We start from the raw sequence: 57,671 nt of genomic DNA on the forward strand, positions 1-57,671 counted from the left end.
CAGGTAGACTTATTCAAAGCGAAATTTATGATCGAATAAGCTGGGGAAAAGCTAATCAACTCAGGCCTTACATTCCCCAACTTGAAGATTTCGCTAACAAAACAGGATTTAAAGAATTTTATAGAACGCACAAGAGTTTTTACGAAAATCAAATTCAAACTTACCGTGACTCAATCGACGTTTCTCAAATGCTGCAGTGGCTGTCCAAAAATTTCCCAACAACTCGTTATGATTCTTTCAAAATTATCTTTTCACCTCTAGTGGGATACAGCCAATCGGTAAACTGGTTCGAGGACAACGGCTTCAAAGAGGTACAGGCGCATGTAAATTTTCCATATCGAAGTGAAGACGACGCAGCAATGTTTTCGAAAAAAGCCTTAAACGTAAAAGACGGAACAATTGTTTTTACAGAAATCAATCATAGCTTCATAAATCCAGAATCGGAGAAGTCGGAATATCAAAAAAATATTTTTTCCGCGTTTGCCAATCTCGATAGCTGGAATGAAAAAGGCAAGCCCGCCTCAAACTATAACGATCCAATCTCCGCGTTTAATGAATATATGAATTGGGGTCTCGTGAGCCTTCGATATATTGATTTCGCACCCTCAGAAGATCAGAAAGAATTAATTCGATTAACTGAGAAGCGACTAGTCGAATTGAGGGGCTTTAAAAAATTTGCGGAATTTAACCAGTTTCTCATAAAACTATATAATGAGAAAGGCAAGCAACAAACGATTGCAGCTCTCTACCCCGAAATTATTAGGTGGTGTGAGGATAATAAGTAATTTGTTATAACTATTCTCTCTTTTTAAGCTAAAAAGCAAGGTGGCATAGATTTGTTATTCATTGACTACATTTTTTAACAGTCTGATGAAAACAAGCTTTTGGCAACTTTCAATACTATGTTTCGCTTGTCTGGCCTCCTGCAAGCCGGTGCCGGTATCCCATTGGTTTCCGGTGACGCCGCTTGAACATTATGAAAAAGAGCTTTACAAGGATAAACTTGAAAAGACCGCTGCCGGACAAACCTGGTTCAGAGTGGGTGAAGCGGTTTTGAAAGATTCCGTTTTCGCAATCCCTCCGTATCAGGAACGGTTTTATCTGGGAGATTCGATTCCGGCACAGGCAGTCCGCCTTCGGGTTCCCGAAGGACGCAGACTGGTTATCAACCCGGTGCGCACTGAGCAGGATACCACTTCCAGGCTATTCCTCGAACTCTATAAGGTCAAATCCAATGGAAAAACGCAGCGACTGGATTATCTTAGCGATGCCAGACAAACCCTGGTTTATGATAGTCACGAACCGGATACCTTATTGCTGCGGATACAAACGGGCCTGAACGAGAGGCTTGTCGTAACACTGGCATTAACGACTCTGCCCTCGCTGGCGTTTCCAGTTGCAGCGCATAGCACGTCCGATGTGATCAGTTACTGGGGCGCAGACCGGGATGGTGGCATACGCCCGCATGAAGGGATCGACATCCGGGCCAGACGCGGCACGCCGGCTGTTGCATCACAAAACGGTTTCGTAACACAAACAGGCACTAACAATCTGGGCGGCAAAGTGGTATTTGTTTCTGCTGCCGGCAGCCCTTATTCGCTCTACTATGCTCACCTGGACAGCCAGCTTGTCAATGTCGGACAGCACGTTACGCAAGGGGACACGCTAGGATTGGTGGGAAATACCGGGAACGCGATCACTACTTCCCCGCACCTTCATTTTGGAATTTACAACAGAGGGAATGGCGCTGTGAACCCGCTGCCATTTATCAACGACCGAAAGGAAAAATTGCCGGACCTACCCGAAAAATCCCGCTGGCTGGGGGACACCGTTATCATGAAAAGAAAAGGTAATTTGTTTACATCAGCGCAGTTGGAGGCATCGGGGTGGATTGCCTCGTTACCTTCCAGTACAATGGTCAGGATCCTGGGCGAAACGGCCAAAGGCTTCCGCGTTCAGCTCGAAGATGGTACCAAAGGATATATTCCGACAGTACCCGTTCAGAAATACCGGAAACAGGTTTCGGGCATTACAAAAATAGGTACAGATTAATACCCAGCCAAAATCAGGGATTGAATTTAGGTTCAAAACCTTTGCCCTTGTTAATCTTGGCCCAATCCTCCACGCCCACACTCTTTGCCCATTCTTCATACAATCCGATCAGATCCTTCGCCACCTGGGGATTTTGAGCGATTATATTGTTGGTCTCTCCCCGATCCGTCTGGATATCGTATAGTTCCCATTGGCTGCTTCTGACAGACACCAATTTCCATTTGCCTTGCCGGACGGCTTTGTTACCAGCCCTTTCCCAAAATATAGGTTTGGCCCTTTTCCAGTCCTGACCGGATAATGCGGGTAGCAGACTTTCGCCAGCAAGTGGCAAAATGGCATTCTGGCTGAACTGAGAGGGATATTTCGCCCCGGCAACTTCATAAAGAGTAGGCGCGATGTCGATCAGATGTGCATTTCCGTCGATCAGGCTTCCCGCCTTTATTCTTCCCGGAAGTCTTGCAATGAACGGACTGCTTATCCCGCCCTCGTACTGAAAACCTTTGAATGATCTCAAAGGAGTATTGGAAGCATAAGCCCAGTTTCTGCGGTAAGAATCATAGGACCCCGAAGTTCCCAGCGGACCCCAGTTTCGGGTGGGCTGGTTGATCAAACCACTGGTAACATCTTCACCGGCAGCCCCGTTATCTGAAATAAAAATAATCAGCGTATGATCCAGCTTTCCCGATCCTTTCAACTGCTCAATAACCCTTCCAATGTTCTGATCAAGGTTATCAACCTGCGCTGCATAAACTTCCATGCGTTTTGCCCATAACTTCTGCTCTTCGTAAGTGAGGCTGTTCCAGGAAGGTATGTCATCATTTTTAATGCTGATCTTCTGGTTTTTGTCGATTATAGCGAGTTCCTGCTGACGTTTGAATCTCAACGTTCTTAAAGAGTCCCAACCTATATCGTATTTGCCTTCGTACTTTTTGATATCCTGTGGCAGGGCTTGCAGCGGCCAGTGCGGAGATGTATAAGCCAGGTAAAGAAAAAATGGGTTGGGAGAACTGCCCTGTTCTTTTAAAAATCCGACTGCATTCTTGGTGATTTCATCGGTATAATAGAAATCTTCATCGTCAGCCGGACGGAATTTGGTATCATCTTTGACAAAAAAGGCGCGTTTGCCTTTGGGCTGCTGCTTCACGACATAGTAATCGCTGGCACCTCCTATATTTCCATAAAAACGATCGAATCCACGCTGCCTGGGCCACCTGGTACTATCATCCCCGACATGCCATTTCCCGGACATCATCGTGCTGTAACCAGCCCCCTTCAATACTTCTGCTAATGAAACCGTTTGCTTGCTCAGGTATCCCTGGTAAGCAGGTATGCCAAAATCGATATTGAAATAGCCCATCCCGGCAGCATGCTGGTATTGTCCGCTCAGCAAACTCGCACGTGTCGGCGCACAGATCGCATTGTTGTAAAATTGCCGGAACCGGATTCCTTCCCTTGCCAGTTGATCGAGGTTCGGTGTCGAAATTTCGGACCCGTAGCACCCGATATCGGAAAAACCCAGGTCATCGGCCATGATCAGGACAATGTTGGGCCTTGGCAATGGCTTGGATTGGGAGGATTTCTTATTTTGTGCTACTAGTACCTGCGCTGTAAATAGAACCAGGAACAGTATCCGGCAGAGATATCTGATATGCATTGTGGTGGTTGTCTGTCATTGAAATAGGTTTATCAACAGCATAAGATACTGTTGATAAACCTACTATTTATGCTACCGCAGCGGCCGAGGCTTCGGCGGAATTATTAGTTATAAGCGGAATGGTTTCGGTTTCAGGTACAATGTCACCAACCATAGGCCCATTATGCGCCAATTCGCTGCCTGTCTTTTTGGATTTAAAAATCGGCCACATAAACTGCGCATACCATTCTTCTTCCTGATAATGCTTGATGCCATAAGAACTTGGGTACTTCCGGGTAATGATACCTGTCCCGAAAATGATATCCCATAGAAAGAACATATTCCCAAAATTACCTTTGTAATGCCCGATACCGTCATCGTTGGTATCAGCATGGTGTGCATGGTGTGTTGCAGGAGTCGAAATAAGTCTTTCCAGGACCCAACCTATCGGATTCAGCCATTTGATCTCGTACAACGGTTTGTCCCAGGGAATGCTAGAATGAGCGCCTGTTGTAATCAGCGATTTGATCACCTTAACAAACAAGGCCGCATAACCCAAGCCCAGGTAAGTCAAAGCAACGGTCAGATACGTTTGGGAAAAGAAAATCGTGTAAATGATATTCTGACGTCCGGCCATGGCCATTCCCATATAAGGAGCGGAATGGTGCGTACGGTGAAAACGCCATAACCAGGGTAATTGGTGATGCAGACGATGGTACCAATATTGCGTCAGGTCATCTGCAACGGCAATAATCAGAAATGCCCACCAGAATGGTACCCAGCTGAATATATCTTTGGAGGCCGGGAGTAAAACGGGTAAAAGCTTAAGACCGAAGTAAGCTACAAATGGCTTCACAACAATTTTCGGCACAACGAAGCAGACAATGTCCAATATACGTTCATTCTTGGTCCACTTGTTTTCGTAAAGCCCCACTGCAAATTCGATCACACCAATTCCCAATACGATGGCAGGCAATCCCCAGCTGCTCAGGTTTTCGAAAACCGCTTCCAGGAAGCCCGGAACCTTGAATGGCAACTGGTTACTCCCTTCCCATGGCCGGTGGCCGGTGATGGAAAAGGTGGCGAACATCAGTACAACCGGCGTAAGGTAAAGTAAAACGCTGATCAGGCCGTCGCGCGTTATTTTTTTGGTCAGGGCACTTTCCACTTTCATACAGCAGGGGAATTTTTAGGTGAAAAAGAGATAGAGATTAATTGAATAGCTGCCAGGCAAGCCAGATTCCTCCCGCGATCAGCACCAGAGGGGCGGCTGTGAGGAAAATTCCGACAGCAATTTTTTTTACCAGCAGCACTACATCTGATAGATTCATGATTGCATTGGTTAATGATGTATAGAACGGTACCCTATAAACGGGCACTGGTATATGAGATCGGAAATATCCCAGGACAGAATGGCCGCAACTGAAATTGCCAACCACCGAAAATTCCAGATGACCAGCCATGACTGTCGGATGGGATATTTCCGAATAAATGCTTGAAAGATGATCGAAAGCCGTGTCAACAACTTGCTTCCTGTGTGGTTTGGGCTGAACAAAGCATTGGAGAGATCACCACCTGTTTCTGCACACCAAAAGGATTGGCAAAAAGTACATGCATCGCTTTCATATTAATATCAACTTGATTAATACGCAGCTCAGGGTGGTTCAGAAGCTTTGTTTTATTAGTATACTTATTTGATAGACAAAGTAAGTTTAAGGAAATTTAAAAAGCAACAAATTTTATTTTTTTGTTTTTCAGTGAAAAATCCGGGAGCGATAAGCAAGCCTATCACTCCCGGATTAAGCACTACCCGTGAGATAACTATTGTTTTTCAGCGACCATTTCGTAGTCCTGGCCGTCGTACACGACGAAAATGCTGAGCTTGTTAGACTTATCCACATTACCGACTTTCTCGGTCCCTTCATAAATGTCGATCCCGGTACTCCCCGCATTCTTGAGGTTGAGTGTTCCCAGGTCTTCATCGGGCTCAGCGGCCCCGTCAATTTTCACCTTCATTTTTCCGGTGATTACCTCTGCTGAGAACTTCTCGAGCTGGATTGTAACATTGGCGCTGGTCAGCGGAATATTCTGACCGTCTACCTCAAGCTTGGTCACTTTGTAATTTCCTGCAACTTGTGCAGCTAATTCAGGAGCAGGATCCTTGTCTTTATCTTTTTCACAAGCAAAAAACAAAGTGGCGCTAAACAGGAGAAGAAAAATATTTTTCATGGCTATTTTTTTAATTGTAATGGATTGGTATTAGTACTGTTTTTGCCTTTCGACGCAACAAAGGTAGTTTCGTCGGCCAGCCCCGATCAATCCTGTGAAAGTATGATTTTTGAAAAATCGTACTTTTACAGGATATTATTAAAAGGTTTTATTCAGGAGTTTTGCAACCGTAATTTTCCGGAAAATACTCCTCTGTTACCTCATGAAGTTGTTATTCAAAGTAGCCTTTTGTGTCCTTGTTGCCTTCTGTGCTTCTGCGCAAACCAGCGATCCGAAAGCCATTTTGAAAAAGCTGCAAACCAGCAAGCAGGATACCAACAGGGTACTCGCCTACATTGAATACGGGAATTATCTAGAGAACCACAATCTGGACAGTGCGGCCACTTACTATCTGAAAGCGGAAACATTAAGTGAAAAGCTGGATTATCCGGACGGGAGATTTAAATTCAGGAGCAACTACACCTACATTCTTAACCTCCAGGGAAAATACGAACAGGCACTCAGGCTGAACAGAGAAAGCCTGGTGATTGCGCGGGAAATGAGGCATCCTATGAATGTTGCAAAAAGCCTGAACAACATTGCCGCCAGCTATACTTACATGGGCAACTTCACCGAGGCCATCAAATACTATCAGCAATGCGCCGACCAGTTCGACAAACTGGGCATGAAACAGTACTTACCCAGGTTGTATGTCAACATCGGAAGTGCTTTTGAACACGCCAACCTGTTTAGCAAGTCATTGGTTTACAAACAGAAGGCATTGCAACTGGCCCGACCGATGAAGGACAGCCTGCAGCTGGCCGACATCCTGACTACACTCGGTACCTGCTATTTTAACCTGAAAAGATATATTGAAAGCAAAGCCCATTTCACCGAGGGAATGCGCATAGCCGAGAAAATAGGCTCAGACATTTTCGTGATACAAGCTTATGCAGGATTGTGCCGTACCAACCGAGTTTTGAAAAACCTGGCACTAGCCAGAGATTATGGTGAAAGGGGTCTGGCACTTGCAAGAAAAACAAGTAACCTATTTCTCGAAATGGAATGCCTGAAAGCGCTGATGTACGTGGCCGAGGACAGCAAACAGCTCGGGCTGTCGGCCAAATACACTGAAGAAGCGCTTAAAATCGCAGAGGCCAATGACATGACAGACCACTTAATTGAGTTATATGAAGATTATGCCACCGATCTGGAACGCCAGCACAAGCACAAAGCGGCATACGACTATCTCATGAAATACGTGATCCTGAATGATTCCATACAGGGCGCAGAAGTTCAGAAACAATTGCAGGAACTGGATACCAAATACCACACTGCACAGAAGGAAAAGCAAATCTTGACGCTGGAAAAAGAAAAACAGGCACGTAATACCCTTATATATGGACTGATTGCCGGCTTTGCCGTGCTCGCATTGATAGGCATACTGATATACCGTAACATTATGATCCGCAAGCGCATTGCGGAAAAAGAAGTATTGCAACTTCAGCAGGAAAAACAGCTTGTGGCTACGAATTCTATTTTGAAAGGCCAGGAAGAAGAACGCACCCGGGTAGCCCGTGACCTGCACGATGGCTTGGGCGGGATGTTATCAGGAATCAAATTAACCCTAAATTCCGTGAAAGGAAATGTAATCATGCCCGAGGAAAGTGCTATAACCTTTACGAGGGCGATCACTCAACTCGATAGCGCGATCGGCGAAATGCGTCGGGTCGCACATAGTATGATGCCCGAAACCCTCGTGCGTTTCGGCTTGATCGACGCACTACGTGATTTTTGTGACGGTATCAGTTCCTCGGGCTACCTGGTCGTCAATATGCAGGATTTTGGTTTCAACAAACGCCTCGATCCTTCGGTGGAAATCGTCCTTTACAGGATCGTGCAGGAATTGCTGAATAATGTGCTTAAATATGCAGAAGCAACTGAGGCCCATGTGCAATTGACCTGGATCGGTGACCAGGTCAGTTTAACAGTTGAAGACAATGGCAAAGGTTTTGACCTTACCAGTCTCAAACAGAATAAAGGGGCCGGCCTCCGTAACGTCCAGGCACGCGTAGACTATTTGAATGGCAAACTGGATATCCAGTCCAGACCTGATGAGGGCACGTCTGTTCTGATAGAAATTACGGTCTGATATTTTTGCAATTTCACAGCCCGATAGCCCGAGTTTACAAAATACGATATGAGTGTCAAAATCCTGATTGTTGATGACCACCCGATGGTACTGGAAGGACTGAAATCGCTTCTTGCTGACAGCGACGGAATAACGGTTGTGGGTACAGCCTCCAATGCCATTGATGCAATCGCATTCCTGAAAAGCAACAAAGTGGATCTCGCCTTTCTCGACATCAATTTACCGGATATCAGCGGGATCGATCTTTGCAAAAAGATAAAAGAGCAATTTCCCGATGTAAAAACGCTCGCGCTGAGCACATTCAGCGAACGCGCCTATGTATCCCGGATGATCCAGAACGGCGCCTCGGGTTACCTCATTAAAAGTTCGGGCAAGGAAGAAATCCTGGAGGCCATACGGCAAGTGCTGGCCGGCGGCTATTTCATGAATGTCCATTTCGACCAGAACACGGCTATGCCGCCAAAGACGGTCCCATTTCTGACACGAAGAGAAAAGGAAGTACTTGCGTTGATCGCAGAGGGAATGACCAACCCGCAAATTGCAGAGCAGCTATTCATCAGCGTCACAACCGTAAACAGTCACCGCCAAAACCTGCTCATGAAATTCGAAGTATCCAATACCGCTTCGCTGATCAAACTGGCCGCCGGGTTGGGGTTGATTTGAATGATTTGTAATCATGAAACCTGCACTGGATGATCACTATTTTATCATTTTTTGCTTGATAAACAAGTCTGTGCTCGTCAGTGATTCTCCTTGACCAGTATTCCCACGATTTTAAGAAAGGCTTTTAAAGTTGCGATCTGCTCCCTGTCTCCTTCAATCATCAGCGTCCCATCATCTTCACAAATTACGAAATAAATATCCCTAGTTTGTCGCCAGGCTCCCAAACGGAAAAATCGCTGATGATACGTGGGCTTTATTCATGATCTGGCCCAGTTCTTTGGCTTTCTCCTGAAACTTCGGCGTCAGATTTGTCGTTTCGGCAGGATCTTTCGCCAGGTCGTATAACTCCACCAAGCCATCCGGATTGCCTGCGGCTTTCTGGCGAACAGCCTTCCAATTGCCCTGGCGTACCGCCTGTCTCCCACCCTGCTCATGAAATTCCCAATACAGATAATCGTGCTTCTTTTGTGTAGGTCTCCCTTTTAAAGCATCGGTAAAAGAAATCCCATCGATATGGAGTGGCAGCGGAGCACTAGCCAGCTCAGCAAACGTGGGAAGTATATCCCAGAACGCACCGATATAGTCACTTCGGGACCCGGGTTTGATCACACCCGGCCATCTCGCCGCGAAAGGCTCACGCATTCCTCCCTCATATAAGTCCCGCTTCACGCCCCTTAACCCTCCGCTGCTGTTAAAAAATTTCGGGTCCGCGCCTCCCTCGATGTGGGGCCCATTGTCGCTCGTAAAAATCACCAGTGTATTTTTATCAAGGCCCTTTTCCTTCAATTTATCCAAAACCTGGCCTACATACATATCCAGACGTGAAACCATTGCCGCAAAAGTCGCATGTGGAAATTCTTGGGAAGTATAGCCGCCGGAAGTCGCTCTTGCGCCGTAATCTGCGCCTTTGTAGGGTTTTTCCTCAAATTTGCCCTTGTAATATTGAAAAATGCTGTCGTCCGGGACGATCAGCTCGGCATGTGGCAGGATATAAGGTAAAAACAAGAAAAACGGTTGTTTCCCATTTCTTCCGTCCATAAAGGCCAATGCCTGCTTTTGGATCAGATCGGGTGCGTACTCTTTGTTATACAGCAGGTTTTTGTTTGCTTCCAACACGATTTTCTTTTCATTGTCCCAAAGGTGGTCGGGATAGTAACGGTGCGCCAGACTTTGACAATTGTATCCATAAAAACGGTCAAAGCCTTGCTTATTGGGATCGCCCTCGGATCCTACCGGCCCTAAACCCCATTTACCAAACGCACCTGTAACGTAGCCAGCCCTTTTCAGGACTTCGGCAACCGTCAGGACAGTGTCGGCAATGGGTTGCTGCCCTTCCGGCTCAACGCCTTTATTTCCCCTTATGTAAGTGTGTCCGGTATGCTGTCCGGTTAAAAGCGAAGACCGAGAAGGGGCGCAAACTGAGGTGCCCGCGTAAAACTGGCTAAAAATCATCCCCTCTTTGGCCAGCCGGTCTATGTTCGGCGTTCTTACGAGTTGCTGTCCATTGAAGCCCACGTCGCCATATCCCAAATCATCTGCAAGAATAAAAACAATATTGGGCCTGGTAGTTTTGGCTGGCTGCCCGCAAAGCCGGGACGTAGAAAGGCCTGCAAGAAGGATCAAATACAGAAAAATATATTTCTTCATCATCAAAAGGTCAGGATATCATTAAAAAGGTTTTGCAACCGCAAGATTACTTGAATTTAATAAAATTCAAGGCAGAAAAATCAAGAAAAAGAGGGAATGATCTGGAAGCAAATTCTGCGGAATGAGCGAAGAGAAAGCCATTTTGAATCTTATCTTTGCACCTGATACCCTTTTGACAGCCGGGACGACAAGCATGAATTGACAACCACCGAAAATTCCGGCAAATCGACCCCGGGCTGTCTCTCAGGGTATCAGGTGTGATAAATTTTGATCAAAGCTGTAAATTCTCAGAAGTTTAATCTACTTAATTGGTAGACAAAGTACAGAAATGACAAACAAATAAGCAACAGGTAGAAAAATTTCTCTCAAAATTTCTTGTTTTAGGACGTCCAGGGATTTTGGTTACCCGAAAGCTCAGCAGAACATCCCTCATCTGACAAAAAATCCAGCATAAAATGACTCCGACATACCTCCATCGTATACCTTGCTGCGTTCAATAGGATGGCGTCAGCATCTGAGTATGGTCACCGAATTATACTTCCTTCCATTGCTATTTTGAAAAACGCTCTTTACTTTCAGCATTCCAGCCCTTTCCCTGAACTTCACAGAATGACAAAAGAGACTACTTTTTATGGCGTAAAAGAGATTGCCCGGCGAGCGAATGTCTCCATCGCAACCGTGGACCGCGTACTTCATAATCGGGCCGGTGTTTCGGAGAAAACGAAAAACAAGATCAATGAAATCATAAAAGAGCTTGATTACCAGCCAAATATTCTTGCAAGCAGGCTTGCGTCTAAGAAAATCATCTCGTTGGCTGTCCTGCTGCCCAAAGTTTCAGAAGAAACAGATTTTTGGGAAGCCCCCCTTAAAGGCATCGCCCGCGCAGAGGCTGAGATCAAAAAATACGGCGTTCAGGTTGCCTGGTTCTTTTTTGACCTCAACGACCGTAATTCTTTTAATGAGCAGGCAGGCCGGATTCTGGAAGGACACTTCCAGGGGGTATTATTATCGCCGTCGTTTATAGACGAGGCCCGCCAGTTCGCGGAAGCATGCTATCAGCAGAAAGTACCTTTCACCTTTTTTGACTCCGATGTTCCTGACCAGCATAACCTTTGCTACATCGGACCTCATTTGTTTCAAAGCGGGTACGTGAGTGCCAAACTGCTCACCTATCGCTTAAAAGCAAACCACAAGGTACTGGTGGTCAACATTTCAAAGGAAACTGACAACTACAATTACCTCCAGATTGAGGAAGGCTTCCGCTCCTATTTTAAGGATCACAACATTCCGGGTGAGATTATCCGGGTTAATATCAAGGACACGGACAGCCTATCGGTAACCCGGGACCTGACGAAGGTTTTGAACCAGCATGAAGACATTGAAGCCATTTTCGTGACTAATTCAAGGGTCTTTGCCGTCGCGGCTTTCCTTGAAAAAACAAAACGAAACGACATCTCGCTCATTGGCTACGACTTTCTGAAGGAAAATATCGGCTTCCTTGAGAAAGGGTTGATCGACTTCCTGATCTGCCATAAACCCGAAGAGCAAGGTTACCGCGGCATGATGTCGCTTTATGAAACCCTTGTTTTGGGTTCAAAAATGGAGAAGGTCTATTTCATGCCGATTGATATCATTACGAAGGAGAACCAGGCTTTTTACAAAAACTGACGTCGGCTCTTCCGATCGGAGAACCGCGCTGTTACCCAAAGTGCAACTTCTATTGTGATTGAGCGATTTAGCCATAGGAATGTTCGGGTTCAGTTTTGATTCAAAAATTTTTGTAAACAATTATCATTATAATTTGTAAATAAAAATATGTTAGTATATTTACGGGTACGTACCCGAAATCTGTTTATTGAACGCTTGTCCGTACACATTTTTATCCCCACCCTATGTATTTTCTTGACAGAAGGAAGTTCATTTTAAATTCGCTGGCTGCCGGTGCAGGGCTTGCCCTGACGGATTATTTGCCTTCCATTGCAAAAATGATCGACGGAAAACGCATCGGCATTATCGGCCTGGATACATCTCACAGTGTCGAATTCGTGAAAGCGCTCAATGCCGAGCAGCCCGATACTGTTTTTGACGGCTATAAGATTGTCGCCGCCTACCCACAGGGCAGCAAGGATATCGAATCGAGCACAAAACGGGTCCCCGCCTATACCGAAGAGGTAAAGAAATGGGGTGTCGAGATCGTCGGCTCGATCAAGGAGTTATTGTCAAAAGTCGATTTTGTCCTTTTGGAAACCAATGATGGCAGATTGCACCTGGAACAAGCACTCGAAGTTTTCAAATCGGGCAAGAAAATGTTCATCGATAAGCCGGTAGCCGCCTCGCTTACGGATGTACTGGCGATTTACGATGCATCCAAAAAATACAACATCCCTATATTTTCCGCTTCCTCTTTGCGGTATATCAAAGGCATTGACAGTATCGACAAGAAAAAGGTGCTTGGAGCAGATACTTACAGTCCGGCCGTTTTGGAAAAAACCCATCCCGACTTTTTCTGGTACGGCATCCACGGCGTCGAAACACTTTACACCGTTATGGGCACAGGCTGCAAAAGTGTCACCAGGGTAAGTACACCAAATACCGACATTGTGGTAGGTATTTGGGGCGACGGCCGCACGGGAACATTCCGCGGGACGAGGACCGGAAAACATGATTACGGCGGGACGGTCTTCACTGAAGACGGGAATAAAGTTTTAGGGCCTTACGGAGGCTACAAACCGCTTCTCGCAGATATTATCAGGTATTATAATACGGGCGAGGTACCTGTAACGCCGGAAGAAACGATCGAGATTTTCGCATTTATGGAGGCTGCCGACGAGAGTAAGCGCCAGGGCGGAAAAAGCATCACGCTGGAAAGCGTGCTCGCCAAAGCCAAAAAGAAATAAAGACAAGAACATTTCATTTCCTGAACCCTTAAAAAAATGAAAATCCAGCAATCAAAGCTCTCCAGGAGAGCATTTATCAGGAGCAATTCCATGGCCGGGCTTGGTGTGGCGCTGGCTTCCTCGGCCTTTGCCAAGCCGTTTTCAATCGCCGGCCGCTCCTCGGCCACGCCTGCAATTCTCGGCGGAAGTTCGGCCTGGGCGCAAGACAAATGGCCGATCTGGCCCATGTGGGATAAAGAAAATGATGAAAAGCTGGTGCTCGAAGTGCTCCGCAGCGGCGTTTGGTCGCGGGCAGAAATGGTAACCCGGTTCGAAAAGGAATGGGCTGCCGCATTAGGCGCGAAACGCAGCCTGGCCGTCGTGAATGGTACGCAATCGCTGGTAATTGCTATTAATCAGCTGGATATCAAGGCAGGCGACGAAGTGCTGGTACCGCCGTATACATTTATCGCATCGGTATCGGCTATTCTTTCCAATGGAGCCATGCCCGTTTTTGTAGATATCGATCCTGAAACGTTCCAGATTGATCCGGCGAAAATTGAGGCGAAAATAACGCCGCGCACCAAGGCGATTATGCCTGTGCACATCCTCGGTTTGCCTGCGGATATGGATCCCATCATGGCAATTGCAAAAAAACATAAGCTGGCCGTTATAGAGGATGCTTGCCAGGCGCATTTGGCGGAGTACGACCAAAAAAAGGTCGGTACCATTGGTGACGTGGGCTGTTTCAGTTTCCAAAATTCCAAAAACCTGCCCATCGGAGAAGGCGGGGCGCTGGTGAGCAACGACGAAAGGTTTATGGACCGGTGTTTTTCGTACCAGAATTTCGGTAACCCCTATGGTACCGCCGTTGGCTCAGTGAGTACCGGAGCGATTATCCAGGGTACTAAATTACGTTTTACCGAGTACCAGGCAGCCATTGGCATTGCGCAAATGAAACGCCTGGACGCGCAGACGACCACGCGAAATGAAAATGCAGCCTACCTCAAATCATTGATTAAAGACATTCCCGGGGTGATCACTTACAAATTGTACGACAAAGTGACCCGCGGCGCCTATCATCTTTTTCCTTTCAGATACAATAAGGAAGGTTTCAAAGGCTTATCCAGAGAAGATTTCCTGAAAGCATTGAAAGCCGAAGGTGTGCCATGTTCAAGCGGATACGCGGTTTTGAATACGCAGCCTTTCCTGAAAGATACATTTGATTCCAAGAATTACCGGAAAATGTATCCCAAGGAAATGCTGGATATCAACCAGTATAACGAGCGTAACAAGTGTCCTTTGAATGAAAAGCTGTGTAATGAGGAGGCCGTCTGGTTTACGCAGAACATGCTTTTGGGAACAAAAGAAGATATGAAGTCGATTGCGTCGGCTATAGAGAAGGTCCATCAGAATGCAGAAAAAATTAAAACACTGAGCAAAAAATGAGGCTGACCTTTGCATTAATGCTCGTTGCGATTGGTTTTACGCCCGTTTCAGCACAAAAAACGTGGAGAGCCGGGGTGGCAAAAATCGCTATCACACCTCAGCAGGACATGTGGATGGCAGGTTTTGCCTCACGAACGCATGCCTCCGAGGGCAAACTGCACGACATTTGGGCCAAAGCGTTGGCGATTGAGGACGCAGAAGGAAAACGCGCCGTCCTGATCACGACGGACCTGCTGGGTTTTCCTAAAATTTTGTCCGACAATATCAGAACTCAGCTCAACACTAAATATAAGTTATCCAAAGCGCAGATCATCCTCAACAGTTCTCACACGCATTCCGGCCCTGTGCTGGGGACCGCCCTTTCGGATATTTACCCGCTGGATGAAGCAGGGCAAAAGAAGATAGACCAGTACACCGAGTGGCTTACCGCGCAAATTATAAAGGTTACCGGCGACGCGCTCCAATCCATGCAGCCCGCCACTTTGCAATCCCAAAATGGCGTAGCGAGGTTTCAGGTGAACCGACGGAACAATGATGCTGCCACTTTGGAAAGACTGACTGAACTAGCTGGTCCCGGCGATGCGGCAGTACCGGTATTGAAGGTTTCCGATGCCAAAGGCGGGATCATCGCCATTGCATTTGGATATGCATGCCATCCCACTGTTTTGGACCAGTATAAATGGTCGGGCGATTATCCCGGGTTCGCGCAGGTCGAGCTGGAAAAATTGTATCCCGGCGCAACTGCCTTGTTTTTTCAGGGAGCCGGTGCAGACCAAAATCCATTGCCGAGACATACTGTCCCGCTAGCAGTCCAATACGGGAAAACGTTGGCTGCCGCGGTAGAACGGGTGATTAGCGAGGACATGAAGCCCCTGGAGGCAAAACTTTCGACTGCATATACCGAGGTTGATCTTTCATTAACTACCGCTCCCACGAAGGAACAGTTCACCAATTTGGCTTCCAAAACAACCGGCTATCAACAAAAATGGGCCAATCGCATGCTGAGCAAAATTGAGAAAGGCGAAAAGTTCCAGCGCACCTATCCTTTTCCGCTGCAGATATGGAAACTGGGTGACCAGGCGATCATGACCATGGGCGGCGAGCTGGTAGTGGACTATGCAATCAATCTGAAAAAAATATTCGGTCAGGACACTTTTGTGATGGGTTATACCAATGATGTGATGACGTACATTCCGAGCACGACCATTTTACGTGAGGGCGGTTATGAGGGCGAAGTCGCGGCGATCGTGTATGGACTGCCTGCCACCTGGGCATCGGATGTCGAGATCGAGATCCTGAATGGGATGGTACAATTGGCGAAACAGGCGGGTGTGGTAAAACCTGAATCCAGGGTCATTAAAAATTAAAACAGCAATTCAGTACAAGTGGACAATACAGGCTATTCTGTCGCATTCGAGGCACTCACCGAGGAAGGGTCTTTGACTGCGAAACATTATTATTCCGGTTTTGAAAGGGCGCACGACACCTATAATGCCATTTCGGCGGCAAGTGACGGGAAGATTTACTATGTCCTTTCGTCCGATAACCACGAAATCGGAGGGCAGATGTATGTGTATGACCCGGCCGGCGATTCGATCAGATTCATTGGCGACCTCACCGACATATGTGGCGAAACGGACTTGAAAGCGATCCCCCAGGGTAAAAGTCATGTGCGCTTTTATGAAAGAAAAGGGAAACTTTACTTTTCGACGCACGTTGGTTTTTATCAATTGATTGATGGAATGGATCGCCTGCCGGAAACACCGCCAGCAGGTTACGGACTTTATCCGGGAGGCCATTTTTTATCTTATGATTTAAAAACAGGCCAGTTCGAAGACCTTGCAACTGTTCCAAATGGCGAAGGCGTAGTTTCGATGACCATGGACCGCGACCGCGGACAGCTTTACGGTATTACCTGGCCGAAAGGAAATTTCGTTCATTATGATATTGAAAAAAATGAATTGAAGAACCTTGGGCCGATCTCCGCAAACGGCGAAGCCGGTACCCCAGGTGATGATTTCCGATCGCTATGCCGTTCGCTGTTTGTAGATGCCCGAAGTGGAGCGGTTTATTTTTCCGTGGCCGAAGGTGACATCTTTTGTTATGACCCCGAAAAAAGCATCATAAATAAGCTTGAAAATGTGGATTTGCGGCTGGACTATTTTGGTAAATACGATCCTACGCGGCCAGGAAGCATGTCGTACAATTGGCGTAAGATTTTCTGGCATCCCCATGAAAATGTGGCCTACGGCGTGCATGGCAACTCGGGATATTTGTTCCGTTTTGACCCGAAAGCAGAAACCATTCAAATCGTCGAGCGCATCACTTCCAGCCCTTCCAAAAAGAGTGGGATGTTCGACCAATTCAGCTACGGCTATCTTGGGTTTCAGCTTGGTCCTGATCAGGAGACGATTTACTATCTGACCGGCGGCCCGGTATACATTGACGGAAAACGGGTAAAAGGCGAGACACAAATTGCGAAAGGCGCTGCAAAAGGATTGGAGAATCTGCACTTGATCACATATCATTTACCGACGCAGACATACATAGATCACGGTCCGGTTTTCTACGAAGACGGTGAAAGGCCCACTTACGTGAATTCCATTGCCGTGGGCGCGGATGGTACTGTTTATACACTAGCGCGCTTTATACACGAAGGCAAAGTCATTCAGGATTTGGTTAAAATCCCTCATCCATTTAAATAACCCGCTGATTATGAAACAAATTTCTTTTTTTGTTCTGACGTGCACCTTACTGCTTTCCGCATCCTGCTCCAAAAAACGGTACGCGGACGCACTCTCTCCCGAAGAAGCATTGAAGAGCTTCGAACTGGACGAAAACTTCAAAATAGAAGTCTTCGCCGCCGAACCGTTTGTATTGGATCCGGTGGAAATGACTTTTGATGAGAAAGGTAATGTGTTCGTTGTCGAAATGCCCGATTATCCTTACAAACCCGAGCCTGGAAAAGCCAAAGGAAGTATTCGGATGCTTTCGGATACGGACGGCGACGGACGGATTGACAAGTCGGTGATCTTTGCTGATAGCCTGTCAGAGGCGACCAGTGTATTGCCCTGGAAAGGTGGCTTATTAGTTACCGCCGCTCCCAATATCTATTTTATGAAAGATACCACTGGGGATTTCAAGGCAGATATCAAAGAGGTTTTGTTTACCGGATTTTTTGATACGAACTCAGAAGCGCAGATTACCAATTTGCGCTTCGGGGTAGATAACTGGATCTATGCCTCCAACCATGGCCAGGAAGGCAAGGTGACTTTTACCCAACAACCGAATGCTCCCGCCCTTGCCATGCGTAGCGCCGATTTTCGATTCCGGCTGGATAAAAACAAGTTCGAGCAGGAGACCGGCCCGGCACAATTCGGCCAGACGTTCGATGATTGGGGCCACCGTTTTGTATCTCAAAACACGCTCCACATCCGACAGGCAGTTATTCCCTGGCGCTATACGCACCGTCATCCCTATCTCCCTTCGACGAATGGGGTGACAGACATTTCCAATGACGAATCGATCATGTACCAGATTACGCCACCACCTTACTGGCGTGCTGAACGTTCGGCCCAGCGCAATAAGCAATACAAGGAACAGAATCTGGACAGGACTGAATATGCCGAAGATCATTTTACGGGGGCTTCGGGCGGAACGATGTATAACGGCACCCTTTTTCCAGCTGAATATTATGGTAACATTTTCACCGGGGATGTGGCCGGCAACCTGGTCCATAGAGATGTTTTGAAACTGGTTAAGGACAGCCCCGCCTACGCTGCGCGCCGCGACAGCATTGCGGAGCCTGAACGTGAATTTCTGGCGTCAAAAGATCCGTGGTTCCGTCCTGCGAATTTCACAGTTGGCCCGGATGGCGCGCTCTATGTGATTGATATGTACCGTCAGCACATTGAAACGCCGGTTTCGATCCCGGAAGAACTCAAAGCGGATATGGATTTTACGGCAGGCATGGACAAAGGAAGGATTTACAAAATCACCCCCAAAAATGCAGCTTCAGCAAAAGCAGCGATCCCGGACCTGACCAAAATGACTCCCGCGGAATTGGTAAAAACCCTTTCCGGCAAAAACCAATGGGCGCGTCTATATGCACAGAAATTACTCTTGGAAAAGCAGGATAAGTCGGTTTTACCGGAAGTTAACAACTTGTTCCTGACTAATTCCGATTCAAGAACGCGGCTTAGCGCCTTGTATGTAATGGAAGGATTGGACGCATTGACCGCAGAAACCGTGAAAAAGGCGATAAACGATGCAGAACCCGGCGTACGGGAACATGGGATCATCCTTTCGGAGGCCTATCCCGCCCTATTGCCCGAAGTGATCAAAAGGACTTCCGACGCCTCGCCGAGGGTCGCCTTTCAGGCCACTCTGACCATTGGAAATTTCCCTTCGGCGCAATCCGCCAATGCACTGGCTGAGATCCTGCAAAAACATTACAAAGACCAGTGGTTCAGATTGGCCGTGTTGAGTTCCGAAGCCGGATCCACCGAAGCATTTTTGAAATTACTGAATGACAAATACACATTTTTTAAAGTGAAGGACGAGGAAAAAGAGAAATTCCTGACAGACCTGAACAAAACCATTGCGTCCCGCAAGAATCCAGACAAATCCCTAGCAGTAAAATGAAATTGGAAATTAACAGGCGAAAATTTATCACAAAGGCTTTTCATACAACCTCACTTTTGGCGGGTAGCGGGTTTTGGCTTTATGGTTGTTCATCCAAAAAGGAAGAGAAAAAATCAGAGGAAAAGCCGGTCGCCAAAGATCCCTGCAATGATTTTTCCAATGTCAGCGAGAACGATCTCAATACCCGCAAAAAGCTGGGTTATGTGAAGGACTCACCGATCCCTGAATCCAAATGCGGGAATTGCCAGCTTTTTCTCCCGCCCAAGCCTGGTATTGGCTGCGGAAATTGCCAGTTGTTCAAAGGGCCCGTCATGACAACCGGGTATTGCACTTACTGGGCGCCGCAAATCGAAGGATAAGTAGCAGTATGATTCCTGGTTCATGGCTTTTAAAATTTGATGACTTTAACGCTTATCCCATGCAAAATAATATCAACCAGACGAAGACAGATATGGATTTGAATACAATGGATAACAGAAGAGAATTTTTAAAAAAGACCCTGGCGGGAAGTGCTGTGGTAACTTTTGGAGGGGTACTTCCGGGGTTCAGCCCAAAAAGTTATGGTAAAATCCTCGGTGCAAATGAAAAGGTACGGGTGGGTATCATGGGCGTCAACAGCCGCGGATTGGCATTATCTTCCAATTACGCGTTGCAGCCGAATTGCGAGGTCGTATCCATCTCGGATGTGGACACCCGCGCAGCTGAAAAAGCGATCTCGACCGTCAATGACATTGCGAAGTACAAACCTGCCGACGTCCCTGATTTCCGCAAGGCATTGGAAAATAAGGATATGGATGCGCTCGTCATAGCAGCTCCAGATCACTGGCACGCGCCGGCAGCAATCCTTGCCTCCAAGGCGGGCAAGCATGTTTATCTGGAAAAACCTTGCAGCCATAACCCCCATGAAGGCGAGATCCTGATCGCAGTTGCCAAGAAATATAAGAATGTGATCCAAATGGGTAACCAGCGTCGTTCGTGGCCCAATGTGGCAGCGGCGATTAAAGAAGTACACAACGGTGCCATCGGCAGGGCCTATTTTGTGAAAGGCTGGTATACCAACAACCGTGCTTCCATTGGGGTAGGCAAAGAAACAGCCGTCCCATCCTGGCTGAACTACGACTTGTGGCAAGGCCCGGCTCCACGGCGCGCATACAAGGACAATGTCGTTCACTATAACTGGCATTGGTTCTGGCACTGGGGAACTGGTGAAGCATTGAACAATGGCACCCACATGCTGGACCTGATGCGCTGGGGGCTGCAGGTGGATTACCCGACGCGCGTCACTTCTTCGGGCGGTCGCTATCGGTATAAAGATGATTGGGAAACGCCTGATACACAAGTCATCAATCTTGAATTTGCCAACAATACCGCGATGTCGTGGGAAGGCCGCAGCTGTAATGGTCGGACCAATGAAGGCAGCAGTGTCGGGGTTGTTTTTTATGGAGATAATGGTTCGCTTCAAATCTGGGAAGGCAATGCCTACACGATTTACGGGCTTGATAATAAAGTTGTTAAGGAGGTAAAAAATGACTTTGTGATCGATCCGAGGAATAAAATGAACCCGTCGCAGGGACTCGACGCGCTGCACATTCAGAACTTCTTTGACGCGATTAAGAAAGGCACGCCCCTGGCTTCCGAGATTGTGGGCGGACATCAGAGTACATTGCTGGCGCAGCTCGGCAACATTGCGATCCGGACTGGGGAGACATTGAATGTGGATCCGACGAATGGACATATCAAAGGTAATAAAGCCGCTGAGAAGCTTTGGAAGCGGGAATATGAGAAAGGCTGGGAGCCTACTGTTTGATCAGATCCTTGATTCTTGTTTTTGCTTTTGCTTTTGCTTTGAATCCCCGGGTTGAAACCCGGGGCAATTGATGGATCACCGCTCTGCGGTTTAAACCAGACCGCAGAGCGGTCACAGATTTCATATCCCGGGACTTTAACCCCAGGAACCCATGCCCGATGCCAACCGATAAAATAAATCAATGAAAGCAGCAACAGTCGCAGTAAAAGTTGAAAGCCTGACCCGCGCCGAGACCAACATTTCGGTGTTTTTGATCGGGGTGATGTTTTTCATTTTTGGATTTATTTCCTGGGTCAATTCGATCCTGATCCCTTATTTCAAGATCGCCTGCGAGCTGACCAGTTTTCAGGCTTATCTGGTCGCATTTGCTTTTTATATTGCGTATTTCGTCATGTCGGTGCCGGCTTCGTATTTGCTGCGGACGCTGGGTTTCAAAAAGGGGATGATGATCGGGTTCTGGGCGATGGCGCTGGGGGCTTTCATTTTCGTGCCGGCTGCGATGACGCGGACTTACGAGATCTTTTTGATGGGTCTTTTTACGATCGGTATCGGCCTGTCCATCCTGCAAACTGCCGCTAATCCTTACATTACCATTCTGGGAGCCAAAGAGCGGGCCGCGCAGCGGATCAGTATGATGGGGATTTGTAACAAAGCCGCGGGCATTTTGTCGCCGATCATTTTTGCGGCAGTAATCCTTAAACCTACTGATACGGACCTGTTCAAGCAGCTCGCCACGATGACCGACCTGGAACGGAGCGCAGCGCTGGACGAGCTGATCCGGAGGGTGATCAATCCTTACATTGGCCTGGGAAGTTTCCTGTTTGTGCTGGGTTACCTGGTTTACAAATCGCCGCTTCCCGAAATCGATACCGAGCACGAGAGCGAAGAAATCGCGAGTGCAAATGCCGGGAAGAACAGCATTTTCCAGTTCCCACATTTGATCCTCGGCGCGCTGGCGATCTTTTTACATGTTGGTACCCAGGTGATTGCGATCGATACCATCATTGGTTATGCCAACTCAATGGGCATCGATTTGCTCGAAGCGAAGGTATTTCCATCCTACACATTGTTCTGCACGATCTGCGGGTATCTGATCGGGATCACGGTGATTCCGCGATTCATCAGTCAGGTGAATGCATTGAGAATCTGCACATTGCTCGGGACCACATTCACATTGCTGATCATTTTTACCCACGGACAAGTCAACTTCCTGGGTCACTCGACGGATATTTCAATCTGGTTCGTCGTGCTGCTCGGGCTGGCCAACTCGCTGGTTTGGGCCGGGATCTGGCCGCTGGCGCTGGATGATCTGGGAAGATTCACCAAGCTAGGCGCCTCGATCATGATCATGGGACTTTGCGGAAACGCGATCATGCCGCTTTTTTACGGGTATTTCGCCGATCAGTTTGATGTGCGTCAGGCATATTGGGTTTTGCTGCCTTGTTATTTGTATCTGGTTTTTTATGCGGCGAAGGGGCATAAGTTGAGGAAGTGGGGGATTTGATTTGGAAAATATAGTTACGGTGCGCTGCACCTGATGCTTTTGTCGCGTTTGCATTTCTACAAATCTTTCGGCGCCCTGCGCCCTGCATGAATAGGCGTAGAGTTAGCAGGATTCCTAGGTGCAAAGTGCCGAAAGATTTATAAGCGCAGAGCCCTGTAAGGTTTGTAGGAATGCACGCCAAAATGATTTGTAGGTGCAGAGCACCGAAAGATTTGTAGATAAAGAATATATCAAAATAAAAGGTGCAGCGCACCGTAACAAAACGCATCAGTGCGAATAATTAAACATGCATGAGGAGTAAGATCACGAACGCCACACTAATAACCCCCTACCGGTACATCAAACAAGGTACACTAGTAATAGAAGGTGGCAAAATTACCGGAGTGCATCAGGGAGACATTGAGGTACCCGATGCCGAAATCATCGACGCCGCCGGACATTACGTTGCCCCCGGTTTCATCGACATTCACATCCACGGTGGCGGCGGACATGATTTTATGGATGGCAGCGTGGCGGCATTTTTGGGAATCGCCGAGACACATGCCCAATATGGTACTACTGCGATGGTACCGACGACATTGACCAGTGAAAAGGAGGATTTGCTGCTCACCCTCGACAATTATGAAAAGGCAAATGCAATCAACACCAAAGGCGCGCAATTCCTCGGAATGCATTTGGAGGGCCCTTATTTCGCATTGAGCCAAAGAGGCGCGCAGGACCCGCGGTACATTCGGAATCCTGATCCTGCCGAATATGAAGAAGTGCTGGCTTATTCTCCGTCGATCACCCGGTGGAGCGCGGCGCCGGAGTTGCCGGGAGCGATTGATTTTGGCAAAAGATTGAAACAAAAAGGCATTCTGGCTGCTGTGGCGCATACCGATGCGATTTATGAAGATGTGCTGGAAGCTTATGAAAACGGCTACACTTTGGCGACGCATTTGTATTCGGCAATGTCGGGCGTGACGCGGCGGAATGCATTTCGGTATGCCGGGACGATTGAGAGCGCTTTTTTGCTGGATATGGATGTGGAGATCATTGCGGATGGCGTGCATTTACCTGCACCGCTTTTGAAATTGATCTATAAAATAAAAGGAGCCGACCGCACTGCATTGATTACTGATGCGATGCGAGCCGCCGGGATGCCCGAGGGTGAAAGTACATTGGGTTCGCTCAAAAATGGCCTGAAAGTGATCGTGGAAGATGGCGTCGCAAAATTGCCCGATCGGACTTCTTTTGCAGGGAGTGTTTCCACATTTGATCGTCTTGTAAGAAATATGGTCCAGATCGCCGATGTTTCGTTGCTCGATGCGGTACGAATGGCCTCCACTACCCCGGCGCGGATTATGGGCGTAGATAGTAAGAAAGGCACGCTCGCCGCCGGGAAGGACGCCGACATTGTGATCTTTGACCAAAATATAAATATCCAGCGCACCATCGTGGCCGGAAAAACCATTTACCAAAAACATTAGATCTAACTACACAAAGAATGAAAGTTGACAATCTGGAAGTAAAAATCTTTGACACAAGGCAGGAAATGGGCAGTGCTGCGGCGAAAGCGGTGGCCGACAAAATCCGTGAACTGCAGGACAACAGAGAATTTGTAAATATCATTTTCGCTTCCGCCCCTTCCCAAAATGAATTTCTGGCCGCATTGAAAACCGAGACCGGGATTCAATGGGAAAAGATCAATGCATTTCACATGGACGAATATGTGGGTATCGCCGCCGACGCACCTCAAAATTTCGGCTACTTCCTGAAAGTGCGCTTGTTTGATCACGTCCCTGTACATTCTGTTTCATACCTAAACGGTAACGCTACCGATCTGAACAAGGAATGTGAAAGGTATGCGCAATTGTTGCTGGACAACCCAATTGATATCGTTTGTCTGGGAATTGGCGAAAACGGCCACCTTGCATTCAACGATCCGCACGTGGCGTTTTTTGATGATCCTTTGATTGTAAAACAAGTGGAGCTCGACCATGCCTGCCGCCAGCAGCAGGTACATGATGCCTGTTTCGATACATTTGACGAAGTCCCTGAAACGGCATTAACCCTTACCATACCCACTTTACTGAAAGCCAGATACGCTTATTGCATCGTTCCCGGCGAGAAAAAAGCGGATGCGATTTACCATACCATCGCCGAAGATATCCAGGAAGCGTTCCCTTCCACAATCCTACGCAATCATCCACATGCCATTTTATTTATTGACAAAGACAGTTCAGGGAAATTGAAAGAAATTTCGTCTTACAGTCAGGCATAGTTTCGATTTGAAATTATCTTGCACCTAATACCTCAATCCATCAATAATGAAGAAAAAACTCTTGACAATCGCTTTATTGAGCGCAATGGCATTTAATCAGGCATGTACTAAAAAAGAGGAGGCAAAGGAAGAGGCGGCGAAAAAACCGTTAAGTCTGATCGTGGTCGAGCCGGGGCATTTCCACGCGGCGCTGGTTCAAAAGTCTATGTATGCCGATGTGGATTCGGTCGCGTATGTGTACGCCAGCGAAGGCCCGGATGTGAAGGCTTATCTCGACAAAGTTGAGAAGTACAACACCCGCCCGGAAGATCCGACGCACTGGAAAGAAGAAGTGTACACCGGCGCGGATTTCATGGAAAAAATGCTGGCCGAGAAGAAAGGTAATGTGGTGGTTCTGGCTGGGAATAATCAAAAGAAAACCGATTACATTAAGAGATCCGTCGACGCCGGCCTGAATGTGCTGGCCGACAAACCGATGGCGATCGACGCGCCGGGATTTGACAAACTAAAAGAAGCGTTTGCGAGCGCGGAGAAAAACAAAGTGCTTCTCTACGATATCATGACCGAACGTTATGAGATCACCAACACTTTGCAGCGCGAGCTGGCTTCAATCCCAACGATTTTTGGCGAGCTGCAAAAAGGTACGCCCGAAAATCCTGCGGTCATGAAGGAGAGTGTGCACCATTATTTCAAATACATTTCCGGCGAGCCGCTGGTACGCCCGACCTGGTTTTTCGACGTAGCCCAGCAGGGCGAAGGCATGGTGGACGTGACGACGCACCTCGTGGACCTGGTACAATGGAGTGCATTTCCGAATGTGAGTCTGGATTATCAAAAGGATCTGGAATTGCTTTCGGCAAAACGTACCGCCACGCAGCTGACGCCATCGCAGTTCAAGCTCGTGACCAAAAGCGAAACGTACCCCGACTTCCTGAAAAAAGACGTGAAGGATACGGTTTTGAATGTGTATTCAAATGGTGAAATGACCTACAAGCTCAAAGGCGTGCACGCAAAAGTGTCCGTCCTCTGGAAATTCCAGGCCCCGGAAGGCACCGGCGACACGCATTACTCGATCATGAAAGGCTCCAAAGCCAACCTGATCGTCCGCCAGGGCGCCGAGCAGAAGTACAAGCCGGTGCTATTTATTGAAAATACAGACAAGTCAAAAGCTTACGAAGACGGCGTGGCAGCAGCATTTAAAACCGTGCAGGATAAATATCCGGGCGTGGAATTGAAGAAGATCGCAGCCGGCTGGGAAATTTCGATTCCCGCCAAATACGATACCGGCCACGAGTCGCATTTTGCGCAGGTTGCGAACAAGTATATGGAGTATTTGAAAGCAGGCAAGCTGCCGGAGTGGGAGGTGCCGAATATGGTTGCGAAGTATTGGTTGACGACGGAGGCGCTGAAGAAGGCGAAGAAGTGATTTGTGTTTTGTTGATCCGTCAGTTGAAACTGACGGGAATTGATTTTTGGGAGCGAGCGGCGCGAAGCGCTGCTCGCTTTTTTTTTGAAATACGCTTAATAATTGTGAAAAGTAGTTAGAAATGGGACCTTTTCAGGAAAAACGCTTACAAGCAGTACCTATTCTATTTTTCTAACCCACGCACCCGAAACAAACTCAGCGCAACTTTCCCAACCAACGCCTGCCCCTTAATCCCCGTCGCAGTACGATTCCTTTTCACCGCCGATAGATCCTGCCGGTATTCCGCGCAAACTGCCAAACGTCGCCATTTAATTCCCACCGAACCAGATGCGACCGGATTTATCCGCTGGTAACCAAATACATTCCAGGTCACAACATTCCCAAAACCTTCTACCCGCTGAACTGCCGCAATCAACATATTTGCGCCTAATTTCCCGTCAACAAAAAGCCTGACCTGAGATTTGTGATTCACATACCAGCGCAAGCCAATGTCCGCAGCCCCTCGATAATGAACTTCCTTCGTAACCCAACGTGCGCCAGTCGTACTTGGCTCGCCGAATATATCGGGGGGCATTTTCTTTTGTGTGTAATTTAATTGACCAAGAAGCGAGAATTTCGAATTAAGCATTCGCTCGGCGAAGATGCCGGCACCGAAGGAGTGATAAGATGGAAAATTCTGAATATCGCCGTCGGGAAGCGGCTCCTGGTTATGATAATTTCTGTGATACCAATCCCGGCCAGATTCCACCTGCACAGACTATTTCCACTACCCCTCCCCACGCCTAATCCGCTCCACCTTCTCAAAAAATTCCAGCAGCTCCTTGAACGACCAGAACGTATCACAAAGCCCCGGCGTGTGGCCCAGCTCTTTTTGGGCGAGCATGTAGCCGCCGAACATCGTCCATACCTGCTCGATCCAGCTTTGTGCACTACTGCTGCTCAGCAACTCGCCCACTTCCCTGCCGTATGCCAGCAAACGTAAATTTGTGGATGCGTCGGCGGATTGGGCATTTGCCGATTCATCTAAGTGTGTTTTTGCCTCCATTTGTCTGTTATTTAATGTGTGAAAATAGCTTTTACGTAGCATCTTGCCTGTGCTTCGACTACCCTCAGCATGACAAAGCTTAGCACTCACCTTTTGTCACGCTGAGCGCAGTCGAAGCGCAAATACGACCGAGCCAGCACAAAACTCAAATTCCCCCAAGAAATACCCAACACGCCAGACTAGTACTTTACGCCGAAATGCGTGTAAATTACCCGAAACTTACCGCCGGATTTATATAAATTGCCTCATTAACCAAAACCCGATCCGCATGGCACATACTACCTCCAACCCGAAGATCCACGAAGGCCGCAATCTTAAAAGATTTCGGGAGATGATGAATATCAAGCAGGATTACCTGGCGTTTCAGCTCGGCGAAGAGTGGAACCAGCAAAAAATTTCCCTCCTCGAACAAAAAGAAAAAATCGATGCCGACATTCTCGAACAAGTTTCGGCAATCCTTAAAATCCCCGCCGAGGCAATTCGGAATTTTGATGAGGATCAGGCTATCAATATCATTTCAAATACATTTCACGACCAGGCTTATTTAGGTAATCCGCATTCAACATTCAATGTCAATCCAATCGCAGAAATTAGAAAGTTGCATGAGGAGAAGATGGAGCTTTATGAGCGGATGTTGAAGGAGAAGGATGAGATGATGGGGCGGTTGGAGCGGTTGATTGGGAAATAGGGCCTTATTATGATATCCCAAATTTACTATTAAGGTATTCATATTTAACGCGTTCAATTCAATCGAACGTATCTTATCCCTTATAAGACTGAAAAATAACTTCTTATGTGCCGGCATAACCGACACTTAACTAATTCTGAATCGATCTCGTCCTTTGTCTCTACGAGGCATTTTTCTTTATTAACTGATTAAAAAGTGTTAACGAATTGTTCCAAAAATTTGATCTAAGAGTTCGGTTAACATTTGGCAATAGATCAATAGGAGTTCTCGTAGCCGCAACATGTGTACTTTCAGAAAAATTAATAATAGTGATTTCAAAAACCTTTGGACGAAGTTTGAACTCTGCCTTTACTTGGATAAAATGTGGATTCTTGACGTTAGAGAATTCATATGTCATCGCATTAAATCGATATCCACTCGCTACCGATTGCTGAACAAACGAATTTTCTCGAAGATTCTGCCCGGATAAGATCGCCTGCGTAATTCCTACTAATTCTTCTTTACTAGCCTCTTCTGTCTTTTCACCATCACTTTCCGCTGCTTTGCTATCATCTAAATCTATATCCGAGCCTTTCTTCAATGTTAAATGCTTTACATCTAAAAACATCCATTCATCGCCCATTCCAACCTTTGTAAGATCATCAAAAAATTGAATTGACAACTCCGCCGTAAGAAGTTTCTGGTCAATCTCTTTAATTTCATCTTCTTTTCTTAGTCCTTGATCTAAAAGATCCTTCAATTCTTTAATATCCGTAGAACGACTACTGTCAAGCTCAACTTTCCAGCGCCCATTTCCCAAATTCTTCATGAAAAAGTCAAATGAACTTTTTTCATCTTGCAAAAACTCGATTCTTCCTGGCCTTTTTCTAACATATTCTAATGAGGCTTTATAGGTATCTGAACTCCCAGAGACAATTGTAGGCGCAGTAAGCACTAGCCCTGGTTTACGTTCGCCATTCTCAAAGATGCGTTGGTAAGAATTCTGCAAGTTGAAGTTTGACATAGTTGATTCAACAACAAACCCTGATAGCGCGTGATTTGTATTGCGATGGTATGCTTCATTTCGAATCACTTCCAAATCATCATCCTCCAAATAAAGATTGGATACTTCCTCAGCCAAACTCCCAATATTCATATTTGTTATAAACAAACCTCTCTCCTGTGCAAAAACATTCAGAAATCCTCTGCTTGTCATTTTAAGAACCTCAATAAGTTCGTACTTTGAAGGATAATAAGAATTATTCATCTTACTCTTGCATAAATGATGGTAAATCGTTGTATACATCCATAGCTTTAATCGCTATTTTAACATCTTCAAAAAGCTTTAAAACGTCAGGCTGAATTTTTCTAAACTCGGCATCACGAACATATGTATAAATTGTCAATGGCTTATCCTTATCAAGACATCCTGCGTTTGCGATAGCATTCTTTAACCGTTGAAAAGAGCGAAAATTTAATTTACCAAAATAAAATACTAGCTTATTTTCAACATTATTATTGTCCAGAAAGTCAGCCAAAATAAACTTACTGACCATGTAATTTGGATTAAGTACAGGGGACCGTGTTGCCGGAGATGATTTGATAGATGGATAATAGAATTGAACTTTCTTCTGTGTTTTGTCAGACGCATTTATTGAAGCAATACAAGTACAAAGTGAAGCTAGTCGTAGAATAATATCATTTTCAATTACATATATCTTGTTAGGATTTTCATTTTTCCAATGAATCTGAACTTTTTGAGATGCCTCCTTAAATTTACTTTTGAACGCTGGATAATCTCCAACATTACTAAACCAAATGACAATCAATCCTGTGCGCAGCGGAATTCCACGCAAATTAGGGAACATATCGTAAAACTCTGCCGAATGCTTTATATTTGATAGCTTCTTATCTACACTCTTAACCCAGTCACTCAAAAGCACAGGAGAAAAGCTAGTTGTTTTATAGGTTTTCGCCTCACCAAATACACACTCTGCAAACTCACCCCTTGCAGCTTCAATGTAAGTATACATGCGATCTACACCATGCTTTCCATTTTTGTCATTGGGAATATCCATATTTGAATCACCTACGGGTTCCCATCCTAGTCGCTTTAATAATGATGTTGCTTGATCATTCCAAATATCTCCATTTACGCCTTGATCTTCTGCCATTATCCAAAAATTATATTTTTAACAAAGTTGAGTTGATAAAAAAAGTCATCTTCTTCGACTAACATTTTCAAGCTACCCTGAGGAAAAAGTTGGACAATTAACTCTTGCTGGTCCGCTCGTTTTATTTTGTATACTGCTTTTACAATATCTTGATTATAAGCATCAATCACCTCTAAACCTACACTCTCGTCCAAAACCTCTCCCGAATATCTTCCTACTATTCCATTTTTATAGATAAAACTCTTAACAGTTACTTGGGAAAGGATTACTTTCAAATCATTTTTTAATAAGGAATTATAAACTTCTAATAAATTCAATGAAACCAAATCTGTCGCATACTTAAAGTTAAAAATGTTTCTAAAAACAATTTTAACGGAATTCATATTTGCGCCCGACCCCTCAACCATCAAAATATTCATTTTAAAATCTATTGAGAAATCGATCGAAGAGTATAAAAAGATTTGCTTCTTTATAAGCCCATTGCTGTCAATATCATAATCTTGAATATATGTCGATGACCTCTTTATCAATTTTGCGTGTATTAGGTAATCGGAGATTGATAAATCAGTAAATCCAAATCCTCGCTCATCAGTGTATGGAGTGGACAATAGAATATCACCGATTTTATCCCAGTGATTTGTCGACCACTTATCAAGAATTTTAAAAGTGCTAAATACTACGCTCTTAACTCTTTTCATTATCTGTTCTGTTTAGCACGACTAAAAATATCTAATCAGACTTTCATGATAGAAATCACTATGCACAAAATAGTAATACTGTACTATCTATTAATTGCATAGTTGCATTCTGTAACTATAACAAGAAGTTTGTGTAAAATACGATAGTTCAGTTATTATGTACAACCGTAAAATAAGTTTATCCCAGAATTAGCTCGCCTATCGAAATCGCCTACCCCTTCCACTCCAACTCCACCCCTTCCCCCACCAAAAACCCCTGAAACCCTTCCAACAACCCCTTATCCTCCCTCACCCCTCGCGGTACAACCTTCTTCTCCATAGCAAACTTCACCAGCAACCCCACAGCCTCCCCAATGCTCCATTCCACGGGATGAAGCCGATAACACCCATTCGTAATGTGCGTAGTACCAATATTCTTATTGGCAGGAAGCAGATTTTCCATGCGTATGGGGATGAGGGCGCCGAGGGGGATCTGGAATGGCAGGGAGGCGAAGTCGATGTAATTGTCGCCGGCGCTGCTGGGGTGGAGGTCGATGTGGTAGTAGCCGATGCCGACGCTGTCGGGGAAGGTGGCGGCTTTGGTTTTGTCGCCGGGAGCTCCGTTTGAGATGGCAATTTCGCGGTTTGCGGCGCCTACATGTTCTTCTTTGATGGTGAAAAGTGCCTTGATGCGCCGCGATTCGCGGACGTAGGGGTATTTGGCGAGGCCGTCGTCGGTGCCCATGATGTCTTTCCGGAGGCGGATGCCGGGCCAGCCTTTGCCGCCGTCGGGGCGCGGGGCCTCGGTTTGCAGCCAGTATAGGAGCGAGAGGCTGAGCTGTTTGGCGCGGTCGACGTGCTTTTTGAAATCCTTTTCGCTCGCGCCGACGAGGTTGCCGAGCATATAATCGTTTTGCGGCCAGTTGACGATCGTGATGTCGCCCGCGTAGGTGCCGGGCGTGAAGTTCTGGCGGCTGATGATGCGGCGGTACACCCAGAGGTTGAGGGCGTCGCCGGTTTTGATTCCTTCCGGATGGAAGCCGAGTGTTTTCGGTTCGAGGGTTTTGGGATTGGAATACGCCAGGTCCAGCAGCCTGCCCGACCAGGGTTTGCTCATTTTGGGGACGTGGTTTCGCCAGAAATCATATTCGGCGGGCTTTTCGATGACGTGGTTTTCGCCCGGCCGGTAATCCATCGCGAAACACATAGTGAATGCCTGCACATTGTCGGGATTGCCTTTTTCGGGGGCGTGGAGCTCGTTGGTTTCGGCTTTGGATTCGGTGCCGGTGACGAACTCGGTGCTGGTGATCGGCAGCAGGTCGCCCAGCTCGGTAGCATCCACGAAATAGGGCGCGGTCAATGTCAAATGTTTGCCTGAGCGATTGTTTTTTACTTCCAGCGAAGTCACGCGGTTGCCCTGCACTTCGGCGGAAACTGCTTTGTGCTCGGTGAGTAACGTCAGCTTGCCGGTACTGAGGTAAGGCGCAAACAGATCATTCAGAACCGCGACGGCGACTTTGGGCTCGCAGCAAATGCGCGACACAGCACCATCGCCGGGATTGAGGTTTTTGCGATTTTTGGCTTCCTCTGCAAGCGGGTAATTTTTGATATAATATTGGCGGATCGCATTGCGGAAATCACGGTAAGCTTTCGGGGCGCCGTGGGTTTCGATCCACTGATGCTCGTCGGGTGGCACGCCCTGCTGGGATATCTGCCCGCCGATCCAGTCGGTTTCTTCGGTTAGGATTACGGTGAGGCCGTTTCGCAATGCTGCAAATGCCGCTGCGCAGCCGCCGAGGCCGCCGCCTGCAATCACCAGGTCGGCTTTGAGGGTTTCTTTTGCTTTATTTTCACGCAAAAAAGGCCCGGACTGTGCGGCCGGACCTTCTTGCATGTTATTGACTAATGCACTGGTAAGTGCGATGTTTCCTAAAAAACTGCGACGCTTCATTTACTTACTATCTAAATGCATTTAAACGCCTTTGTCATGCTGAGCGAAGTCGAAGCACGTCACTGGCTTGGCACTATGCTTTTTTGCTTCCTGCCTAGCCAGCAGCGTGCTTCGACTCCGCTCAGCATGACAAAATTAACTCACTTTTCCCATCACATACATCTCCTCCATCGTCGGGCTTGGCACACCTCCCTCTTTCTCCAGTGTGATCGCAAATGCTACTGCGCCGGGTTTGGTTTCTTTCATTCTCAAAACCTTTCCTGTAAACTGGTTATCAAGCATTCCCACATCTACCGGCTTTCCGTCAACAATCGTCCAAAGCTGGTATTGCTTGCCGGCAGGCGCTGGCGGAAGGCTTTGCACGTCGAGCATGACTTCATTGGTTTTCTGGTTCCAGAATGCGGCTACCGAACTTCCTGGTGATTTGGCAAGGCCTGCCATTTGCACGGTTTTGAAATCGGGATTCCGGTAAAGGCTTGCGAGCGACTGGTTATAGTCAAATCCTTGTTTCAGCGTAGCCAATTCGTTTTTTACGCCCGACATTTCACCGGCCAGCTCTTCGTTTGTGTCTTTTAGTTTAGACATTTGCGAAGCAAAGTACCCTGCAAAAATCGCTAGTAGTATCGCCGCGGCAACAGCTATTTTTGCCCAAATCGGCGTTACTTCTCTTGTTTCAACTCTATCAAAAACATTTTCGATCACCTTCGGGTCGGAACTGCTAACCTGTGTCGGCTCGCCGGTTCCGCTGATGCTTTCTACGTAATCACTTGTCAGATCTTCGGTGGGTGTTTCTTCCGCTTCCTGCAATGCATCAAAATTCATTCTAGCGAAAAGTGACTCTTTCAGCGAAGCTGGCGGAGCCGTCTGATGCTTTAATGCATATTCTTCAAGCGCGCTTTCAGTACGTAATAGCTCTTCCTTGATCTCAGGGTAAATATGAGACATGCACTCCACTTCCTGCTTTTCCTGAGGAGAAACAGTGCCCAATACATATTCCTCTAATATACCGGACTCTATGTAGGCTTGGATATTCATACTGCAAAGTATTGTTTTAACTCTTGTAATGCTGTTCGGATCCTCGATTTCACTGTACCTAATGGTATGCTAAGTTCCTCGGAAATTTCTTCATGGGTATAGCCCTGGAAATAGGCCATATCAATAAGGATCTTTCTTTCGGGCCTCAGCATATTGATGATTGCCTTCATTTCCGAACTGGAATTCTGCGATTCCTCATATACGTCGCGCTGATTCAGTACAGCCCTGTCGTCAATATCATCCATTGCCGGTTTTCTTCCTTCCACCCTCACCGCATCTATTGCGCCGTTCCTCGCAATGTTCATGATCCATGTAAACAATCTTCCTTTCTCGGGGTTATAGGAAGCGATATTCTTCCATATCTTCAAAAAGGATTCCTGCAATACATCTGCGGCTTTCTCCTCGTCCCTCAACGTTTTTGAAATGATATTAAACAAAGCACCTGAGTAGTGGTCGTACAGGAATTCGAAAGCAGTGCGCTCGTTTCGCTTGAGAGCTAACACCAATTCCTCTTCCGAGTATTTTACCTTGCTTGTCGCCAAGAGTTGCTTAACTTTTAATTGTACATTACGTGCAGGCAATCTAGTGAAATTTCCGTAGAACAGGGCAGGGCCATTCCAAATTATTGTCCCAGTCTGACCCGTTGCCGGTACCACCATCAACCCCCACACCGGCGGAGCCCCCGCCCTTATATTTGAAGTCATCATCTTAGTGTGCTTTTTCTCATATACGCACAACAGACCAGATTGGATCAAATACGGTTTAGGTCAGTAAAAAACGCCCTATTTTCTGAGATTTTCCACTCGCCAGAGTGTAAGGCAAATAAATAAAGCCATGGTACTGAGCAGATAAATAACATTGCGGGAGTCAACCACTCCCCTCCCTAGTGATTGATACTGAGCATCTAATGCCGCCCAGGAAAATATTTGTGAAAGGATACTCGTACCAAACAAAGTAGAAATTGCACCAAAACCAACATACCAGACAAAGGCCAGGAACACGCCCAGCATAAATGCGACGATCTGATTATCGTTGAGGGAAGAGCACCAGATACCCATCGAAACAACAACGCCACTCAAAAGTAACAGCCCGATATACGACCCGAAAACTGAAGCAGAATCGACGTTCCCTTCCGGGTTACCCAACTTGTAGACACTGTAATAATAGATCGTCGTGGGCACGAGGGTCACCAGTACCAGCACCCAGTTGGCGAAAAATTTACCCAGCACGAGTTCAGCATTACGGAGCGGTTTGGTAAGTAACAATTCGAGCGTTCCGTTGCGCAGTTCCTCGGCAAACGAACGCATAGTAATGGCGGGAATGAGAAAAATCAACACATAAGGCGCGAGGCTGAAAAAAGAACCGAGATCGGCATAACCATAATCCAGGATATTGGACTCGGGAAAAACCCAGACGATTAATCCTACCGCCGTCAGGAACACGCCCATCACAATATAGGCGATCAGCGAATTGAAAAAACTACCTATCTCTTTGTTAAAAACTGCCAGCACCAGTCTGAAATTTAAACAACTAAAATCAATCAAAAACCGGTTTTTCCCGGCGCATGATGGCCGCGATAATCAGCGAAACAATGAAGCCTGTCATGACATACCCCAATATGCCTATAACGAACACAACGCCGGGTGACATAAACTTCTGAGATAATTCCATGGCCTGGTCAATCTGGGAATCATCCATACCCCTTCTTTCCATATCTTCACGTACCTGATCCATTCCCTGGGTAAGCAATGTATTATCAATAAACTGGATGTAAAACATCGTAAAAGCAGAACTTAGCAATCCCATCACAGCCGACACCAGCGTTCCAAGGCCCAATCCTTCACCGTACGACATAAAGCCCTTACTTTGCTCCCTGAAATCCTTCATAGCCAATATGATGGCGATAATCATGAAAACGAAGGACAGCGACGATAATATTTTATTCTGAGAAAATCCGGCAACATTGAGGATGGTCGAGTAAATCATGATCACAACAGATCCGATCACTCCATATTTCAAGGCAACCCTGGCAGTAGATATTTTTTCTTCCATGTTAAGATAAATTTAAGACTTATTTTGGTAGAGGCCGTAATCCTGCTTCCTGAATATCAATGAAATAACCAAAATGGGAATAATGGCCATCACTGTTTTTTTACTTACTTCATCCATGATGATCCCGGATGTTTCCATACTTTCCACTCCGTTGTACATTTTCAGGAACTCCGCTTCGCCAATGTTCTTAACCAGTTCTGTTTTTCCTTCCAGCATCAAAGTTTTCATCTGTGCCAGGTAGTCTGTAAACACGGAAGGATCCACATAAGTAACAAAAAAGTAGATCAGCCACCCGGCAATCAACGCGCCGATGGTATTTACCACGTACCCGATCGTCAACGCTTCCCAAAGGTGCATAAAGCCATTGCCGACCTTTTTACGATAATACCAGCATGCACCGGCGATCATGATCACATGGATTCCGAAATCCAGAACTTTGTTATTTCCCAGCGGTACTATGCCCATTAAATACAGGCCGATAAAAAATACAAATACTAAAATGCCTGTTGCGAGGCCAAAAAGCAACGAAAGTTTTAAAATAGGTTTATTAAAATAAGCAATTATTGATTTCATGAATACCACTCCAGTTTTCCATTGTTGATAACCCCTTTTACTTTCCCCCTAAGCTTCTGTCCCAAAAAAGGTGTGTTCTTTGATTTGGAATAACTTTTTCCAAAACTCCATGCAGCATCCGGCTCAAAGAGTGTCACATTGGCAAGTGCTCCTACTTCAATCGCCAATTCGGGAAGTCGAAGTATCCGTCTCGGCGCGGAAGTGAGCTTTTCGACCACTTCTTCAATCGGCAAACCACTATGCATTACCGCCAGTGAAAATGCTGTTTCCAACCCTGTCATTCCAAAATCAGCATGGTCAAATTCAAGGTTTTTGCTCTCCTCGTCATGCGGGTTATGGTCCGATACGATCGCGTCGATCGTTCCGTCCGCCAGAGCGCTCCTTAATGATTCCTGGTCGCCAGCCGACCGGAAAGGCGGGTTGACTTTCAGATTGGTGTCAAAATCGATCAGGTCTTTGTCTTCGAAAGCAAGCTGGTGCGCCGCGATATCACAGGAAACCGGCAGTCCTTTTTTCTTCGCCTCCCTGACCAGTTCCACGCCGGCGGTGGTAGAAATCAACGAAATGTGAAGCGCAGGTGCCCCCGACTGGTACATGCTTTTTTCCAGCGCATAGTCCAGCAATTTGAGGTCACGGTTCAACATCATTTCCTCAGCCAACGAAGGCATGCCTTTTAATCCGATCAAAGTACTCGTAATACCCTCGTGCATTTGTCCGTAAAGCGTCAGTTGCCGGTCTTCCGGGCGGTTCATCAGCAATGCATTCAGGGGTTGCAAATACAAAATTGTTTTCAGAAAAAGGTCTGCATTCTGTACCGGATGTTCTCCGTCTGTAAAAGCAATGGCCCCTGCCTCATGCAGGTCGATCATTTCCGTGAAATCCACGCCTTCTGCATTCCGGCTTACCGCCGCTGCCACATGCAATTTCACTAATCCCCCGGAACCCGACTGCCGTATGTAATTCAAGGTATCCTTACTATGTACGACAGGCTGCGTATTGGGCAATAAAACGATTTCGGTGAAACCGCCATGAGCCGCTGCCGCACGTACCGACGTCAGATCTTCCTTGTGCTCAAATCCCGGGTCACGTCCCGCGACCCGCATATCAATCCAGCCTGCCGACATGCAAAGCCCCTCCCCTATCAATACCTCCGCCTGATCTGTAATAATGTCTTGTCCTATTTCCTTTAGTTTCCCATCCTCTATCAATACGTCGCATATCTGTCCGTTGAAGGAGGATTTTTTATCAATGATTCGAACGGAACGAACTAATACTTTCATGTTTTTCAATCTAATAACCGGTATCCGATGAGGGGAAACCGATGTCAAAAAAAAAGCTCCGAATGGAGCTTAAAACCTAAATATCAGGCACCTATATATTTCTGGTAATCTTCGGCCGACAATAAACCATCTTCATCGCCAGGACTTGCCAAACTGATCTTCACCATCCATCCGTCACCATAGGGATCTGTGTTGACAAGTTCTGGCTCGCCGTCCAGTTTTTCATTTACTTCCAGCACCGTACCAGCTATCGGTATGAAAAGATCCGAAACCGTTTTTACGGCTTCTACAGATCCAAAAATTTCCCCCTTTTCCAGAGCATCCCCGATCGTATTAATGTCAACATACACAATATCACCTAATTCATTCTGTGCATGGTCCGTAATTCCAATGATGGCTGTATCTCCTTCAATACGAATCCATTCGTGATCTTCTGTGTATTTTATATCTGACGGAAAATTCATGATTTGATCAGGTAAGTTAAAACATCTTTGAACCGCAAATTACAGGATGTGGCGTGTATTTTCCAAATCAAATATTATTCTGCCAAATTGAACTTTAACTGCACCCCGCCAGAGGTACTGGCCCTGTAAAATGAATTGGAAACGAGCGGATCATTGAAAGTTCTATCGAAATAGAATTGAAGACTCAACCTGTTATTGACCATATAATTGATCGTTGGCCTGAGCTGAAAGTTGATGTTTCCGGCAATCGGAATATTTTCCCCGTCAAATTTCCTCTGAATCGACCGGGTATCTCGGAACGTCAGGCCGAGCTGCATGGTCATATCATTCTTAAGCTTCCTTTTGACCCCATTGATCTTGAAAGGAATGGCTACATTGTTTTTAGTGAAACCAATGTTCACGGTCACATCCTGGTTGAACAGCTCTGCCACCTGGGAGTTAGATAAATTGAGCGCCACAGTTCTGTCGCGGTTATATTCTACACGTGCTGTGACGCGGCTTTGGGTGCGGAATTCAACGCCTACCAACGGCTGAAATTTTTCGGACAGCGTGATCGTGCTCATCGCGAAAACAGGTACATATTGTCCGAGATCATTCAACCGTGAAGACAATGGATAGCCCGTCACGGCGAGGTTCACATAAAGCGCTTCATAATCCAGTGAGGAAGTAAAGTTACCTACGCTGTAATTGGACATATACTTATGTTTTAAAGTAAAAGAGCTGAACAGCTTCTTGAACATCGGCAACTGGGACAATCCGTTGTAGCTGAGGTCCCAGTTTGGCATCGGGAATTTCAGGAACGGGTTTGTCCGCACCGTATTGGGGTCTTTACCGGTATAAGCCGCAAAGAATGAGGAAATCAAAACGTCCTGCGAAGTTTCGTTGTACTCTCCGCCACTTTTATTTTCAGCATTCAGCCTGTCGCGCAGGATTGTCCTATACGCCCTGAATTTGTCAAAAACAGGCGAAGAATTGTCACGCCGCATTTTTGCAAAAGCCGTACGGAATGACATAAACGACATACTGAACTGTCCGTTCCGTAGCGGACTTTGGGAAACAAAGCTACCAGTAGAATCAGGCCTGTAAAACTCCTGATATGCATCTTGCCTGGTGAGTCTGGCCTCGATAATCAACCTGAAATCCTTGAAAGGCTCGAGTGTTGTATTGGCAGAAAAATTCTTGGCGATCGTCTGCTGAAAAGGCATGTTTTGCTCCCTGCTTGTTGTAATCCAGCCTTTTTGCGCCGCCTTAACCTGGAAATTACGGTCTTGCTGGCCCAGTACGAAAGGCAACCCTGGCGCATTGGTTCTATCAATCCCGAAATATTTCGGTGCATGCAGGTAACCTGGCAATGCCGTGGTTTCAGTAACAGAATAACTCACATTGATACCTCTTACGGTCATCAAGGCCCTTGTCAGGCTTTTAAGAATATCGGTCGTCCTCATATCGATTTCCTCAATATCCCCCGGACTTCTCGCAAAGTTTTTACGTGCTGCAGAAGGGGTATTTGCAAATTTCAGATAACGAAGTTTATTATAGAGCAAAACAAAATCGACCTTGCCGGTAACCCCGCGCTCCCGGCTATTCCGAATGATATCCCCAAACGGAAGGCCCAGGGTATCTTTCAATCCCAATGCATTGGCCTGGTACTGATAAGCTACCGAATGTTTATAATCGGCTGTCATCCAATCAGTCAACGGAATTTTATCCAAAGGCAAACGATACGTGAAGTCTATTTTCTGGTCAAAGTTTTTGATCCTGCCCAGCTTTTTAAAATTGGTCCAAAGCGAATCCTTTTTCTCGGCAGTATTGATATCGCCCATTGGTTCATCGATGATGGAACTGGCCGATGCGTTATAGGTCAATGTCATATTCCTGGTTAGGTTCCAGCCAAAATCATAGTAACGGTTAAACCAGAAGTATTTTTCAAATAATGGCTGAATCCCATCTGTAGTCAGGTCTGCATTGCGTAACTGGGTTTTAAGAAAACGGCGGTCCACATCGGTGCGGACCTGCACCATATTAGGGAGTAATGTCAGGTTAACATCCTTGATCAGATCCGCCCAGCGACTTGTGGCTTTCCAATTCTTAAATGGTTCGAATGCTTTGGGCTGGCTACTGTAAATGTAGGCTATCCCACCTTTGTACAAACGCTGATTGTATTCCTGAGTCAGCACGTTCCTGCGCTTATCGTCGCTGTAAGCATAATTAAATGCGAAATTCTCAAAATCATAAAAATGGTTTTTCGCTCCGGGTTTCATTTTAATTTTCCGGACATTGGAAAAGTTAAACCCTCGCTTGACTGCATTTTCCTCTACCATCCTGCTATATCCATCCCGTTCTTCATCCGTCAGCAGGTTACCCAGCGACGTACTTAAAGGCGTGTCCGGGTCGAGCGGATTAAAATGCGGCTTTACATTCCGCCGGTCATAGCTCACAAACAGCGGTATACTGAATCCCCATTCGGCCGGAAGTAACTTATCCAATGCAATATTGGACGACACTCCATACTCCTGAGTAAAATTCCTTGAACGCTCACCAATACGCTGCTGGACACTTCCAAAGCCAAAAGTTTCTATCCGCCCGGAAGCCGTGAGCGTGGCAAAATCGGCCAGTTTCGCGTTCAACTGTGCTATCGCCGCTATACCTCCTGTATCATCAAACCCTTCCACATGCATTTCATCCACCCAGATGCAAAAGGTTTTAGGACGTTCGTCACTTGATTTGGGATTTCGCATCCCAATCATCATCACGCGGACCGAACTCAGATCGGGATTACCTACAACCGTCAGCCTGAACTTTCCATCGGAAGTTCTGACCGTGTAAGGAACACTCAGGTTTTTATCGATCTGTCTGTTGCGTTCAGCCTTTGCTGCAATCAAGTCTGCCAGCGCGATATTAATTTCATTCCCTTCCGGCCAGATTTCCGTCGGATCTGTCGCGGACGGGCGCGTAGCCTGCAAGGTTGAAAGATCTATTTCGTAGTAATTCTGGGTAAGGTCCGTGCCAACACGCATGAAGGCCCCTACCATGCCGTCCTCACTTTGTTCATTCTGCATGTGGACATACATCCGAAGCCTTTTGCGGAACAGCAAATCAAGGTTCACATTTTTGTAAACGGCCCTTGAGTCTCCGTCCCGCAAATCTGTTACGCAAAGGCTCATGGATTGCTCATTCAGCAGCAAGGGAGGCCTTTGGGTATTGTCCTGGTCACGTTTCCAGCCCGGAGGAATGGAGTAGATATATTTATTGGCACCACCGCGAGGGTCGCTATTTTCTTCGATACTTACCGTACCAACTGTGAATTTTGCATCATAAGGTTCAGGTACTTCCTGCAAACCCGGCGCATCCAGATTGGATGTATACTTCCGGTATTGCTGGCCTACCATCTGCAATTGCGCGAAACGCAATACGACAGGCTGCTGAAAATCCGTCAGGTACATCCTCATGAACCTGATGGACTTGAAACCGTTCATGTTCCCCACCACGCCGGAAAACTCTTTGATCGGCACCCTAAACAGATACCAGTTCTGACCATTGGTTTCCGTTTTATCCACAATATAACCATTGCCGATAGCCAGTTGATTGGGTTTTAAATCGATCTCGTACTCGTAATATGCTTCATTGTCATTGATCGTATTGTCGACGTTCATATCCTCGCCATCGGGAACATTGGTCGATGCCGGCGTTACATCCGTGGCCCGGCCCTGGCTTTCCGGAGAGTTGTTCTCCATTCCGATGTAGTTCTTATAGCGCTCTAATACCTTCAGACCGGCGCTATCCAAATCAGCCCCGAGGAAAAACTTAAAATCGTCACCCGACGGATCCGATAGTATTTTCTCTCTTGCCGCCGGGGTAAGGTTAGCGGGAAGTCGGCTCAGGTAATCCCGAAAGAAATTACGCTCCTCCTCATTTGACAACCCGTCCAATCCAATATCCTGCTTCTGCCGCGCACCCGATTCGTTACTGAATGCATTGATCAGATATTGGGACTTCGTCGCATATCCCCAGGCCGTCGAATCGACATTGACGCCTACTTGCTTGGGGACCAGTGGAAGGCCGTTTTCAAAATTGTAACGTTCGTCAGGGATCACATCCTCGGAAATATCGCCCAGGTTGAACACCAGCTTGCCGCCGGTTGTGTTGTTTTTGTTTTCAATACCGTCCCTTACCCGTCCATTGTCTCCGGCGATAAAAGGATCAAGCATCCAGAATTCGATGCTCTCTATGTTGGCATTGTCGAAATCGTTATCAGAAGTAATGGCACGACTGATTGCCCCGAAATTAGTTCGTGGTGTTTTTAAGCGCCCGTCCGAAGCCAAGTCTGTATTGTAATTGTACATACCTCTTTCGCTGGGGTAGTAGGCGATATCCAAAACCTGCTGCGGATACGTTACCAAACCTGCAATGGCCCGGTTGGGGAAAATTTCATTGGGCAGATATAACCTTTCGTAGAAAAACTGGCGGTCGGACTCTTCGATATTACTCGGAGGTGTGTAACCGCCACCAAGTCCCTGTGTTCCTCCAAAAATGTTATCGACGGTATAGGCTGAAATCTTGGCTCGTCTGTATCCATAGTTCAACGTTTTCCCGTCCAGTCCTTCCCGAAACTTGGTTGGTACGGAGGCAAGACGCCATTTCTGGGGCTGGCGAGAAAGATCATAAATCGTCCGTGCCGCTTCAAAATCATCCACCAGTGAACGGTTGTTCACATCTTTTGAAACACCAGGCAATAACTTGGCAAGTTCACCTTTGAACTGTATGCTCGACATTTCCTTCGTTTGCAATAAAGGAAGCGCATCCAGCCATTTGGTCAGAAAGGGTACATCCTTTCTGAAATTAATACTGAAACCGAGCATTGTATTATTGACTGGCTCATTCCCAATGGAAACCCTTGACAAAAACCCCGCTGTCCTTTCGCGGTATTTCATAATGGTCGCACCAATACTCAGGTCACGGTTTACGACATAGTCCAAATGCGTACCCAGCAAGGAACGGATCTGGTTCTGGAACATATCAGGCCTTTCGTACTCGATCACAATTTCGCGTCCGGAATTAAGGACGCTGCTATTCAGTAACCGCACCCGGCCAATTTGGGCTTCAACAATATAATCAGAGCCCGCTGCAAGAGGTACCCCGCCGGAAGTAACGGTAACTGAAGTTTCCAATACTCCAAACGGGAGCTGCACTTCCGCTCCCCCGCTGGACTGGTAAGTACCTTTCAGGAAAAACTTATTCCGCTCTGTAATTTGCTGCGCATCGATCATCGTTGTCCGATACAGCTCATTGAACACATATTTGTTCCTGTACTGATCTTCTCCGGCACCGAATTTTCTGGAGAGGTTGGACCCAAAGGGTTCAAGAACGGGAAAAATGATACGGCCCGTTTTGCTATCCATCGTAATACCGTCGACAAAGTCAAAATTTCCGTCTGGTTGCAGATCATTTACCGGGTTGAGGCGATCGAGACCGGCGAGCCGGATCAACGGAACATTGGCAATGCTGCTTTCCTGTAAGTTGGGATTATCAATACCAGTCTGATCATCCTTATAAATAATCCTAAGTTGGAAACCCTGTTTATCAATCTGGCTTGTTCCGAGGGAGTAAATGTTTTTCATCATCAGGTCCCACATCGGAAGCTTGGTATTGTTCCGGATAGTCGACGACTTCAATAATTTCAATGCAATAACTTCATTATCCTTCCTGGCCTGGTAATCTTCTGTCAATTCCCCCACTTTGAATGCACGGCCATTGAGGGTATATTCATAAGAAACCGCCAATACCTCGTCGTTTCTAAGTGCGTTGGTGAGTGAGATATAGCCTAATTGCGGATGAAAAGTATAATCCCTGTCTGCGACAAGCCTCTTTGAACCTCGTAACAACTCATAATCAACTGTTCTCTCAAAACCCAGACCAGTGATGACACTATTGGTATTATCAACCTGCCGAAACGCGTCATTTGTAGTTAGTGCCTGATAAAGCCCGTTTGCTGCATTGTCGGCTGGTGACGTCGATCGGATCGGTTGCAAACTCGGGTTGGCTGACCTGTAAGGCGCTGGTTCGCCAAGATCCGCAAAACCAACCACATTCCGGAGCGACTCGGTTGTCGTTGTCCGGTTTGTCACATATACTTCAAGCCGCGTCACTGTCACGCCCGAGGTAATGGTAGGCGTATTTTGCAAAGAGCTTTCGTACCTGTTCCTGAAATATTGGGACAGGAAAAAGTTACGGTTCTCATCATAAGTATCGGCCCGGAGTTCAAAATCCCGGTTTTGGGCTCCTCCGCGCAAGACAATCCGCTCTTTACTGGATTTTTGTTGTGAAGCGACAAAAGTGGCACTCAACCGACCAAACTGAAAGTCTGTCTTTAGCCCGAATAAATTCTGAACGCCGGGAATAAGCTGACTGTTGATGGCCCAGTTGATATTTCCGGCCTCAATTTTACGGATAAAGCTCTCTTCAGGGTTTTTGTAATTCAGTTTAATCGCGTTCTCAAAGTTGAAGTTGGCCTTTGTATCGAAATTAGTTTGAAACCCAAGCTGGTCCCCCAATTTAGCATCGAAGTTGATACTGATCTGCTCGTTGAAAATAAACTGCGTATTCTTCCTCTGACGGATAGGAATGGAAGGATTGTCCAGAAACTGGTGCATCAGTCCCAGATCAAGGGAAACAAAACCAGTTGGTTTGAAATTGATAAAATCGTCCCCCAGCAATTTGGAAAGCGCAGGCGGAATGTCCAGTTTGGGCAATAGACCCCTTGCTCCCATGGCACTTTTGCCATCCTGCCTTCCCGCATACTCGCGCAACAAACTTTTGAACGCCCGGTCTTCCTGGATTTTATCATAAGTTTCCAAGTCCATGCGCTCAGGGGCACGAAAGTTGAGATTTCCGGAAGGAGTCTGGATTTTTTCGGAAACAGCCACCTTACCGGCACTGTCCAGGACAATGGCAGTTGAGATATTAGCTGGATCACGCATGTAAAATGGCGATCTCGGGCGGGGTTCCACTATCCGGTTGGAGTAATAGTCCTTCCAACGCATGATCAGTTGGTTGCCGGAGCGGTCCACATTTTTCTTTACAGTGTCTTCCCTGATGGTATCTTCCAGTATCGCGAGCTCCTGACCCTGCGCTGCATACGGCTCATCCCTTTCAACCGAAACGTTTGCTAACAATATCGCTCCTGCTGAAATACTTAATACCTTAAAGAGAAATGAGTAGATCGTTGATGACAAGGTAATATACTTATTTAGAGAAGGTTGTATCTACAATCAAAGCCATCAGAACGATTTTACTATCGTAAATTTTTTCACCAAATATCATTGCGGTCCTGGTTATCGAAGCGCCAGTTTTATCAAGTTTTCAACAGTAATGGATTGTCCTTCGCGCTTAATAATCGCATCCAGACTTTTTTCCGCGGTCGCTTTGGGTATACCTAATGTTACCAATGCCGCCAATGCTTCACTCCTTAAAGTACCGGAAGATGTTTCTGAGGATTTTGGGCCTGTTGAGACCAGCTCTTCCTTGCGCATTTTATCTCTCAATTCCAGAATAACGCGTTGAGCAGTTTTCGACCCAATCCCTTTGATCGATTGGATCAGACGCAGGTCTTCGTCTATAATTCCCCGCCGTATTTCAGAGGATGAAAGTGATGAGAGCATAACCAGAGCAGTGGACGGACCAATTCCCGATATGCCAACCAGATCAAGGAAAAGCTTTTTCTCATCATTCCCCCAAAAGCCATAAAGTACATGGGCATCTTCCCGTATATTGAGAAACGTTACCAATTTGCAGCGTTCTCCGATTTCCGGAAGCGACGTATAGGTTTGTAATGATATGCGCACTTCATAGCCTATTCCATTTACATCAATAATGGCGTATGCCGGATCCTTATAGGTTACAGTTCCGTTAACGTAGGCAATCATATATATAGTATGTGTGTTTTGTTACTACTGTTCACTACGTCGAAATGATCAGTTTTTGTCCAGGCTTGATAGAGTTGCCTCTGATCCTGTTGCGTTTTTTCAATTGACTGATTTCCAGTCCGTAACGTTGTGAAATAATCCATAATGTGTCACCTTTCTGGACGGTATGGTAACGTTTTTTGATATGTCTGTCCTTTTTTGCTGGCTGCTGTTCCTCATTCCTGTAGGAAGCCATGGCTACGCGCGTTGTTGGCGCTGCTACTTTTACTTCTTTAAAGATTACCAGCCGTTGCCCTCGTCGGATGCTGTTTCGCCGGATGTGGTTCCATTGTTTCAACTCTGAAACCGAAACGTGGTACCGCCTTGCAATCGCGCCCAGATTCTCTCCCCGGCGTACGGTATGGGAAGATCTCCTGGTTTGGGTGCTGGATATGGCAAGTTCCTCACTCTCGGGATCTTCATCCTCGTCTGCACTGGTCTCATTCGAAGCCAGTGCATAGGGGAAAGAGGAGTTTTTACCTAATGAATCCACCGCTGTACTGTCGGCCTTTGCAACCATCATCCCGGAGGTGGTAAATCTTCTGGTGCAGGAATCCATAATTACCTTCCGGTTGCTGGCCAGATAAGTGTATTGAACACTCGGCACTTTCAGAACAAAATCCCGCGTCTGATCAGGCAGTATTGTCTTTGTAATCTGAGGGTTCAGCTTTTTAAGATCCTCAAAATTGATACTGCTTTGCTGGCAGAAAGTGAGCAGGTCGATATATCCGTTGATGTGGATGGTGTCATTGGGAATCTGGAATTCGGTGTTTTCAGGGTAGATACCGTGATCGTACCCGTAGTTCATCATGTAGTTCATCGCGACATATTGGGGTACATACGATCTGGTTTCTCTCGGAAGCACATTATAGATCGTCCAGAAGGTGGTTCCCTTTGACCGCCGCATGGCGCGTTTGACATTCCCCGGACCTGTATTGTATGATGCGAGTGCCAGTTCCCAATCTCCAAAAATCCTGTAAAGTTGTGCAAGGTACTGGCAGGCCGCTTCTGTCGCTTTTACGGGTTCAAAACGTTCGTCAATGTATTTGTCTTGATACAAGCCGAATTCCCTTCCAGTTGCAGGCATGAATTGCCATAAGCCACCCGCTCTTGCATGTGAGATCACGGTCGGATTAAGCCCCGATTCGATCATCGATAAGTATTTCAGTTCGGTCGGAAGACCATGCTTCTGAAGTTCCTTCTCAAAAAGAGGAAAATAGAGTGGCATTCTCTCCATCATCGTTTTGGTAAACGCCGCTTTTTTGTAAATGAAATATTCTACAAATTCGTGTGAAGACTTATGATAGGTAAGCGGAATTGATTTTTCGAGCTTTGCAAACCGTTCTTTGAGCAGCGCCTCAGGCACTGCTGGGTTTGGGCCTATTTCTTCAACTTCCGGTAAATAAGGCAACAAATTTGCATCTGCCTGAGCAATTTTCCCCAGGGTATCCGGCTCGAATGCTAACTTCTCTTGTGGAATCGCCGGAGGAGCGCCCCCCGCCATTGCAGGCGAATTCCAGTATCCCAAACACACGGCTCCGAGCCACAATACTTTTGTTGAAATCCTCATCAATAATGTTTTTTGAAGGTTAATCAATTCACGGTTTTCAATGGCTAGTACCTGTTGATGAATAACTTACAGATAAAAATCCTTTTTAATTTTCCTGATGAATCAGAATAATCTCTAACACATTTTGCTTATTGCTCACAAAAATCTTTGACAGAATAACTTTAGCAGAAACGTCTGTTATTCTGGCACGATAATTTTCTTTAAACCTCGGGTTAAATACAAACGCTGCTTAAGAAGCAAGATCACAAAAATGATCAATTCATTTTAAGTAATCTAGTGATTTGTATTGTATTCTGCGGCAACTTTTTCGTTCAGCCTGGTGAGGTAGCTGGCAAAGGCCAGCATTTTCTCTTCACCAAAATAAGGGGCCATCACCTGAATTCCAATTGGCATTCCATGTTGGTCGAGACCGTTGGGAATGGATACAGCCGGATTTCCAACAACATTCGCCTGAACTGTGAAGATATCAGCGAGATACATTTGCAATGGATCTTCCGTCTTCTCTCCTATTGTAAAGGCGGTGGTAGGCGTGACCGGCGAGATCAGAAAATCAAACTGCTCGAAGAACCTGTCCGTTTCCTCCCGCACCAGTCTTCTAACGCGTTGCGCCTTGGTATAGTATGCGTCGTAGTAATTCGCGCTCAGGACGAAAGTCCCCAGCAATATCCTTCTTCTCACCTCCTCACCGAAAGCCTCCGTGCGTGTTTTTTTGTACATAGTTTCCAGATCTTTCGATTCCGTACTTCTGTATCCATATCGTACGCCGTCAAACCTTGATAAGTTCGAGCTTGCTTCGGCGGTTGTTAAAATATAATAAGTAGGCAATAAAGAATCAAGCAGGGCCATTTTTACTGGTGTAACTTCATGGCCTTCTGCACGTAGTTTATTGAGAATGTCGAGCGTTTGCTGACGAATTTCAAATGAGATAGCTTCATTTTCCACTGCTTCCTCGATGTATCCGACCCTCGCTTTTCCACTCCAGTTTAGTGCGGAAGTATAAGATGGTACCGGTTTTTCGGATACCGTGCTATCGAAACCGTCCGCACCAGCCATGATTTCCAAGATGAGCGCCGCATCTTCAATACTTTTGGTGATTGGCCCTACGCAATCAAATGAGGAGGCATAGGCGATCAGCCCATACCTGGAAACCCTTCCATAGGATGGTTTAACCCCGACGACCCCACAAAAAGCAGCTGGCTGCCGGACAGACCCACCCGTATCGCTACCTAATGAGGCGTGACACATGCCTGCCTGAACCGCTACTGCCGAGCCGCCCGACGATCCTCCCGGAACTTTGGAATGGTCGGCCGCATTGAGTACAGGCCCAAATGAAGAATTTTCATTGGAAGAACCCATCGCAAACTCGTCACAGTTTTGCCTTCCGATGACAATCGCATCTTCGTCTAGAAGCCTTTGAACCGCAGTTGCTGTAAATGGTGCCCGGTAAGATTGCAGAATCTTGCTTCCTGCTTGAAGCCCGTGTCCTTTGTAGGATAGGACATCTTTAAGCCCGATAATAAGCCCCGCCAGTTTCCCCGCAGTTCTACCGGCTATTTTTTCATCCAAAGTAAGGGCTGCCTTTTTTGCCTCGTCGGCATAAACCTCCACGAAGGCATTCAGATGTTTGTTGGACTCTATTTTCTGCAGATAATGATCAACTAACTTGACGCAGGTCAAACCTCCTTCACGCAAATCTTTCTGGATATCGGCTAGCGTCAGATACTCTTTCAATGTAAATTATTTGTGGGGTTGTAAATAAAGAATCAGAGCCGATAAGTTGAGACTTACAGGCTCTGTTATAACTTCGATAAGATGGAAGCGTTATTTGGGGTCTTCCATACTTTTTTCAATATTTTCCTTCACGTCTTTAGTAGCGTTCTTGAATTCATTGATACCTTGCCCCAAACCGCGCATCAACTCAGGAATTTTCTTCGCACCGAAGAATAGTAAAACGAACAAGGCAACCAAAAAGATTTCTTGTCCACCCAATCCCATAAATGCCAAAACGGTTACTGATTCCATATCTGTTTCTTTTTTAATGTTTACAAAAATAATTATTCTTTTTTACAAGAGCTACAACAAAAGCCTACTTTATCCTATATTAATTGTTTTTTCACGCTTCTCCCAATCCCCGAATTTCTTTACATCATCCCCCAGTGTTTTAACCAACCAGACGACCAATGCCACGTCGTCGGTGATGCCTATGAAGGGCAGAAAATCAGGTATCAAGTCGATGGGGGAGACAAAATAGATGAGTACTGCAACAATCGAAAGCAGGCTTTTCCAGGGCAGGCTCCGATATTCTCCGGATGCATAGGCCTTCACCATTCTGATCAACAACTGCACACTGGTTTGAAACTCTGATAAATTCCCTTTAAAACCCACCTTCTGTAGCTTGCTGACCGAGTCCCTTATCAATTCGAACAATTTGCTTGAATTCTCTGCATACCGGCCTGCTTTTCCTTTGGCATTTTTAAAAAAAACGGATTTTAAAATCTGTGAAATCATTGACTCATCCTTCATTATATCGAGCAAGAAAAAGTGGTTTGTAATGCCAATATAACTATCAAGATACGTAAAAAATTGCATTTTGGATCACGCCTCGGACTTTTCTGGCAAAAAATTACATTCCCTTTGGTTTAAACAAATTATGTGTCCTACTTTTAGGATAAAATTCAAAAAGCATTAATTTCTATACAATTAACCATATTTTTTATGAAGATTACTGTTGTAGGTGCGGGCGCCGTCGGTGCAACCACTGCCGATAATATTATTCGTCGCGAACTGGCAGAGGAGGTCGTTTTGCTTGATATAAAAGAGGGCGTAAGTGAAGGCAAATCACTGGATATGTACCAGACAGCGGCACTCCTTGGGTTCAACACCAAGCCTGTGGGTTCTACCAATGATTATGAAAAAACAAAAGGGTCGGACGTAGTAGTAATTACCTCTGGTCTTCCCCGTAAACCAGGTATGACCCGCGAGGAGTTGATCGGCATCAACGCAGGAATCGTTAAAGGAGTAACCGAAAACATTCTTAAGTATTCCCCCAAAGCCATCATCATTGTCGTTTCCAATCCAATGGATACAATGACCTACCTTGCACTTAAAGAATCGGGCATCCCGAAGAAACGCCTGATCGGAATGGGCGGCGCACTCGACAGCGCACGCTTCAAAACCTATCTCGCACTGGCCATGGACGTTTCGCCTTTGGATATTCATGGAATGGTCATCGGTGGCCACGGAGATACAACGATGATCCCCCTTACCCGTCTTGCCACTTATAATGGTATACCGGTCAGTCGTTTTCTGTCGGCAGAACAGTTGGAAAAAGTCGCCGCAGATACAATGGTTGGAGGTGCTACACTGACTAAATTAATTGGCACGTCGGCCTGGTACGCACCCGGCGCAGCCACATTGTTATTGGTTGAGAGCATTGTTCGCAACCAGAAACGCATTGTGCCTTGCAGCGTGTACCTGAACGGCGAATACGGTCAAAAAGATATTTGTATGGGCGTACCTGTTGTCCTGGGAAGGGGCGGCTGGGAGAAAATCGTTAACCTCCGTCTGAGCGATGCTGAAAAGGCTGCATTTGAAAAGTCTGCAGAAGCCGTTCGATCAATGAATGGCGCTTTGAGTTTGTAAGACTTTATGATCACAGGTCATAGCCGGCCGGTCTGGAAATCCGGACCGGCTTTTTTCATAATAATGTGCTTGAAAGGCATTGAGCTTGGCCGAACTGTTCATATCGCATTGCGCATAAAGAAAATACAGTCGATAGCCTGGCTACACAGCTGAATCCGCTTCGCAGCAAACCAATACTAAACGTGCTGCGCTGGGCGGGGCCTATAAAGTCGTTCCGCGATTGCTATTGTAAAACCAGGCCGATTCGCGAGGGTAGCCTTTACATAATATGACCCGGATTCGTTAAGATTGTAACGAACATCGCTCTTCGTATAATATCGGATGGCTTAATCTGGCGCCATCAACAAGAGGAGAGCTAAGCGAAACAATGGGGACTGTTCTTTTATTTGCCGGCAAAATTGGTTTGAAGAACGGGTAGCATGCGAAACCCTTGATGAAACATTATAATGATATTAAAGGCAGTTAAATGATTTTTAGCCAGTCTGTTACATCTCACGCACTGACTTGGATACTTGCTCAGCTGATCAAGCTTGTGGCTGTTGCCAGATGTATGCTGCTCTTTTTGATCGTCACTTCCATCCACTGCTATGCCCAGGAAACGCCACCACTGGTCAATTATTCGTCTTCGGTTTACAAAGCACATAACCAGAATTGGTCGGTTAGTCAAAGTGCTGATCAACTGATTTATGCCGCGAATTCCGACGGGCTCCTGGAATTCGATGGGGCATCCTGGAAATTATACCCATTCCCCGACGGGCAAATCGTCAGGGCTGTTTTGTATGACGAAATACCGGTTCATACAGCATCCGGAAAAACTGGTAAAAGCTTCGTCAGCAACGAGCAACGCATTTATGTTGGCGGGTTTGGAGAATTTGGGTATTGGAAAAAGGAGAATACTGGCCAACTGAGATATTATTCTCTAAGCAAGAACGCCAATTTCCCCAGCCTGAAAACTGAGGAAATATGGCATATCCTGAAAACCCCCAGGTACATCTATTTTCAATCCTTTGCGAAAATTTACAGATATGATGGCAAAAACCTGATAGAGCTGGAAGCATTGGGTAACTTCATGTTCCTTAGGTTCGTTCATAAAAAATTATTGATTCAGGTAATTGGAAAAGGCATTTTTGAACTTAGAGGTCGAAAGTTCGAGCCGATGCCCGGAACAGAATCCCTGTCCTCCTCTATTGTTTCTTCTATACTTCCCCTTTCAGGCCGGCGGATCCTGTTCACGACTACCAAGCACGGCTTGTTTGTCTGGGAAAACGGCCTACTGACTTCGTGGAAAATCGACATCTCAGAAGAGCTCAAAAGAAACATCATCAATCGCGCGGTAATTCTCAGCCAGGACAGCAGCTTGGTTTTTGGTACCATTCAAAATGGCGTATATGTTGTTTCTAAAAATGGGAATCTCAAATATCAATTCAACAAAGAAACCGGCCTGCAGAACAACACCGTACTCGCGCTCACTGAAGATAGTCATAAACATCTCTGGATCGGACTGGATCAGGGTATCGATATGGTCAGAATGTCGTCACCGATTATCTCCTATCAAACCAATGACAATCCATTGGGCTCTACCTACGCCGCCGCAATTTGGCATGGTGACTTATATGTTGGATCCAACAAAGGGGTCTTTGTGAAAAAATGGCTGTCGCCCGATCCGTTTCGACCGATCCCGGGACTGGAAGGCCAGACATGGAACCTGAAAGTCGTTGAGGACCAGCTGCTATGCGGACATAATGACGCTACCTACCGGATTGAAGACGCGGGTATCAAAAAGATATCAGATGTTAACGGCGGGTGGATTATTCGCCCGGTAATGAACGGAAAAGACACTTTGCTGCTGCAGAGCTCATACACGGGGCTGCACGTTTACAAGAAAAACAAACAGAACCTGTGGTCTTATGCTTATCCTGTGAAAGGCGTCCCTCCAATCCCAATCCGACAAATAGAGATCGATTCAAAAGGAGTATTTTGGCTTGGTCATGCTTACAAAGGTCTTTTTTCGGCACAACTCACTCCGAAGCTTGACTCTGCTTTGAAATGGAAGGAATATAGGGCTCCGGCAGAACTGCCAAGCGAATTTTCGATTGAAATAACAAAATGGAAAGGCAGGATACATATTAAATCCGGCAATACTTTTCTCGAGCCCGACCAAAATAACAGACTACAAACAAGTCACGATTTCCCCAGGGAAGACGAGTCTTTTAAAGTCAGGGCAGGAACACATGGGGATTGGTTCAAAGTATTCATGAATCGTATTGCATTTTATTCTCCCGGGAATAATATGGCCAATCTGGCCCTAAGCCTAATCAGAAATAATGAAACGATCATTCCACTCTCCGACAATTATTACTTTTTCTGTCTTGACAATGGATATGCCTTATATAACCGCACATCTGTAAGGCAAAATGAGACTATTGCGTCCGTCCCACTCATCAGGCGGGTCGCGAACCTGAGAAATTTATCTGAAAATTTCAGTATTCAGGGAAAACCTGCTTTACCGCCAGAGGTCAGGTCCCTGAGAATTGTTTTTGCGCTACCCGAATATGGCCAGAACATCCAGTACAAATACAGACTCAAGGGCCTGACTGAACAGTGGTCTGAATGGACAAATCAGAATTTCGTTGAGTTTACCAACCTCGAGTCTGCTGATTATACCTTCGAAATACGCAGTAGTGCGAACGACTCCGTCAAATCTTATACTTTCAGTATTAAGCCCTATTGGCGGGAAACGCTTTTTGCAAGAATTCTCTTCGCCGTCGTCTCGGTGCTCGCCATCGTTGGCCTTATTTACTATCAGGAGAAACGTCTAGCGAGGCACCGTTCAAAACTCATCGAAGAGCAGGAAGAAAAGCTACGCCAGCAGCGCCTTTCCAGCGAAAGGCAGATCATGCGTATTCAGAACGAAAAGCTGCAGAGCGAGATCCAGAGCAAAAGCCAGCAATTGAGCAATGTGGCTATCAATGTGGTACGGAAAAATGAAATCCTGGAAGAAATCAGGGACGAACTTAAACAAGTAAAAGAAGAACTGGGCCAGCAATTGCCTAATATTCATTACCAGAAACTACTGAACAGTATCGAACGTAACGTGGCCGGGAAGGAAGACTGGGTTCTTTTCGAACAGAATTTCGACGACGTACATGAGCAATTCTTCAAAAGGCTTCGCCAATTATACCCTTCTATTTCTCCTTCTGAATTACGTTTGGCAGCCTGCCTTCGGATGAATCTTTCTACCAAAGAGATGGCGCCTGCGCTTGGAATCTCAATCCGTGGCGTGGAGATAAAGCGTTACAGGCTCAGGAAAAAACTGGGATTGGGCATGGATGCCAATCTTGTTCAGTTTATGATGGACATTTAACATCATTGGACTAATCTCCTACAAAGCACCTTAAAATTCAATAAAACCTTGCATTATTCTCATTGATGTAATGGTGATGTAGTGCTTTTTTTGATTCCGGCGATGCACTGGATCTATATTTGGAGACAATTTATTCTTACAATAATTCTATCAACCAATTATCTACTAATGAAAACTACTGTACGATTACTGTACATGCTCGTTTTTCTGTCTCTGGGCTCCTGGTCCTATGCGCAGGAAATCAATGTCACAGGGAAGGTCACTTCCGGCTCGGATGGTTCGGCCCTTCCCGGTGCAAGCGTGCTGATAAAAGGAACAACTACGGGTGTTCCCACAGATGTTGAAGGTAACTATTCGATCAAAGTCCCATCCCCGCAATCCATCCTGGTATTCTCCATGATCGGTATGACCGCGCAGGAAATACCAGTGGGAACACAAACCATTCTGAACGTAGCATTGCAAGAAGATGCAAAGGCTCTGAACGAAGTGGTCGTGGTAGGTTACGGAAGCCAGCGGAAACTTGATGTAACTGGCTCAGTGGTTCAGATAAAAGGTGAGGAGATTTCCAAACAGCCTTCCATGAACGCCGTAAGCGGTTTGCAGGGTAAAGTTGCCGGCGTTCAGATCAACAATTCGGGAAAGCCTGGTGAAGCCCCCCAGATCCGTATCCGCGGTGTGGGAACTGCATATGGCAGCGCCAATCCACTATACGTGGTTGATGGTGTATGGTTTGATGACATCAGTTTCCTGAACTCTGGCGACATAGAAAGTATGAACATCCTGAAAGATGCCTCCAGCCAGTCTATTTACGGTGTTCGCGCAGCCAACGGTGTCGTGCTGATCACAACAAAAAAAGGAAAATCAGGGAAAGCAGTCGTGGATTACAATGGCTTTGTAGGTTTTCAAAAAGTGACCAACCAGATCAAAATGGCCAATGCCAACGAATACGCCACGATGGTGAATGAATTGAGCAACATCAATGGCAAAGCAAATATTCTGGACCCGTCCCAATATGGGGAAGGAACCGATTGGTACCATCAGATCCTGAGAAACGCATTGGTGACCAACCACCAGCTTTCGATCAGCGGCGGTAGTGATAAGACGACCTATAATTTCTCTGTCGGGTACCTGAATCAGGATGGTATCGTCGAGAAGAATAATTTTAAACGCTATACCGCGCGTCTCCAGAACGATTTCCAGGTTTTCAAAGCTTTAAAGATCGGTTATACCGCAACAGGCTCTTTCAGTAAGTCCAAAGATGAGGCGGGTGGTATTTTCAGACAGCTTTATGCAGCCGGGCCCGTGGTACCTGTTTACTATGCCGACGGAACCTATGGCGACCCAACTGATTACAATTTGGGTGATGGTAACAATTTCAACCCGCAGGTTACCATAGACTACTATAACCAAAACACGAAGAAGACGCTCTTAACGGCAAACGCGTATGCTGAATTGACAGTCCTGAAAGGTTTAACCTTCAAAACAAGCCTTGGAGGACGTTATGGTCAGGATGAAACACGCTATTACAATCCTGAATATGTTGCCACTTTCAAGCAGCGCAATACAACCAGTTCCCTGGAATTCACCAGACCTCAAACGCGCTATTGGATTTTCGAGAACACTCTGACCTATACAAAAGAGTTTGGAGACCATAGCTTTACTGCACTGGTCGGACAATCAGCTCAGCGTGACCAATCGTACAAACTCACGGCTAAAGCGTTGAATGTCCCCTATTCCAGCGAAGGAGATCTTTACCTGGCATTGGGAAATACCGACGGTCGCAGTGTAACAGATGAAGGCGATTTGGCTACTTATGCCTCCTATTTTGGCCGGGTCAATTATTCATTCGGGGATCGCTACCTGATTAATGCGTCTTTGCGTGCTGATGGATCTTCGAAATTTTATCAGGGCGGCAATGCATGGGGATACTTTCCATCCGTAGGCGCAGGCTGGGTGGTCAGCAACGAATCTTTCATGAAAGGACAAAACATTTTCGATAACCTGAAAATCAGGGGAAGTTGGGGAAAAATCGGAAATGCGTCGGTACCTTCCAATCTTTCTACTCTGACGGTCGCCACCGGTGGTAGCCTGGCGGCGATTTTCGGCGGCCAGCTAAATACGGGGGCCAGTATTAACACGATCATTCCACCCACAACATATTGGGAAAGAGGGGTCGGAACGGACGTTGGTATCGAAGCCTCCTTTCTTAAATCCAGACTGTCTGTCGAACTTGACTATTATATCAAGAAAACCGAAAGGGCCATTTTTGATATTCCCGTCCTAAGCTCAATCGGCACCGAATCAGGAAGAATTGTGGGTAACCAGGCCGATTTTCAGAACAAAGGCTTTGAATTCGCATTGACATGGAGAGATGATATCGGTAAAGACCTCTCGTACAGCATTGGTTTCAACGGAGGTATCAATAACAACACCGTTTTATCCGTATCGTCAGGAGCTAACCCTATCTACGATGGGGGCTTAGGCCTTACCAGCGGCGCGCTTGCAACCCGTACCAAAGTGGGTGACCCAATCGGTTCTTTCTATGGCTATGTTGTAGACGGTATCTTCCAGAACGCCGATGAAATCGCCAAATCCGCGCAGCCCAATGCAAAGCCAGGCGACTTCAAATACCGTGACATCAGCGGGACCAATGGAACACCCGATGGTGCAATCACTGGCTTGGACAGGCAAGTGATCGGTAACCCAAACCCGAAATTCACCTATGGGATCAATACCAACTGGAAATACAAAAACATCGATCTGATGCTGGATTTCCAGGGCGTTTACAAAGTAGATATCTATAACGCCAACTTGGGCTGGAGGTATGGAAATGAGAATTTCACCAAAGATTTTTATGATAACCGCTGGCATGGTGCCGGAACTTCCAATACC

At 46.3% G+C, this 57,671-nt stretch carries 43 protein-coding genes and 1 pseudogene (2 of these 44 cut by a window edge); 20 read left to right on the forward strand and 24 right to left on the reverse strand.

All coding sequences use genetic code 11. The features are described 5' to 3' along the window. Both AC1XUF_RS13300 and AC1XUF_RS13305 read left to right on the forward strand, forming a co-directional pair. Nucleotides 1-785 carry the 3' portion of a DUF4932 domain-containing protein gene (locus AC1XUF_RS13300; protein WP_483342292.1) on the forward strand. The gene continues 619 nt to the left of window position 1, outside the view, so the window shows 785 of its 1,404 coding nt (coding positions 620-1,404); its start codon lies beyond the left edge, outside the window; it ends in the stop codon at nt 783-785. Nucleotides 786-870: 85 nt separating this feature from the next. Further along, nucleotides 871-2,052: a M23 family metallopeptidase gene (locus AC1XUF_RS13305; RefSeq protein WP_483342293.1), complete on the forward strand. Its 1,182-nt coding sequence runs from the start codon at nt 871-873 to the stop codon at nt 2,050-2,052. Nucleotides 2,053-2,065: 13 nt separating this feature from the next. Here AC1XUF_RS13305 and AC1XUF_RS13310 read toward each other — a convergent pair whose 3' ends face one another. From AC1XUF_RS13310 to AC1XUF_RS13320, 3 genes are all read right to left on the reverse strand, one after another. Next, nucleotides 2,066-3,706, reverse strand: a complete 1,641-nt coding sequence (locus AC1XUF_RS13310) for an arylsulfatase (RefSeq protein ID WP_483342294.1) — start codon at nt 3,704-3,706, stop codon at nt 2,066-2,068. A 67-nt stretch (nt 3,707-3,773) separates the two neighbouring features. Then, the gene (locus AC1XUF_RS13315) at nt 3,774-4,859 is read right to left on the reverse strand and encodes a sterol desaturase family protein (RefSeq protein ID WP_483342295.1); all 1,086 of its coding nucleotides are present in this window, start codon (nt 4,857-4,859) and stop codon (nt 3,774-3,776) included. Nucleotides 4,860-5,506: 647 nt separating this feature from the next. After that, nucleotides 5,507-5,914 (reverse strand): hypothetical protein, encoded by a 408-nt coding sequence (locus AC1XUF_RS13320; RefSeq protein WP_483342296.1) that lies wholly within the window; start codon nt 5,912-5,914, stop codon nt 5,507-5,509. Nucleotides 5,915-6,116: 202 nt separating this feature from the next. On the opposite strand from AC1XUF_RS13320, the gene AC1XUF_RS13325 reads away from it, so the two are divergent. Together AC1XUF_RS13325 and AC1XUF_RS13330 are read left to right on the forward strand one after the other, a co-directional pair. Beyond that, nucleotides 6,117-8,045, forward strand: a complete 1,929-nt coding sequence (locus AC1XUF_RS13325; RefSeq protein ID WP_483342297.1) for a tetratricopeptide repeat-containing sensor histidine kinase — start codon at nt 6,117-6,119, stop codon at nt 8,043-8,045. Between the two features lie 48 nt (nt 8,046-8,093). Next, on the forward strand, nt 8,094-8,708 hold the full coding sequence (locus AC1XUF_RS13330; protein WP_483342298.1) for a response regulator: 615 nt from the start codon (nt 8,094-8,096) through the stop codon (nt 8,706-8,708). Here the strand turns inward: AC1XUF_RS13330 and AC1XUF_RS13335 are convergent. Together AC1XUF_RS13335 and AC1XUF_RS13340 are read right to left on the reverse strand one after the other, a co-directional pair. Next, nucleotides 8,677-8,799 (reverse strand): annotated as a pseudogene (locus AC1XUF_RS13335) (type II toxin-antitoxin system YoeB family toxin); the annotation flags it as partial. The gene AC1XUF_RS13330 and the pseudogene AC1XUF_RS13335 overlap by 32 nt on opposite strands. 110 nt (nt 8,800-8,909) lie before the next feature. After that, entirely contained in the window at nt 8,910-10,355 is a 1,446-nt protein-coding gene (locus AC1XUF_RS13340) for an arylsulfatase (protein WP_483342610.1), read from the reverse strand. 609 nt (nt 10,356-10,964) lie between these two features. Here AC1XUF_RS13340 and AC1XUF_RS13345 point away from each other — a divergent pair. The 12 genes from AC1XUF_RS13345 (at nt 10,965) to AC1XUF_RS13400 (ending at nt 26,324) form a co-directional block, all read left to right on the forward strand. After that, nucleotides 10,965-12,023: a LacI family DNA-binding transcriptional regulator gene (locus tag AC1XUF_RS13345; protein ID WP_483342299.1), complete on the forward strand. Its 1,059-nt coding sequence runs from the start codon at nt 10,965-10,967 to the stop codon at nt 12,021-12,023. Between the two features lie 224 nt (nt 12,024-12,247). After that, entirely contained in the window at nt 12,248-13,252 is a 1,005-nt protein-coding gene (locus AC1XUF_RS13350) for a Gfo/Idh/MocA family protein (protein WP_483342300.1), read from the forward strand. Between the two features lie 36 nt (nt 13,253-13,288). Then, on the forward strand, nt 13,289-14,680 hold the full coding sequence (locus tag AC1XUF_RS13355) for a DegT/DnrJ/EryC1/StrS family aminotransferase (RefSeq protein WP_483342301.1): 1,392 nt from the start codon (nt 13,289-13,291) through the stop codon (nt 14,678-14,680). Continuing rightward, the gene (locus tag AC1XUF_RS13360; protein ID WP_483342302.1) at nt 14,677-16,047 is read left to right on the forward strand and encodes a neutral/alkaline non-lysosomal ceramidase N-terminal domain-containing protein; all 1,371 of its coding nucleotides are present in this window, start codon (nt 14,677-14,679) and stop codon (nt 16,045-16,047) included. Before AC1XUF_RS13355 ends, AC1XUF_RS13360 begins: the two co-directional genes overlap by 4 nt. 18 nt (nt 16,048-16,065) lie before the next feature. Further along, nucleotides 16,066-17,385 (forward strand): hypothetical protein, encoded by a 1,320-nt coding sequence (locus AC1XUF_RS13365; protein WP_483342303.1) that lies wholly within the window; start codon nt 16,066-16,068, stop codon nt 17,383-17,385. Nucleotides 17,386-17,395: 10 nt separating this feature from the next. Then, nucleotides 17,396-19,324 carry a PVC-type heme-binding CxxCH protein gene (locus tag AC1XUF_RS13370; RefSeq protein WP_483342304.1) on the forward strand — a complete coding sequence of 643 codons (1,929 nt, stop codon included), beginning with the start codon at nt 17,396-17,398 and terminating at the stop codon, nt 19,322-19,324. Then, nucleotides 19,321-19,683: a high-potential iron-sulfur protein gene (locus tag AC1XUF_RS13375; RefSeq protein WP_483342305.1), complete on the forward strand. Its 363-nt coding sequence runs from the start codon at nt 19,321-19,323 to the stop codon at nt 19,681-19,683. The genes AC1XUF_RS13370 and AC1XUF_RS13375 overlap by 4 nt, the downstream gene beginning before the upstream one ends. Before the next feature lie 59 nt (nt 19,684-19,742). Next, nucleotides 19,743-21,131 carry a Gfo/Idh/MocA family protein gene (locus AC1XUF_RS13380; RefSeq protein ID WP_483342306.1) on the forward strand — a complete coding sequence of 463 codons (1,389 nt, stop codon included), beginning with the start codon at nt 19,743-19,745 and terminating at the stop codon, nt 21,129-21,131. A gap of 181 nt (nt 21,132-21,312) precedes the next feature. Then, a complete protein-coding gene (locus AC1XUF_RS13385) occupies nt 21,313-22,635 on the forward strand; it encodes a sugar MFS transporter (protein ID WP_483342307.1) in 1,323 nt (440 codons plus the stop codon). Nucleotides 22,636-22,925: 290 nt separating this feature from the next. Further along, entirely contained in the window at nt 22,926-24,104 is a 1,179-nt protein-coding gene (nagA, locus tag AC1XUF_RS13390; RefSeq protein ID WP_483342308.1) for an N-acetylglucosamine-6-phosphate deacetylase, read from the forward strand. Between the two features lie 17 nt (nt 24,105-24,121). Continuing rightward, the gene (locus AC1XUF_RS13395; protein ID WP_483342309.1) at nt 24,122-24,898 is read left to right on the forward strand and encodes a glucosamine-6-phosphate deaminase; all 777 of its coding nucleotides are present in this window, start codon (nt 24,122-24,124) and stop codon (nt 24,896-24,898) included. 46 nt (nt 24,899-24,944) lie between these two features. Continuing rightward, nucleotides 24,945-26,324: a putative oxidoreductase C-terminal domain-containing protein gene (locus AC1XUF_RS13400; protein ID WP_483342310.1), complete on the forward strand. Its 1,380-nt coding sequence runs from the start codon at nt 24,945-24,947 to the stop codon at nt 26,322-26,324. A 163-nt stretch (nt 26,325-26,487) separates the two neighbouring features. Here AC1XUF_RS13400 and AC1XUF_RS13405 read toward each other — a convergent pair whose 3' ends face one another. Together AC1XUF_RS13405 and AC1XUF_RS13410 are read right to left on the reverse strand one after the other, a co-directional pair. Beyond that, nucleotides 26,488-27,078, reverse strand: coding sequence for a hypothetical protein (locus AC1XUF_RS13405; protein ID WP_483342311.1), 591 nt, complete (start codon nt 27,076-27,078; stop codon nt 26,488-26,490). Nucleotides 27,079-27,090: 12 nt separating this feature from the next. Continuing rightward, complete coding sequence (locus AC1XUF_RS13410) at nt 27,091-27,411, reverse strand: hypothetical protein (protein WP_483342312.1); 321 nt, start codon at nt 27,409-27,411, stop codon at nt 27,091-27,093. Nucleotides 27,412-27,637: 226 nt separating this feature from the next. Between AC1XUF_RS13410 and AC1XUF_RS13415 the strand changes: the two genes are divergently transcribed. Next, nucleotides 27,638-28,057, forward strand: coding sequence for a helix-turn-helix domain-containing protein (locus tag AC1XUF_RS13415; protein ID WP_483342313.1), 420 nt, complete (start codon nt 27,638-27,640; stop codon nt 28,055-28,057). A gap of 160 nt (nt 28,058-28,217) precedes the next feature. On the opposite strand, the gene AC1XUF_RS13420 is transcribed toward AC1XUF_RS13415, so the two are convergent. The 17 genes from AC1XUF_RS13420 to AC1XUF_RS13500 form a co-directional block, all read right to left on the reverse strand. After that, a complete protein-coding gene (locus tag AC1XUF_RS13420; RefSeq protein WP_483342314.1) occupies nt 28,218-29,303 on the reverse strand; it encodes a hypothetical protein in 1,086 nt (361 codons plus the stop codon). A 1-nt stretch (nt 29,304) separates the two neighbouring features. Next, nucleotides 29,305-30,210, reverse strand: coding sequence for a PD-(D/E)XK nuclease domain-containing protein (locus tag AC1XUF_RS13425; RefSeq protein WP_483342315.1), 906 nt, complete (start codon nt 30,208-30,210; stop codon nt 29,305-29,307). Continuing rightward, complete coding sequence (locus tag AC1XUF_RS13430) at nt 30,210-30,908, reverse strand: hypothetical protein (protein WP_483342316.1); 699 nt, start codon at nt 30,906-30,908, stop codon at nt 30,210-30,212. Before AC1XUF_RS13430 ends, AC1XUF_RS13425 begins: the two co-directional genes overlap by 1 nt. 211 nt (nt 30,909-31,119) lie before the next feature. Then, nucleotides 31,120-32,838 carry an FAD-dependent oxidoreductase gene (locus AC1XUF_RS13435; RefSeq protein WP_483342317.1) on the reverse strand — a complete coding sequence of 573 codons (1,719 nt, stop codon included), beginning with the start codon at nt 32,836-32,838 and terminating at the stop codon, nt 31,120-31,122. 135 nt (nt 32,839-32,973) lie between these two features. Then, nucleotides 32,974-33,873, reverse strand: coding sequence for an anti-sigma factor (locus tag AC1XUF_RS13440; RefSeq protein WP_483342318.1), 900 nt, complete (start codon nt 33,871-33,873; stop codon nt 32,974-32,976). After that, nucleotides 33,870-34,415 carry an RNA polymerase sigma factor gene (locus AC1XUF_RS13445; RefSeq protein ID WP_483342319.1) on the reverse strand — a complete coding sequence of 182 codons (546 nt, stop codon included), beginning with the start codon at nt 34,413-34,415 and terminating at the stop codon, nt 33,870-33,872. The genes AC1XUF_RS13440 and AC1XUF_RS13445 overlap by 4 nt, the downstream gene beginning before the upstream one ends. 240 nt (nt 34,416-34,655) lie before the next feature. Then, nucleotides 34,656-35,384, reverse strand: coding sequence for a gliding motility-associated ABC transporter permease subunit GldF (gldF, locus tag AC1XUF_RS13450; protein ID WP_483342320.1), 729 nt, complete (start codon nt 35,382-35,384; stop codon nt 34,656-34,658). Between the two features lie 25 nt (nt 35,385-35,409). Next, nucleotides 35,410-35,925 (reverse strand): DUF4199 domain-containing protein, encoded by a 516-nt coding sequence (locus tag AC1XUF_RS13455; RefSeq protein ID WP_483342321.1) that lies wholly within the window; start codon nt 35,923-35,925, stop codon nt 35,410-35,412. A 12-nt stretch (nt 35,926-35,937) separates the two neighbouring features. Continuing rightward, nucleotides 35,938-36,498, reverse strand: coding sequence for a DUF4199 domain-containing protein (locus AC1XUF_RS13460; RefSeq protein WP_483342322.1), 561 nt, complete (start codon nt 36,496-36,498; stop codon nt 35,938-35,940). Continuing rightward, the gene (locus AC1XUF_RS13465) at nt 36,495-37,778 is read right to left on the reverse strand and encodes a dihydroorotase (protein WP_483342323.1); all 1,284 of its coding nucleotides are present in this window, start codon (nt 37,776-37,778) and stop codon (nt 36,495-36,497) included. Before AC1XUF_RS13465 ends, AC1XUF_RS13460 begins: the two co-directional genes overlap by 4 nt. Nucleotides 37,779-37,861: 83 nt before the next feature. Further along, nucleotides 37,862-38,242 carry a glycine cleavage system protein GcvH gene (gcvH, locus tag AC1XUF_RS13470; RefSeq protein WP_483342324.1) on the reverse strand — a complete coding sequence of 127 codons (381 nt, stop codon included), beginning with the start codon at nt 38,240-38,242 and terminating at the stop codon, nt 37,862-37,864. Nucleotides 38,243-38,316: 74 nt separating this feature from the next. Next, nucleotides 38,317-45,474 carry a T9SS outer membrane translocon Sov/SprA gene (gene sov, locus AC1XUF_RS13475; RefSeq protein WP_483342325.1) on the reverse strand — a complete coding sequence of 2,386 codons (7,158 nt, stop codon included), beginning with the start codon at nt 45,472-45,474 and terminating at the stop codon, nt 38,317-38,319. A gap of 99 nt (nt 45,475-45,573) precedes the next feature. Next, nucleotides 45,574-46,164, reverse strand: a complete 591-nt coding sequence (gene ruvA, locus AC1XUF_RS13480; RefSeq protein WP_483342326.1) for a Holliday junction branch migration protein RuvA — start codon at nt 46,162-46,164, stop codon at nt 45,574-45,576. Between the two features lie 34 nt (nt 46,165-46,198). Further along, the gene (locus tag AC1XUF_RS13485) at nt 46,199-47,773 is read right to left on the reverse strand and encodes a lytic transglycosylase domain-containing protein (RefSeq protein WP_483342327.1); all 1,575 of its coding nucleotides are present in this window, start codon (nt 47,771-47,773) and stop codon (nt 46,199-46,201) included. Between the two features lie 273 nt (nt 47,774-48,046). Beyond that, a complete protein-coding gene (gene gatA / locus AC1XUF_RS13490) occupies nt 48,047-49,504 on the reverse strand; it encodes an Asp-tRNA(Asn)/Glu-tRNA(Gln) amidotransferase subunit GatA (RefSeq protein WP_483342328.1) in 1,458 nt (485 codons plus the stop codon). A gap of 90 nt (nt 49,505-49,594) precedes the next feature. Continuing rightward, the gene (locus AC1XUF_RS13495) at nt 49,595-49,795 is read right to left on the reverse strand and encodes a Sec-independent protein translocase subunit TatA/TatB (protein WP_026631334.1); all 201 of its coding nucleotides are present in this window, start codon (nt 49,793-49,795) and stop codon (nt 49,595-49,597) included. A gap of 69 nt (nt 49,796-49,864) precedes the next feature. Beyond that, nucleotides 49,865-50,281, reverse strand: a complete 417-nt coding sequence (locus AC1XUF_RS13500) for a YkvA family protein (RefSeq protein ID WP_483342329.1) — start codon at nt 50,279-50,281, stop codon at nt 49,865-49,867. 207 nt (nt 50,282-50,488) lie between these two features. On the opposite strand from AC1XUF_RS13500, the gene mdh reads away from it, so the two are divergent. The 3 genes from mdh to AC1XUF_RS13515 form a co-directional block, all read left to right on the forward strand. Then, nucleotides 50,489-51,415, forward strand: a complete 927-nt coding sequence (gene mdh, locus AC1XUF_RS13505) for a malate dehydrogenase (RefSeq protein ID WP_483342330.1) — start codon at nt 50,489-50,491, stop codon at nt 51,413-51,415. A gap of 466 nt (nt 51,416-51,881) precedes the next feature. Next, complete coding sequence (locus AC1XUF_RS13510; RefSeq protein ID WP_483342331.1) at nt 51,882-54,779, forward strand: triple tyrosine motif-containing protein; 2,898 nt, start codon at nt 51,882-51,884, stop codon at nt 54,777-54,779. A 168-nt stretch (nt 54,780-54,947) separates the two neighbouring features. Continuing rightward, nucleotides 54,948-57,671, forward strand: partial view of a SusC/RagA family TonB-linked outer membrane protein gene (locus tag AC1XUF_RS13515; protein ID WP_483342332.1) — the 5' portion only. The gene runs 309 nt beyond the window's last position; 2,724 of the gene's 3,033 nt are visible here — the first part of the coding sequence; its start codon is at nt 54,948-54,950; the stop codon falls past the right edge of the window.

It is taken from the genome of Dyadobacter sp. HNCC25DJ185 (assembly GCF_056895195.1).

Coding starts and splice junctions, on each gene's coding strand:
- AC1XUF_RS13305 (WP_483342293.1), top strand. CDS start 871: ATGAAAACAAGCTTTTGGCAACTTTCAATACTATGTTTCGCTTGTCTG.
- AC1XUF_RS13310 (WP_483342294.1), bottom strand. CDS start 3,706: ATGCATATCAGATATCTCTGCCGGATACTGTTCCTGGTTCTATTTACA.
- AC1XUF_RS13315 (WP_483342295.1), bottom strand. CDS start 4,859: ATGAAAGTGGAAAGTGCCCTGACCAAAAAAATAACGCGCGACGGCCTG.
- AC1XUF_RS13320 (WP_483342296.1), bottom strand. CDS start 5,914: ATGAAAAATATTTTTCTTCTCCTGTTTAGCGCCACTTTGTTTTTTGCT.
- AC1XUF_RS13325 (WP_483342297.1), top strand. CDS start 6,117: ATGAAGTTGTTATTCAAAGTAGCCTTTTGTGTCCTTGTTGCCTTCTGT.
- AC1XUF_RS13330 (WP_483342298.1), top strand. CDS start 8,094: ATGAGTGTCAAAATCCTGATTGTTGATGACCACCCGATGGTACTGGAA.
- AC1XUF_RS13340 (WP_483342610.1), bottom strand. CDS start 10,355: ATGAAGAAATATATTTTTCTGTATTTGATCCTTCTTGCAGGCCTTTCT.
- AC1XUF_RS13345 (WP_483342299.1), top strand. CDS start 10,965: ATGACAAAAGAGACTACTTTTTATGGCGTAAAAGAGATTGCCCGGCGA.
- AC1XUF_RS13350 (WP_483342300.1), top strand. CDS start 12,248: ATGTATTTTCTTGACAGAAGGAAGTTCATTTTAAATTCGCTGGCTGCC.
- AC1XUF_RS13355 (WP_483342301.1), top strand. CDS start 13,289: ATGAAAATCCAGCAATCAAAGCTCTCCAGGAGAGCATTTATCAGGAGC.
- AC1XUF_RS13360 (WP_483342302.1), top strand. CDS start 14,677: ATGAGGCTGACCTTTGCATTAATGCTCGTTGCGATTGGTTTTACGCCC.
- AC1XUF_RS13370 (WP_483342304.1), top strand. CDS start 17,396: ATGAAACAAATTTCTTTTTTTGTTCTGACGTGCACCTTACTGCTTTCC.
- AC1XUF_RS13375 (WP_483342305.1), top strand. CDS start 19,321: ATGAAATTGGAAATTAACAGGCGAAAATTTATCACAAAGGCTTTTCAT.
- AC1XUF_RS13380 (WP_483342306.1), top strand. CDS start 19,743: ATGCAAAATAATATCAACCAGACGAAGACAGATATGGATTTGAATACA.
- AC1XUF_RS13385 (WP_483342307.1), top strand. CDS start 21,313: ATGAAAGCAGCAACAGTCGCAGTAAAAGTTGAAAGCCTGACCCGCGCC.
- nagA (WP_483342308.1), top strand. CDS start 22,926: ATGAGGAGTAAGATCACGAACGCCACACTAATAACCCCCTACCGGTAC.
- AC1XUF_RS13395 (WP_483342309.1), top strand. CDS start 24,122: ATGAAAGTTGACAATCTGGAAGTAAAAATCTTTGACACAAGGCAGGAA.
- AC1XUF_RS13400 (WP_483342310.1), top strand. CDS start 24,945: ATGAAGAAAAAACTCTTGACAATCGCTTTATTGAGCGCAATGGCATTT.
- AC1XUF_RS13410 (WP_483342312.1), bottom strand. CDS start 27,411: ATGCTACGTAAAAGCTATTTTCACACATTAAATAACAGACAAATGGAG.
- AC1XUF_RS13415 (WP_483342313.1), top strand. CDS start 27,638: ATGGCACATACTACCTCCAACCCGAAGATCCACGAAGGCCGCAATCTT.
- AC1XUF_RS13420 (WP_483342314.1), bottom strand. CDS start 29,303: ATGAATAATTCTTATTATCCTTCAAAGTACGAACTTATTGAGGTTCTT.
- AC1XUF_RS13425 (WP_483342315.1), bottom strand. CDS start 30,210: ATGGCAGAAGATCAAGGCGTAAATGGAGATATTTGGAATGATCAAGCA.
- AC1XUF_RS13430 (WP_483342316.1), bottom strand. CDS start 30,908: ATGAAAAGAGTTAAGAGCGTAGTATTTAGCACTTTTAAAATTCTTGAT.
- AC1XUF_RS13435 (WP_483342317.1), bottom strand. CDS start 32,838: ATGAAGCGTCGCAGTTTTTTAGGAAACATCGCACTTACCAGTGCATTA.
- AC1XUF_RS13440 (WP_483342318.1), bottom strand. CDS start 33,873: ATGAATATCCAAGCCTACATAGAGTCCGGTATATTAGAGGAATATGTA.
- AC1XUF_RS13455 (WP_483342321.1), bottom strand. CDS start 35,925: ATGGAAGAAAAAATATCTACTGCCAGGGTTGCCTTGAAATATGGAGTG.
- AC1XUF_RS13460 (WP_483342322.1), bottom strand. CDS start 36,498: ATGAAATCAATAATTGCTTATTTTAATAAACCTATTTTAAAACTTTCG.
- AC1XUF_RS13465 (WP_483342323.1), bottom strand. CDS start 37,778: ATGAAAGTATTAGTTCGTTCCGTTCGAATCATTGATAAAAAATCCTCC.
- gcvH (WP_483342324.1), bottom strand. CDS start 38,242: ATGAATTTTCCGTCAGATATAAAATACACAGAAGATCACGAATGGATT.
- ruvA (WP_483342326.1), bottom strand. CDS start 46,164: ATGATTGCCTACGTTAACGGAACTGTAACCTATAAGGATCCGGCATAC.
- AC1XUF_RS13485 (WP_483342327.1), bottom strand. CDS start 47,773: ATGAGGATTTCAACAAAAGTATTGTGGCTCGGAGCCGTGTGTTTGGGA.
- AC1XUF_RS13495 (WP_026631334.1), bottom strand. CDS start 49,795: ATGGAATCAGTAACCGTTTTGGCATTTATGGGATTGGGTGGACAAGAA.
- AC1XUF_RS13500 (WP_483342329.1), bottom strand. CDS start 50,281: ATGATTTCACAGATTTTAAAATCCGTTTTTTTTAAAAATGCCAAAGGA.
- mdh (WP_483342330.1), top strand. CDS start 50,489: ATGAAGATTACTGTTGTAGGTGCGGGCGCCGTCGGTGCAACCACTGCC.
- AC1XUF_RS13510 (WP_483342331.1), top strand. CDS start 51,882: ATGATTTTTAGCCAGTCTGTTACATCTCACGCACTGACTTGGATACTT.